The 57,671-nt window shown below is 50.6% G+C and carries 54 protein-coding genes (1 of these 54 cut by a window edge); 23 read left to right on the top strand and 31 right to left on the bottom strand.

What is annotated here, in order from left to right:
• Positions 1-117: 117 nt before the first annotated feature.
• The 5 genes from nifJ to ttcA all read left to right on the top strand — a co-directional run bounded on the left by nifJ (position 118) and on the right by ttcA (position 7,153).
• Positions 118-3,642, top strand: coding sequence for a pyruvate:ferredoxin (flavodoxin) oxidoreductase (gene nifJ / locus OGV93_RS18390; protein WP_287109924.1), 3,525 nt, complete (start codon positions 118-120; stop codon positions 3,640-3,642).
• A gap of 366 nt (positions 3,643-4,008) precedes the next feature.
• Entirely contained in the window at positions 4,009-5,145 is a 1,137-nt protein-coding gene (ompC, locus tag OGV93_RS18385; protein WP_047417332.1) for a porin OmpC, read from the top strand.
• 145 nt (positions 5,146-5,290) lie between these two features.
• A complete protein-coding gene (locus OGV93_RS18380; protein ID WP_043016208.1) occupies positions 5,291-5,503 on the top strand; it encodes a KTSC domain-containing protein in 213 nt (70 codons plus the stop codon).
• A gap of 81 nt (positions 5,504-5,584) precedes the next feature.
• Positions 5,585-6,019: a universal stress protein UspF gene (gene uspF, locus OGV93_RS18375; RefSeq protein WP_016153190.1), complete on the top strand. Its 435-nt coding sequence runs from the start codon at positions 5,585-5,587 to the stop codon at positions 6,017-6,019.
• A gap of 198 nt (positions 6,020-6,217) precedes the next feature.
• A complete protein-coding gene (gene ttcA, locus OGV93_RS18370; protein ID WP_287109923.1) occupies positions 6,218-7,153 on the top strand; it encodes a tRNA 2-thiocytidine(32) synthetase TtcA in 936 nt (311 codons plus the stop codon).
• Between the two features lie 49 nt (positions 7,154-7,202).
• On the opposite strand, the gene dbpA is transcribed toward ttcA, so the two are convergent.
• The 4 genes from dbpA to OGV93_RS18350 form a co-directional block, all read right to left on the bottom strand.
• Positions 7,203-8,576: an ATP-dependent RNA helicase DbpA gene (dbpA, locus tag OGV93_RS18365; protein ID WP_016156618.1), complete on the bottom strand. Its 1,374-nt coding sequence runs from the start codon at positions 8,574-8,576 to the stop codon at positions 7,203-7,205.
• Positions 8,577-8,604: 28 nt separating this feature from the next.
• On the bottom strand, positions 8,605-8,772 hold the full coding sequence (gene ynaL / locus OGV93_RS18360) for a proline-rich small protein YnaL (RefSeq protein WP_200103936.1): 168 nt from the start codon (positions 8,770-8,772) through the stop codon (positions 8,605-8,607).
• Between the two features lie 275 nt (positions 8,773-9,047).
• The gene (zntB, locus tag OGV93_RS18355) at positions 9,048-10,031 is read right to left on the bottom strand and encodes a zinc transporter ZntB (protein ID WP_016153198.1); all 984 of its coding nucleotides are present in this window, start codon (positions 10,029-10,031) and stop codon (positions 9,048-9,050) included.
• A 156-nt stretch (positions 10,032-10,187) separates the two neighbouring features.
• Positions 10,188-11,297 carry a methyl-accepting chemotaxis protein gene (locus OGV93_RS18350; RefSeq protein ID WP_103283789.1) on the bottom strand — a complete coding sequence of 370 codons (1,110 nt, stop codon included), beginning with the start codon at positions 11,295-11,297 and terminating at the stop codon, positions 10,188-10,190.
• A 410-nt stretch (positions 11,298-11,707) separates the two neighbouring features.
• On the opposite strand from OGV93_RS18350, the gene OGV93_RS18345 reads away from it, so the two are divergent.
• Both OGV93_RS18345 and OGV93_RS18340 read left to right on the top strand, forming a co-directional pair.
• Positions 11,708-13,822 (top strand): putative bifunctional diguanylate cyclase/phosphodiesterase, encoded by a 2,115-nt coding sequence (locus tag OGV93_RS18345; protein WP_287109920.1) that lies wholly within the window; start codon positions 11,708-11,710, stop codon positions 13,820-13,822.
• 67 nt (positions 13,823-13,889) lie between these two features.
• The gene (locus tag OGV93_RS18340; protein WP_049282426.1) at positions 13,890-15,122 is read left to right on the top strand and encodes a GGDEF domain-containing protein; all 1,233 of its coding nucleotides are present in this window, start codon (positions 13,890-13,892) and stop codon (positions 15,120-15,122) included.
• 12 nt (positions 15,123-15,134) lie between these two features.
• Here the strand turns inward: OGV93_RS18340 and smrA are convergent, their stop codons facing one another.
• A complete protein-coding gene (smrA, locus tag OGV93_RS18335) occupies positions 15,135-15,698 on the bottom strand; it encodes a DNA endonuclease SmrA (RefSeq protein ID WP_053388543.1) in 564 nt (187 codons plus the stop codon).
• Between the two features lie 213 nt (positions 15,699-15,911).
• Between smrA and ogt the strand changes: the two genes are divergently transcribed.
• The 3 genes from ogt to uspE all read left to right on the top strand — a co-directional run bounded on the left by ogt (position 15,912) and on the right by uspE (position 18,476).
• On the top strand, positions 15,912-16,427 hold the full coding sequence (gene ogt, locus OGV93_RS18330) for a methylated-DNA--[protein]-cysteine S-methyltransferase (protein WP_016153203.1): 516 nt from the start codon (positions 15,912-15,914) through the stop codon (positions 16,425-16,427).
• A 194-nt stretch (positions 16,428-16,621) separates the two neighbouring features.
• The gene (fnr, locus tag OGV93_RS18325) at positions 16,622-17,374 is read left to right on the top strand and encodes a fumarate/nitrate reduction transcriptional regulator Fnr (RefSeq protein WP_003020397.1); all 753 of its coding nucleotides are present in this window, start codon (positions 16,622-16,624) and stop codon (positions 17,372-17,374) included.
• A gap of 151 nt (positions 17,375-17,525) precedes the next feature.
• Positions 17,526-18,476, top strand: coding sequence for a universal stress protein UspE (gene uspE / locus OGV93_RS18320; RefSeq protein WP_016153204.1), 951 nt, complete (start codon positions 17,526-17,528; stop codon positions 18,474-18,476).
• A 48-nt stretch (positions 18,477-18,524) separates the two neighbouring features.
• Here uspE and OGV93_RS18315 read toward each other — a convergent pair whose 3' ends face one another.
• Positions 18,525-18,785 (bottom strand): DUF2534 family protein, encoded by a 261-nt coding sequence (locus OGV93_RS18315; RefSeq protein WP_003020403.1) that lies wholly within the window; start codon positions 18,783-18,785, stop codon positions 18,525-18,527.
• A gap of 243 nt (positions 18,786-19,028) precedes the next feature.
• Here OGV93_RS18315 and OGV93_RS18310 point away from each other — a divergent pair, with 243 nt between their 5' ends.
• A complete protein-coding gene (locus tag OGV93_RS18310; RefSeq protein ID WP_200084027.1) occupies positions 19,029-20,060 on the top strand; it encodes a mechanosensitive ion channel family protein in 1,032 nt (343 codons plus the stop codon).
• Between the two features lie 201 nt (positions 20,061-20,261).
• On the opposite strand, the gene OGV93_RS18305 is transcribed toward OGV93_RS18310, so the two are convergent.
• Positions 20,262-20,669, bottom strand: a complete 408-nt coding sequence (locus tag OGV93_RS18305) for a cupin domain-containing protein (RefSeq protein WP_172976620.1) — start codon at positions 20,667-20,669, stop codon at positions 20,262-20,264.
• 215 nt (positions 20,670-20,884) lie between these two features.
• Positions 20,885-21,268 (bottom strand): VOC family protein, encoded by a 384-nt coding sequence (locus OGV93_RS18300; protein ID WP_049040726.1) that lies wholly within the window; start codon positions 21,266-21,268, stop codon positions 20,885-20,887.
• 117 nt (positions 21,269-21,385) lie between these two features.
• On the opposite strand from OGV93_RS18300, the gene OGV93_RS18295 reads away from it, so the two are divergent.
• On the top strand, positions 21,386-22,156 hold the full coding sequence (locus tag OGV93_RS18295; protein ID WP_065554831.1) for a DeoR/GlpR family DNA-binding transcription regulator: 771 nt from the start codon (positions 21,386-21,388) through the stop codon (positions 22,154-22,156).
• A 107-nt stretch (positions 22,157-22,263) separates the two neighbouring features.
• Here the strand turns inward: OGV93_RS18295 and mppA are convergent, their stop codons facing one another.
• A complete protein-coding gene (mppA, locus tag OGV93_RS18290; protein ID WP_016153209.1) occupies positions 22,264-23,877 on the bottom strand; it encodes a murein tripeptide ABC transporter substrate-binding protein MppA in 1,614 nt (537 codons plus the stop codon).
• Positions 23,878-24,061: 184 nt separating this feature from the next.
• Between mppA and mpaA the strand changes: the two genes are divergently transcribed.
• Positions 24,062-24,790: a murein tripeptide amidase MpaA gene (gene mpaA / locus OGV93_RS18285; protein ID WP_016153210.1), complete on the top strand. Its 729-nt coding sequence runs from the start codon at positions 24,062-24,064 to the stop codon at positions 24,788-24,790.
• Here the strand turns inward: mpaA and ycjG are convergent.
• Complete coding sequence (gene ycjG / locus OGV93_RS18280) at positions 24,765-25,730, bottom strand: L-Ala-D/L-Glu epimerase (RefSeq protein ID WP_016153211.1); 966 nt, start codon at positions 25,728-25,730, stop codon at positions 24,765-24,767. The two genes, mpaA and ycjG, sit on opposite strands and share 26 nt — an antisense overlap.
• A gap of 115 nt (positions 25,731-25,845) precedes the next feature.
• Between ycjG and tpx the strand changes: the two genes are divergently transcribed.
• On the top strand, positions 25,846-26,352 hold the full coding sequence (gene tpx / locus OGV93_RS18275; protein ID WP_016153212.1) for a thiol peroxidase: 507 nt from the start codon (positions 25,846-25,848) through the stop codon (positions 26,350-26,352).
• A gap of 53 nt (positions 26,353-26,405) precedes the next feature.
• On the opposite strand, the gene tyrR is transcribed toward tpx, so the two are convergent.
• The 4 genes from tyrR to pspE form a co-directional block, all read right to left on the bottom strand.
• Positions 26,406-27,950, bottom strand: coding sequence for a transcriptional regulator TyrR (gene tyrR, locus OGV93_RS18270; RefSeq protein WP_016153213.1), 1,545 nt, complete (start codon positions 27,948-27,950; stop codon positions 26,406-26,408).
• 147 nt (positions 27,951-28,097) lie between these two features.
• On the bottom strand, positions 28,098-29,159 hold the full coding sequence (locus tag OGV93_RS18265; protein WP_200048105.1) for a YcjF family protein: 1,062 nt from the start codon (positions 29,157-29,159) through the stop codon (positions 28,098-28,100).
• The gene (locus OGV93_RS18260; protein WP_016153215.1) at positions 29,156-30,553 is read right to left on the bottom strand and encodes a YcjX family GTP-binding protein; all 1,398 of its coding nucleotides are present in this window, start codon (positions 30,551-30,553) and stop codon (positions 29,156-29,158) included. The genes OGV93_RS18265 and OGV93_RS18260 overlap by 4 nt, the downstream gene beginning before the upstream one ends.
• Positions 30,554-30,695: 142 nt before the next feature.
• Positions 30,696-31,013: a thiosulfate sulfurtransferase PspE gene (gene pspE, locus OGV93_RS18255; RefSeq protein WP_016153216.1), complete on the bottom strand. Its 318-nt coding sequence runs from the start codon at positions 31,011-31,013 to the stop codon at positions 30,696-30,698.
• Positions 31,014-31,241: 228 nt separating this feature from the next.
• Here pspE and OGV93_RS18250 point away from each other — a divergent pair, with 228 nt between their 5' ends.
• Entirely contained in the window at positions 31,242-32,252 is a 1,011-nt protein-coding gene (locus OGV93_RS18250; RefSeq protein WP_103928246.1) for a LacI family DNA-binding transcriptional regulator, read from the top strand.
• A 29-nt stretch (positions 32,253-32,281) separates the two neighbouring features.
• Here OGV93_RS18250 and OGV93_RS18245 read toward each other — a convergent pair whose 3' ends face one another.
• From OGV93_RS18245 to pspA, 15 genes are all read right to left on the bottom strand, one after another.
• A complete protein-coding gene (locus OGV93_RS18245) occupies positions 32,282-33,187 on the bottom strand; it encodes an OmpG family monomeric porin (RefSeq protein WP_046274545.1) in 906 nt (301 codons plus the stop codon).
• A 68-nt stretch (positions 33,188-33,255) separates the two neighbouring features.
• Positions 33,256-34,338: an ABC transporter ATP-binding protein gene (locus OGV93_RS18240; protein ID WP_016153219.1), complete on the bottom strand. Its 1,083-nt coding sequence runs from the start codon at positions 34,336-34,338 to the stop codon at positions 33,256-33,258.
• A 10-nt stretch (positions 34,339-34,348) separates the two neighbouring features.
• Positions 34,349-35,017, bottom strand: a complete 669-nt coding sequence (gene pgmB / locus OGV93_RS18235) for a beta-phosphoglucomutase (protein ID WP_046274543.1) — start codon at positions 35,015-35,017, stop codon at positions 34,349-34,351.
• Positions 35,014-37,290 (bottom strand): glycoside hydrolase family 65 protein, encoded by a 2,277-nt coding sequence (locus OGV93_RS18230; RefSeq protein ID WP_131405018.1) that lies wholly within the window; start codon positions 37,288-37,290, stop codon positions 35,014-35,016. The genes pgmB and OGV93_RS18230 overlap by 4 nt, the downstream gene beginning before the upstream one ends.
• Positions 37,287-38,342 (bottom strand): D-glucoside 3-dehydrogenase, encoded by a 1,056-nt coding sequence (gene ycjS, locus OGV93_RS18225; protein ID WP_016156633.1) that lies wholly within the window; start codon positions 38,340-38,342, stop codon positions 37,287-37,289. The genes OGV93_RS18230 and ycjS overlap by 4 nt, the downstream gene beginning before the upstream one ends.
• A 10-nt stretch (positions 38,343-38,352) precedes the next feature.
• The gene (gene ycjR / locus OGV93_RS18220) at positions 38,353-39,141 is read right to left on the bottom strand and encodes a 3-dehydro-D-guloside 4-epimerase (RefSeq protein WP_016156634.1); all 789 of its coding nucleotides are present in this window, start codon (positions 39,139-39,141) and stop codon (positions 38,353-38,355) included.
• 16 nt (positions 39,142-39,157) lie between these two features.
• The gene (ycjQ, locus tag OGV93_RS18215; protein WP_287109916.1) at positions 39,158-40,210 is read right to left on the bottom strand and encodes a D-guloside 3-dehydrogenase; all 1,053 of its coding nucleotides are present in this window, start codon (positions 40,208-40,210) and stop codon (positions 39,158-39,160) included.
• Between the two features lie 27 nt (positions 40,211-40,237).
• Positions 40,238-41,080, bottom strand: a complete 843-nt coding sequence (locus tag OGV93_RS18210; RefSeq protein WP_003020474.1) for a carbohydrate ABC transporter permease — start codon at positions 41,078-41,080, stop codon at positions 40,238-40,240.
• Positions 41,067-41,948: a carbohydrate ABC transporter permease gene (locus OGV93_RS18205; protein WP_003840754.1), complete on the bottom strand. Its 882-nt coding sequence runs from the start codon at positions 41,946-41,948 to the stop codon at positions 41,067-41,069. Before OGV93_RS18205 ends, OGV93_RS18210 begins: the two co-directional genes overlap by 14 nt.
• 20 nt (positions 41,949-41,968) lie before the next feature.
• Complete coding sequence (locus OGV93_RS18200; protein WP_155574243.1) at positions 41,969-43,261, bottom strand: ABC transporter substrate-binding protein; 1,293 nt, start codon at positions 43,259-43,261, stop codon at positions 41,969-41,971.
• A gap of 16 nt (positions 43,262-43,277) precedes the next feature.
• Positions 43,278-44,984 carry a sugar phosphorylase gene (locus OGV93_RS18195; RefSeq protein WP_246881054.1) on the bottom strand — a complete coding sequence of 569 codons (1,707 nt, stop codon included), beginning with the start codon at positions 44,982-44,984 and terminating at the stop codon, positions 43,278-43,280.
• 164 nt (positions 44,985-45,148) lie between these two features.
• Positions 45,149-45,379: a phage shock protein PspD gene (pspD, locus tag OGV93_RS18190; protein WP_003833267.1), complete on the bottom strand. Its 231-nt coding sequence runs from the start codon at positions 45,377-45,379 to the stop codon at positions 45,149-45,151.
• 8 nt (positions 45,380-45,387) lie between these two features.
• A complete protein-coding gene (gene pspC / locus OGV93_RS18185; protein ID WP_003020497.1) occupies positions 45,388-45,747 on the bottom strand; it encodes an envelope stress response membrane protein PspC in 360 nt (119 codons plus the stop codon).
• Positions 45,747-45,971, bottom strand: coding sequence for an envelope stress response membrane protein PspB (gene pspB / locus OGV93_RS18180; RefSeq protein ID WP_016153227.1), 225 nt, complete (start codon positions 45,969-45,971; stop codon positions 45,747-45,749). The genes pspC and pspB overlap by 1 nt, the downstream gene beginning before the upstream one ends.
• Before the next feature lie 54 nt (positions 45,972-46,025).
• Complete coding sequence (gene pspA, locus OGV93_RS18175; protein ID WP_016153228.1) at positions 46,026-46,694, bottom strand: phage shock protein PspA; 669 nt, start codon at positions 46,692-46,694, stop codon at positions 46,026-46,028.
• A gap of 155 nt (positions 46,695-46,849) precedes the next feature.
• On the opposite strand from pspA, the gene pspF reads away from it, so the two are divergent.
• The gene (gene pspF, locus OGV93_RS18170) at positions 46,850-47,839 is read left to right on the top strand and encodes a phage shock protein operon transcriptional activator (protein ID WP_029139556.1); all 990 of its coding nucleotides are present in this window, start codon (positions 46,850-46,852) and stop codon (positions 47,837-47,839) included.
• Positions 47,840-47,944: 105 nt separating this feature from the next.
• On the opposite strand, the gene OGV93_RS18165 is transcribed toward pspF, so the two are convergent.
• Entirely contained in the window at positions 47,945-48,853 is a 909-nt protein-coding gene (locus OGV93_RS18165) for an SDR family oxidoreductase (protein ID WP_049041200.1), read from the bottom strand.
• 787 nt (positions 48,854-49,640) lie between these two features.
• Between OGV93_RS18165 and sapA the strand changes: the two genes are divergently transcribed.
• Genes sapA through sapF form a run of 5 tightly spaced genes read left to right on the top strand, consistent with a single transcriptional unit; the run spans position 49,641 to position 54,923 of the window.
• Positions 49,641-51,284, top strand: a complete 1,644-nt coding sequence (gene sapA / locus OGV93_RS18160) for an ABC transporter substrate-binding protein SapA (protein ID WP_287109915.1) — start codon at positions 49,641-49,643, stop codon at positions 51,282-51,284.
• The gene (gene sapB / locus OGV93_RS18155; protein ID WP_095715899.1) at positions 51,281-52,246 is read left to right on the top strand and encodes a peptide ABC transporter permease SapB; all 966 of its coding nucleotides are present in this window, start codon (positions 51,281-51,283) and stop codon (positions 52,244-52,246) included. Before sapA ends, sapB begins: the two co-directional genes overlap by 4 nt.
• Complete coding sequence (gene sapC / locus OGV93_RS18150; RefSeq protein WP_016156640.1) at positions 52,233-53,123, top strand: peptide ABC transporter permease SapC; 891 nt, start codon at positions 52,233-52,235, stop codon at positions 53,121-53,123. Before sapB ends, sapC begins: the two co-directional genes overlap by 14 nt.
• Positions 53,123-54,115, top strand: coding sequence for a peptide ABC transporter ATP-binding protein SapD (gene sapD / locus OGV93_RS18145; RefSeq protein ID WP_016153234.1), 993 nt, complete (start codon positions 53,123-53,125; stop codon positions 54,113-54,115). The genes sapC and sapD overlap by 1 nt, the downstream gene beginning before the upstream one ends.
• Position 54,116: 1 nt before the next feature.
• Positions 54,117-54,923 carry a peptide ABC transporter ATP-binding protein SapF gene (sapF, locus tag OGV93_RS18140; RefSeq protein WP_155574246.1) on the top strand — a complete coding sequence of 269 codons (807 nt, stop codon included), beginning with the start codon at positions 54,117-54,119 and terminating at the stop codon, positions 54,921-54,923.
• 38 nt (positions 54,924-54,961) lie between these two features.
• Here the strand turns inward: sapF and OGV93_RS18135 are convergent, their stop codons facing one another.
• Positions 54,962-55,651 carry an EAL domain-containing protein gene (locus OGV93_RS18135; protein WP_047500365.1) on the bottom strand — a complete coding sequence of 230 codons (690 nt, stop codon included), beginning with the start codon at positions 55,649-55,651 and terminating at the stop codon, positions 54,962-54,964.
• A 440-nt stretch (positions 55,652-56,091) separates the two neighbouring features.
• Here OGV93_RS18135 and fabI point away from each other — a divergent pair, with 440 nt between their 5' ends.
• Both fabI and OGV93_RS18125 read left to right on the top strand, forming a co-directional pair.
• Complete coding sequence (gene fabI, locus OGV93_RS18130) at positions 56,092-56,880, top strand: enoyl-ACP reductase FabI (protein ID WP_016156642.1); 789 nt, start codon at positions 56,092-56,094, stop codon at positions 56,878-56,880.
• A gap of 199 nt (positions 56,881-57,079) precedes the next feature.
• A protein-coding gene (locus OGV93_RS18125; RefSeq protein WP_287109913.1) for a carboxymuconolactone decarboxylase family protein crosses the window boundary here: on the top strand, positions 57,080-57,671 show its 5' portion. It continues 554 nt past the right edge of the window; the window shows 592 of its 1,146 coding nt (coding positions 1-592); its start codon is at positions 57,080-57,082; its stop codon lies beyond the right edge, outside the window.

The following is a 57,671-nucleotide window of genomic DNA, read 5'->3' as shown; positions in this document are numbered from 1 at the left end:
TCGGGGGACACAAAAGCGAAAATCTGTCTTTAGCGCTTTTGCTAAACTAAAAGGATAACTACAGGATTCGCCGCTGTTACGCGTGTCCCTTTTTTTGCGCAATGTAAGGGTGTCAGTATGATCACAATTGACGGTAATGGTGCGGTTGCTTCGGTCGCATTTCGTACCAGCGAGGTTATCGCCATCTACCCGATTACGCCCAGTTCGACGATGGCTGAACAGGCGGATGCCTGGGCCGGGAACGGGCTTAAAAACGTGTGGGGGGATACCCCTCGTGTCGTAGAAATGCAGTCGGAAGGCGGTGCGATAGCGACCGTTCACGGCGCGTTGCAGACCGGTGCGCTCTCTACGTCGTTTACTTCATCGCAGGGCCTGTTGCTGATGATCCCGACGCTGTACAAACTGGCCGGTCAGTTGACTCCGTTTGTGCTGCACGTTGCGGCGCGTACGATTGCCACTCACGCATTATCCATCTTTGGCGATCATTCCGACGTGATGGCGGTGCGCCAGACGGGATGCGCAATGCTGTGCGCCAGCAGCGTTCAGGAAGCTCAAGACTTTGCGCTAATTTCGCAAATGGCCACCCTGAAAAGCCGGGTCCCGTTTATTCATTTCTTTGATGGTTTTCGCACATCGCATGAAATTAATAAAATAGTGCCGCTGGCCGATGACACAATCCTCGGGCTGATGCCACAGGCAGAAATTGATGCTCACCGCGCGCGCGCGCTCAACCCGGAGCATCCGGTTATTCGCGGTACGTCTGCGAACCCTGACACTTACTTCCAGTCGCGCGAAGCAACAAACCCGTGGTACAACGCGGTTTACGATCACGTAGAACAGGCGATGAACGATTTCGCTGCTGCGACGGGCCGTCAGTACCAGCCATTTGAATACTACGGTCACCCGCAGGCAGAACGCATCATTATTTTGATGGGCTCGGCGATTGGAACCAGTGAAGAAGTCGTCGAAGAGCTGCTGGCACGCGGCGAGAAAGTAGGCGTTCTGAAAGTGCGTCTGTTCCGCCCATTCTCTGCCAGACATTTACTGCGCGCCCTGCCGGAAACGGTACGGAGCATCGCCGTCCTGGATCGCACCAAAGAGCCCGGCGCGCAAGCTGAACCGTTGTATCTGGATGTAATGACTGCGCTGGCGGAAGCCTTTAACTGCGGCGAACGAGAAACGCTACCGCGCGTGATTGGCGGGCGTTATGGACTTTCTTCTAAAGAGTTTGGCCCGGACTGCGTCATGGCGGTCTTTAATGAGCTGAGTAGCGCGAAGCCGAAATCTCGCTTTACGGTCGGTATCTATGATGATGTCACCAACCTGTCGCTACCGTTACCGGAAAACACCCTGCCCGGTACCGCGAAGCTCGAGGCACTGTTTTACGGGCTGGGCAGTGACGGTAGCGTGTCGGCCACCAAAAACAACATCAAGATTATCGGTAACTCTACGCCGTGGTATGCGCAGGGTTATTTCGTCTATGACTCGAAAAAAGCAGGCGGTCTGACGGTTTCTCACCTGCGCGTTAGTGAACAACCTATTCGCTCAGCGTATCTGGTGTCGCAAGCCGATTTTGTTGGTTGTCACCAGTTGCAATTTATCGATAAGTATCAGATGGCTGAGCGCCTGAAACCTGGCGGTATATTCCTGCTTAATACCCCGTACAGTGTGGATGAAGTCTGGACACGTCTGCCGCAGGAAGTTCAGGCTGTTCTGAATCAGAAGAAGGCGCGTTTCTACGTGATTAATGCGGCCAAAATCGCCCGCGAGTGCGGTCTGGCTGCACGTATTAACACCGTTATGCAGATGGCGTTCTTCCATCTGACGCAAATCTTACCAGGCGACAGCGCTCTGGCTGAATTGCAGGGTGCGATTGCGAAAAGCTATAGCAGTAAAGGACAGGATCTGGTTGAACGTAACTGGCAGGCGCTGGCCCTGGCGCGTGAATCCGTCGCCGAAGTGGCACTTCAGCCGGTTGATTTACATAGCGCTAATCGCCCACCGGTGGTTTCTGATGCCGCACCTGATTTCGTGAAAACCGTCACCGCGGCAATGCTCGCCGGTCTGGGCGATGCCCTCCCCGTTTCAGCGCTGCCGCCAGACGGCACCTGGCCGATGGGCACCACGCGTTGGGAAAAACGCAATATCGCCGAAGAGATCCCCATCTGGAAAGAAGAGCTGTGTACCCAGTGCAACCACTGCGTAGCCGCCTGCCCGCACTCGGCTATCCGCGCCAAAGTGGTTTCACCAGAAGCGATGGAAAATGCCCCTGCCAGCCTGCATTCTCTGGATGTGAAATCACGCGATATGCGCGGTCAGAAATATGTCCTGCAGGTTGCGCCAGAGGATTGCACCGGGTGCAATCTGTGCGTTGAAGTATGCCCGGCGAAAGATCGCCAGAACCCGGAGATCAAGGCCATCAATATGATGTCGCGCCTTGAGCACGTGGAAGAAGAAAAAGTTAACTATGACTACTTCCTCAATCTGCCGGAAATCGATCGCACTAAACTGGAACGCATTGATATTCGTACCTCGCAGTTGATAACACCGCTGTTTGAGTACTCTGGTGCCTGCTCTGGCTGTGGTGAAACGCCGTATATCAAATTGCTTACGCAGTTGTACGGCGACCGTATGCTGATCGCCAATGCGACCGGCTGTTCATCAATTTATGGCGGTAACCTGCCCTCAACGCCTTACACCACCGACGCCAATGGTCGCGGGCCTGCGTGGGCAAACTCCCTGTTTGAGGATAACGCCGAGTTTGGGCTGGGCTTCCGCCTGACGGTGGATCAGCACCGTGTACGCGTCATGCGTTTAGTGGAACAGTTTGCCGATAACATTCCGGCTGAACTGAATGACGCCCTGCACGCTGAAGCTACGCCAGAGGTGCGCCGTGAGCAAGTTGCAGCACTGCGCCAGCACCTGAAAGATGTCGACGGCGCACAGCAGTTGTTAACCGATGCCGATGCGCTGGTCGAGAAATCTATCTGGCTGATTGGCGGTGATGGCTGGGCTTACGATATTGGTTTTGGGGGACTGGATCACGTCCTGAGTCTGACCGAGAACGTCAATATTTTGGTACTGGATACCCAGTGTTACTCCAATACAGGCGGACAAGCGTCGAAAGCTACGCCGCTCGGGGCCGTCACTAAATTTGGTGAGCATGGCAAACGCAAAGCTCGCAAAGATCTTGGCGTCAGTATGATGATGTACGGGCACGTGTATGTTGCACAAATCTCTCTGGGCGCGCAGTTGAACCAGACGGTGAAAGCTATCCAGGAAGCGGAAGCCTATCCAGGTCCGTCGCTGATTATCGCCTATAGCCCATGTGAAGAGCATGGTTACGATCTCGCACTAAGCCATGATCAGATGCGTCAGCTCACGGCAACCGGGTTCTGGCCGCTGTACCGCTTTGATCCGCGTCGAGCAGATGAAGGTAAGCTGCCGCTGGCGCTGGACTCTCGGCCACCGTCAGACGCCCTGGCCGAAACATTGCTTAACGAGCAGCGCTTCCGTCGTCTGAATACCCAACAGCCAGAAGTCGCAGAACAGCTCTGGAAAGACGCCGCAGCCGATCTGCAAAAACGCTACGACTTCCTTGCGCAGTTGGCTGGAAAAGCGGAAAAGAGCGGTACCGAGTAATGCGTTTATCTCAGTATTAACCTGGAACCCAAAAAAAAGCCCGAACAGTTGTTCGGGCTTGTCAATTTATTCGCTGGCTAATTAATAATAGCTATCAATACGTCAACGAAAAATAAAACGTGACAATAAAGGCATATAACAGGCGCAGAATAACCCAACACACTTCACTTGTATAATTTTTATTTTATATATTTACCAACAATACATTCACCACAATTATCATCATTTCCGTAGAATTATTTATTTAAGGTTTTACTTAAGGCGTAACAATTCATATTTATCCCTTTACGGAACTTCTCCTTTAGCATGCTTTTACTCCCTACATGGGTAGTCACAGGTTAATAAAAAAACTAAAGGATTATTTCAATGAACAGAAAAGTACTGGCTCTCGTAATTCCTGCCCTGCTGGCTGCAGGCGCTGCTCACGCGGCTGAAGTTTATAATAAAGACGGCAACAAATTAGATCTTTATGGCAAAGTAGACGGCCTGCATTATTTCTCTGATGATTCTTCCAAAGATGGTGATCAGTCTTATGTTCGTCTGGGCTTCAAAGGCGAAACTCAGATTAACGACCAACTGACTGGTTACGGTCAGTGGGAATACAACGTTCAAGCTAACAATACTGAATCTTCAGAGAATCAGTCCTGGACCCGTCTGGCATTTGCTGGCCTGAAATTTGGCGACTACGGCTCATTCGACTACGGCCGTAACTACGGCGTTCTGTACGACGTGGAAGGCTGGACTGATATGCTGCCGGAATTTGGTGGCGACTCTTACACCAACGCCGATAACTTTATGACAGGTCGTGCTAACGGTGTGGCAACCTACCGTAATACTGATTTCTTCGGTCTGGTTAACGGTCTGAACTTTGCCCTACAGTATCAGGGTAACAATGAAGGTGCTTCTAATGGTCAGGAAGGCACCAATAACGGTCGCGATGTTCGTCATGAAAACGGCGACGGCTTTGGTATTTCCACCACTTATGACTTTGGTAAGGGCTTCAGCGCTGGCGTGGCATACGCATCATCTGACCGTACGAATGAACAAGTCAGTGCAGGTAATGCTCTTGGTCAGTATGCAGGCGGTGACAAAGCTGACGCTTGGACTGCGGGTCTGAAATACGATGCAAATAACATCTATCTGGCAACCATGTATTCTGAAACCCGCAACATGACTCCGTTTGGAAGCACGGATAGTGATAACGGCGGTGGCATTGCAAACAAAACTCAAAACTTTGAAGTTACTGCTCAGTACCAGTTTGACTTCGGTCTGCGTCCGGCAGTGTCTTTCCTGATGTCTAAAGGTAAAGATCTGAACAATGTCGATGGCGACAAAGATCTGGTTAAATATGCTGACGTAGGTGCGACTTACTACTTCAACAAAAACATGTCTACCTACGTTGATTACAAAATCAACCTACTGGACGAAGACGATAGCTTCTACGCTAACAACGGCATCTCTACCGATGACGTAGTAGCACTGGGTATGGTTTACCAGTTCTAATCCGTCAGCCCGCTGGCAACAGCGGGCTCTCTTTATGTTCTAACAATTCTGTTTTATCCAGATCAAAACATTATATCTGTTGCGCTAAAACACATCTCTGATAGATGATATCTTGCATTAAGACCTGTAGTAGAGGATACCTGCAATGAATCATCATCCTGTAAAATCATCCCGTATTGCATCCGTCGGCTATGACGAATCCTCCCGCACGCTAGAAATTCGCTTTCACCAGTTGGCTACTCTGCAATATCAGCATGTCCCTGCTCGTATTTTTCGTGATTTCCTGAGCGTCGTTTCTAAAGGTCGATTTTACGATGGAGTAATAAAAGGAAAGTTTCCTGAAATAAAAATAAAGTGATGCCAAAATGTGATCTTTGTCATTGTACATAAAGTGCCATTACGCGGTAAGCTTTGGGTGGATACTTAAACAGGAGGTTTTATGAACAGAACGATTCTTGTACCCATCGATATTTCAGACTCAGAATTAACTCAACGTGTTATTGCCCATGTTGAAGCAGAGGCAAAAATTGACGATGCACAGGTTCATTTTTTGACCGTAATTCCGTCACTGCCCTATTATGCTTCCCTGGGATTGGCCTACTCGGCAGAGTTACCGGCCATGGAAGATCTGAAAGCCGAAGCAAAATCTCAACTGGAAGAGATTATCAAGAAGTTCAATATCCCAACGGACAGAGTGCACGTTCATGTCACAGAAGGTGCGCCAAAAGATAAGATTCTGGAGATGGCCAAAAAATTACCGGCTGATATGGTCATTATTGCCTCACATCGACCTGACATCACCACCTACCTGCTGGGGTCTAACGCCGCAGCCGTGGTGCGTCATGCGGAGTGTTCGGTACTGGTAGTCCGCTAAGCTGTCTGGCCCGCACATCGCTGCGGGCTTTTTGTTTCTACCTGTTATACCCCACGATTCCTGTCCTAAATGTGCTGACATTTTTCCCGCTTATCCGTACCATACACGCCACAGTTTTTATATCAGACTTCTTTTGCCGGACTATCCGGCGTGATGCATACTCTTCTGATGCCACACTATGAATTGAGCCTCTATTAAATGTCGCAAAATCAAGATATTAGCAAGAAAGAACAATACAACCTGAACAAATTGCAAAAACGTCTGCGCCGTAACGTGGGCGAAGCCATTGCCGACTTCAATATGATCGAAGACGGCGATCACATTATGGTGTGCCTTTCCGGGGGGAAAGACAGCTATACCATGCTGGAGATCCTGCGTAATTTGCAGCAAAGCGCCCCGATCAGTTTTTCCTTAGTTGCGGTTAACCTCGATCAGAAACAACCAGGCTTCCCGGAGCATATTCTGCCGGAATATCTGGAACAACTGGGCGTGGAGTATAAGATTGTCGAAGAAAACACCTACGGGATCGTCAAAGATAAAATCCCTGAAGGCAAAACGACCTGCTCGCTCTGTTCTCGCCTGCGTCGCGGCATTCTGTACCGCACGGCAACTGAGTTAGGCGCCACCAAGATTGCGCTCGGTCACCATCGCGACGACATCCTGCAAACACTGTTTTTAAACATGTTCTACGGCGGGAAGATGAAAGGTATGCCGCCGAAACTGATGAGCGATGACGGTAAACATATCGTTATCCGTCCGCTGGCTTACTGCCGTGAGAAAGATATCGAGCGTTTCTCCGAAGCGAAAGGTTTCCCGATTATTCCATGTAATCTGTGCGGCTCACAGCCTAACCTGCAGCGTCAGGTCATTGCCGATATGCTGCGCGACTGGGACAAACGCTATCCAGGGCGTATTGAAACCATGTTCAGCGCAATGCAGAACGTTGTACCTTCACATCTGAGCGATATCAATCTGTTCGATTTTAAAGGCATCAGGCACGGTTCAGAGGTTGTGGACGGCGGTGATTTAGCGTTCGATCGTGAAGAGATCCCGTTGCAGCCTGCGGGGTGGCAGCCAGAAGAAGATGATGCTCAACTGGATGAGCTGCGCCTGAACGTCGTGGAAGTGAAGTAAGTCGATAGTGCCGGATAAGCGGAGCGCCATCAGGCGCTCCGACGAGTGGTTATTTCAATAACCGAACCCGGCAAGTCTTGCCTTTTATCTTACCGTTTTGCAATTGCTTCCATGCCTTATGCGCTACAGTCTGGCGAACCGCGACATAGACATGCGCCGGATGAACGGCAATTTTGCCGATATCGGCGCCTTCCAGACCAATATCACCGGTCAGCGCACCGAGAACATCGCCGGGACGCATTTTAGCCTTTTTACCGCCATCAATGCATAACGTCGCCATCTCAGCTTCCAGCGGCAGGATTGGACCGTTAGCTGGAGCTGGCAGCCAGTTCAGCTTCAGTTGCAGCATTTCAGAAAGAATATTGGCCCGCTGCGCTTCTTCCGGTGCACAGAAGCTAATCGCCAGACCACTGTTGCCGGCACGCGCGGTACGTCCGATACGATGGACGTGGACTTCCGGATCCCACGCCAGTTCGAAGTTAACCACCAGCTCAAGTGATTTAATATCCAGACCACGCGCGGCCACATCGGTAGCAACCAGAACGCGCGCGCTGCCGTTGGCAAAACGCACCAGCGTCTGATCGCGATCGCGCTGCTCAAGATCGCCATGCAGTGAGAGAGCGCTTTGCCCCGCCGCATTCAGTGCGTCACACACGGCCTGACAATCTTTTTTGGTATTACAAAAAACTACGCATGATGCAGGTTGATGCTGACTGAGCAATTTTTGCAGCAGCGCAATTTTGCCGTGGCTGGAAGTTTCGAAAAACTGCTGCTCAATCGCCGGCAGCGCGTCAACGGTATCAATTTCGATCGTTAATGGATTTTGTTGCACCCGGCCACTAATGGCGGCAATGGCTTCCGGCCAGGTCGCAGAAAACAGTAAGGTCTGACGCGAAGCCGGCGCAAAGCGAATGACATCATCAATCGCATCGCTAAAGCCCATATCCAGCATGCGATCGGCTTCATCCATCACCAGCGTATTCAGGGCATCCAGAGAAACAGTGCCTTTTTGCAGATGGTCGAGTAAACGCCCTGGCGTTGCGACAATAATATGTGGCGCATGCTGCAGGGAGTCACGCTGTGCGCCAAAGGGCTGCCCACCGCACAACGTTAAGATCTTGGTGTTAGGCAGAAAGCGCGCTAAGCGACGCAGCTCACCCGCCACCTGGTCAGCAAGCTCGCGCGTTGGGCACAGCACCAGGGACTGCGTCTGAAACAGCGCGACATCAACATGCTGTAATAATCCAAGACCAAAAGCCGCCGTTTTGCCACTGCCGGTTTTAGCCTGCACGCGAACATCTTTCCCCGCCAGAATTGCCGGTAACGCAGCAGCCTGAACAGGCGTCATTTCAAGATAACCCAGCTCGTTAAGATTCTCGAGTTGGGCAGCAGGTAAAACATTCAGGGTTGAAAAAGCGGTCACAATTTAATCTCGCGGTAAAAACTCACAATCAGCAGGCGCGTATCCTCGCAGATCTGCGCCCGCGATGCGACAATTTAATCGGCTCTTCATCCGGTGGGGGATCCGGCATTGGCTGCGGACGAGGTATGGGATCGGGAATGGGAACCGGGTCGGTCGGTAGCGAATCAGTGTGCGGCGTTACAATCAGACAGTTCATATACCCCTCCAGTTATTCAGGTTGGCTCTTTTAGGGTAGACGCTGATTTCCTGCAGGCAAAAAAAAGCCGACTAATCTAAGTCGGCGTCGTACGAATCAATTGTGCTATGCAGTAATTCAAAAAAGGAAGTAAGACAATATGGAGCGCAACGCCCATCGCTTGACGTTGCATTCACCTGCGAGAGAGATATTGCCCCGAATAGGTAGATGGTTTATTGACTTCGCTCAAAAACCAGGACGTTTTCATGCGCAAAAGTCACTAAAAAACGTTGTTGTTACAACCATTTACTACGATGCAACCATAAAGTAACACCACCAATCAGGACCACTAACAGAATACAAAAAAGTGAGAAGCCAAACTGCCAGCCACCGCCAGGGATACCGCCGAGGTTAACGCCAAACAGCCCGGTTAAAAATGTGCTGGGAAGAAAAACCATTGCCATCAATGACATTGTATACGTTCGGCGAGCCAGAGACTCCTGCATAACCTGCGCAATTTCATCCGCCATAATACCGGTCCTGGCAATACAGGCATCTATTTCATCCAGCCCTCTCCCTAGCCTGTCAGCGATATCCTGCATCCGCCGCCGATGGTCGTCGGTCATCCAGGAAAAACGTTCGCTCGCCAGCCGGGAATAGACATCGCGTTGAGGCGCCATATAGCGGCGCATCACAATTAACTGCTTACGCAGCAATGCCAGGAAACCACGCGGCGGAATCTGCTGATCGAGCAGGTTATCTTCCAGATCGATAATCTTATCGTGCAATTGTTCGATAAACTCACTGGCATGATCGGTTAGTGCATCGCAAACATCCACCAGCCAACTACCACAATCAGCCGCTCCCGTGCCTTCCTGGAGATCGCTGACCACATCATCCAGCGCCAAGACTTTACGCTGACGCGTTGAGACAATCAGACGTTCATCCATATATAAGCGCATCGCAACCAGTTGGTCAGGTCGCTCGTCGGTGCTGCCGTTAATACAGCGCAGCGTAATCAACGTACCTTCCCCTACCCGGCTTACGCGTGGGCGCGTGCTTTCACCCGCCAGCGCATCACGCACGTTATTGGGAAGTAAAGGCGTTGTCGCCAGCCATTGCGCGCTTTCAGGATGGGTATAATTAAGATGCAGCCAGCAGGGATGTTGACTGTCGATAACATCGTTATCTTCCAGTGGCTTCACCCCACCACGGCCATCCAACAGCCAGGCAAACACGGCATCCGGCACATTAACATCCGTTCCCTTAATGGCTTCCACAGCGCCTCCACAAACATTCAGCTTTTTTCGTTAGTCTAGCTGTCAGAATATGTTAAGCAATATCTCATTGTCCCATTGTGCTGAAATGATTCATAAAAAGTATCTGATAATAAGAAAAGCGCCGACGAATGCGGCGCTGGTTACGAGATGCCCCTCTCAGGCCCGCTGGCGTCTCTCTGATTCAAGTGCATGACTTAAGCGAAATTTATGCGTTCGCGATTGAAGGTCAATCACCTGATTTTTCAGGATACCTGATGAGTCAGAAAGCTCATCAACCATAATGGCATTACTTTGGGTGACGTTCTCCAGTTCGGCCAGAGCATGGGTAATTCTGATAATTCCTTTCTCCTGCTCCTGCGTAGTGGTTAATATCTCGCCCATCAGTTGGTTTAATTGCCCGGCCCCCCCGACAATATCATGCATGTTTTTCTCAGCTTCACGCACAATAGCAGCGCCTTGCTGAACATTTTGATGGGTTTGGGCAATCAGTTGCTTAATATTCTTAGCTGCATCTGCACTGCGGTGTGCAAGCATTCTTACCTCACCGGCCACCACAGAAAAACCTTTGCCATGTTCACCGGCCCTTGCAGCTTCCACAGCAGCATTCAATGCCAGAATATTGGTCTGGAATGCAATACCATCTATCAGCGTAATAATTTCTGTCATTTGCTGTGCGCATTCGGTAATTGAACGCATATTTGTCGCAACCTGCACCATTAATTCGCCACCCTGACGTGCGCATTGCGTGGCAATTGTTGCCTGGGCGCTGGCTATTTGCGTGTTATCAGCATTATTTCGCGTATTAACCGCTATTTCATCCATGTTAGCAGCCGTCTGCATTAATGCTCCGGATTGCTGTTCTGTTTTCACTGAAAGCTCGGCGCTGCGTTCCGCCAGCTGTTCAGAAAGCGTCATCGCCGTTTGCGAGGATGTTCTGATCTCATTAACGAGTGCAGAAATATTACTTGATAAGCTATTGATGCCAGGAATTAGTCTACCCGCACAGTTATTACCAAACTCGGGAATACTGATTGCCAGATTCCCGGATGTTACTTCTTCAATGCTTCTTTTAACCGTATTAATCGGCATGACCAGATATTTCGTCATGTACCACCACAAACATAATATAGAAATAATGCTTACCGCATTAGTACCAATAATAATTTCTGGGGTAGCCGAAAAAATCATTTCAACAACATTGAGCACAACGGCTGTAATGAGCAGAAATAAAATAATGAAGGTTCTGACGCTAATATCATTTAACATTTTAACCCTGTGCACCAAGAAATAACGTGGATGTTATTTTTATAGCATCTGCAATACAGATTTCCATTGCTCTGTGACGAAAGCTGAACTTTCAATGAGAGCCAGCAGACCTTTTACTTAAGTCAATAAATTACACTAGCCATTCATAATAGTTCAGCACTTTATCCCGCCAATGGCGGTAATGTTCCCCACCATCAGATTATTGTGATGGCGAGCACGTGACGAGCATAAAACACACAGAAACATAATTTTTATGAATGCTTATATAAGTAATGGCTTATCATTTTCAATATCTTGCTCTTCGCTCTAATACTCATTGTAAAAACACAAGAACATTCCTGGTTTTATCAGGTTAACTGGACAAAACCTGCTAGATTTATCATCACGGCTTTTTTTCGATAGGTAGTAAGATGTTGCACGTGTCGTGGGACCCTGTATTGATTGGGATTTCCTTTGTTGTCGCGTTTATTGCCTCCTTTATTGCCCTCGACAGTGCGGGTAAGGTAGCAATTTCCAGCAAACGTGAATCTACCTTCTGGCGGCTATCTGGCGGTGCTACGCTGGGTATGGGGATCTGGTCGATGCATTTTATCGGTATGCTGGCCATGAAAATGACTATGCCGATCAATTATCACCTATCACTCACCGCGTTTTCGTTCTTTATTGCGCTCATTTCTGCAACCCTCGCCATCAATATCGCTATTTCCGGTAATACGCTATCAACAAAACGACTGGTCATTGCCACCAGCATATTGAGTACCGGCGTTGTCACGATGCACTACGTTGGCATGTATGCCATTATCGAACATGTGGCCATCTCATGGGATCGCTCGCTGATTTTGCTCTCTGTAATTATTGCCGTCGTTGCGTCTGGCGTAGGTTTATGGCTGGCCTTCCATTTACGCCAAAACACCCGTCGCGTGCTGATTAACCGACTTATTGCAGCCCTTATTATGGCGCTGGCAATTGCTTCTATGCATTACACCGGTATGGGAGCGGCAACGTTCACCCATTTTGGACACACTGCGCACGATGGGCTCAGTACGCTGGAACTCTCTGTCTGGGTCTGCGCCGTCACGCTGATTATTTTGGGTATCATGCTGGTCGTCTCGATGGTGGATTCACAACTGCGCACTTCCCGACTGGCTGACAACCTGCATCAGTTGAACTGCCAGCTTGAACATCAGGTCCACTTCGACGCGCTGACTGGACTTGCTAATCGAACGCAAATAGATACCCGCTTACAGGCCTGCCTGCGGCATTCCAAATTGCATCAACAGCATTTCGCGTTGGTATTTATCGACCTCGATCGTTTTAAAGTCGTTAACGATACTTGGGGGCATCACATCGGCGATCAACTGCTGATTGCCAGTACACAGCGTATCTACAGTTGCCTTGATGATTCAATGACGCTGGCAAGACTGGGGGGAGATGAATTTATCCTGCTGGTTCCAGACTGCAACCCGCAGGCTATCTCCGCCTTGCTTGCGCGAATTTCAGATGCGATCGGTGACCCCTTTACCTTATTCGGTCATACCATTCGGGTTTCGTTAAGTGCGGGGAGCAGTATTTATCCCGAACATGGCTCGACACTGCATGAGCTAAAAGTGAAGGCCGATATGGCGATGTATCATGTCAAACAGGCGGGCAGAAACGGCTGGGCTATTTATAGTCCCCAGATGGAAGCTATCGCAGATACGCCGCCGACATTTCTACAGGAACTTTCACAAGCGCTTGAACGCAACCAGTTTGAGCTATGGTATCAGCCTAAATATACCGCCGGAGATCATTCCCTGACTGGTTTTGAAGCGTTATTACGCTGGCATCATCCGGAGCGCGGCATGCTGCTACCGGCTGAATTTCTGCCTGCGCTGGAAGAAACGGGCCTGATTATTCCCGTCGGCAAATGGGTTATCCAACAGGCATGTTTGCAGTTGCATCAGTGGACATTACAAGGGAATACAGAATGGACGCTCGCCGTTAACCTCTCTCCCGCCCAGTTTGAACAGCATGATATTATTGATGTTGTTTGCAACGCCCTGGCGCAATACCAACTTTCACCTGCCTCTCTCACGCTGGAGCTCACGGAGAGCACTGCACTTAAAAATTTAAAACGCAGTATTGAAATCCTGAATGCTTTTTCGGCTTTGGGGATCACCGTTTCTATTGATGATTTCGGCACTGGTTATTCAAATATATTGATGTTGAAGTCACTGCCGGCACGGGAATTAAAAATCGACAGGATATTTGTCAAAGATATTAGCGAGAACAGTAAAAATACAAAAATTGTGTCTACCATTATTGACATAGCTCACTCCATGAATATGCGCGTGGTGGCTGAAGGAATAGAAACCCAGGAGCAGGAAATACTTCTTACCCAGATGGGGTGTAGCATGCTGCAAGGTTTCCTGTTTGCAAAACCGCTGCCAGCGCATAAGATTCATGAACTGATCCAATCAGAAAACAGCATCAAACAAAAGCCAGTCGTACAACCCTTGTCTCACCGACAATCAATAACTTTGTGAGACTGTAATATCTAAAATATTCGCCATTAAACGGGCAACACAGCAGATAAAGATAACGGGATTATCGATGAGCACAACCGAGCTGCATTCACTGGATTTGTTAACCTTTCCGGTGTGGATTGTTTCGCCACAAACCGAAGAACTGGTGTTCGCTAATATCGTTGCACGTGAGTTAATGCGGGATCTCTGTTTTTCCCCACTGCGCAAGGGCATATTCTCAACGCATTCTCAAAATGATTTAACCATGTATCTCAGTGACTTGAGCAATCATCATCACGTTGTTGAGATCCTCACGGTTTACCGCGATGGTGAGGAAATCGCGTTGGCCAGCCGCCTGTCCATTAAATCTCTGCCGGGCGTGGGGGATGTTATCCTTTTCGAAGGCATTGAAACGCCTACTGCGCAAGGTCTGAAAGCCAGCCGTTCAGCAACTTATCAACGAAAAAAACAGGGCTTTTATGCGCGTTTTTTCCAGACCAACTCCGCGCCAATGTTACTGATTGATCCGTCCCGCGATGGCCTGATCGTTGATGCAAACCTCAGTGCCCTGAATTTTTATGGTTACAACCTTGATGTGATGTGCCAGAAACATACCTGGGAGATCAACATGCTGGGCCGCCATATATTGCCGGTAATGCATGAAATCGCCCATCTGCCCGGCGGCCATAAGCCTTTGCACTTTGTCCATAAACTGGCAGACGGCACCTCACGTCATGTGCAAACCTACGCCGGACCGATTGAAATTTACGGTAATAAACTCATGTTGTGCATTATTCATGACATTACCGAACAAAAACGGCTGGAACAGGAGCTTGAGCATGCCGCTCTGCGTGACCCCTTAACGGGATTACTTAATCGCCGGCATTTTTATCAGGTAACCGAGCCGGAGCAGACGCATGCGGTATCATTGACGCAGGACTACAGCCTGTTATTGATCGACACCGATCGTTTTAAAAGCATTAACGATCTCTTCGGTCATTTAAAAGGCGATGAAGTGCTTTGTGCTCTGGCCCGCACACTGGAATCCTGTGCACGAAAAGACGATCTTATTTTTCGCTGGGGTGGTGAAGAATTTGTGCTGCTGCTGCCGCGAACCTCGCTGGATGTCGCCCTCAATCTTGCAGAAGTGATCCGCGCAACGGTAGCCAAGGTTACTCTCCCTGGTCTTCCCCGCTTTACCGTCAGCATTGGCGTTGCGCGGCACGAAACGAACGAAAGTATTGATGAATTATTCAAACGCGTGGACGACGCGTTGTACAAAGCCAAGCACGAAGGCAGGAACAGAGTACTGGCCGCCTGATGAATACGTTGATCAGCGGCTGCGCTTAGCGTGACGCTCCCAGTTTTCCTGTTTTGCCTGCGCGGTTTTACGTAATGCCACATAGCATGCCCCGCTGCCGCCGTGATGCGGCAAAGCGGCGCAGTAAGCCTGGACGTCATCAAATTCTGTCAGCCAGCGCGCCACATAGCTGCGAACAATATTGGCATGAGCGTTATCGTCACGCCCCTTACCGTGTATCACCAGCACGTTACGTAATCCATCTTGCTGTGCCTGCAGAATAAAACTGAATAGCATCTGACGGCATGTTTCTACGGGCTGGCGGATGAGATTAAGGCTCGCCTGCTGCGGATATCTTCCGGTTCGCAGTTTGTCAGTCACGCCGTGCTGTAAACCTTCGCGACGAAACTCCAGCGGCTCGTTCAACGGGATAATATCGAGAAACCCCGTCGTGAGAAAGTTATCCAGTTGAAGCGTATCGATACGCGCCGGAGTGCGGATATTACGCGTTGGCTGCCAGTGTACATCGGCGCAGCCCTTCAGTGGTTGGACATCCCCCATAGCATCCAGAAACAGCGAAGCATCATCAAGATTCATGTTTCTTCCTCCAGCGAATTACGACGAGCATTATCATAACCGCGCACTATTATACCGACAACGGTTTACGATTATTTCCAATAATTCACCTGGCTCGCTCCGCTGAAAAGATCTACTCACGACATACAGATATCCGTTTTTAGGGGTATAGCTGCAACTGTTGCTGCCGTGATAATGTGTAACCTCGCCTGAACGCTGTAATGAGAGAAACGGATGCTGAACTTACTGGAAGACACCATCGACACGCCGCTGGGCCCGCTGTGGGTTATTTGTGATGAGCAATTTCGCCTGCGCGCGGTGGAATGGGATCAGCACCGCGATCGCATGGAACAATTGCTGGATATTCATTACCGCACAGAAGGTTATCAGCGTATTACAGCCAAAAACCCTGGCGGATTAAGCGATAAACTGTCGGAGTATTTTGCCGGGAATCTCAGCATTATTGACACGCTGGAAACGGCAACGGCTGGCACGCCTTTCCAGCGTGAAGTCTGGCAAGCATTACGCACTATCCCGTGTGGGCAGGTCATGCACTATGGTCAACTGGCCGAACAGTTAGGGCGCGCCGGTGCTGCAAGAGCCGTCGGTGCGGCCAATGGCGCCAACCCGGTAAGCATTGTAGTCCCCTGCCATCGCGTCATTGGGCGTAACGGCACCATGACTGGATATGCTGGCGGCGTGCAGCGAAAAGAGTGGTTATTGCGTCACGAAGGTTATTTGCTACTCTAGATTCCAGGCAATTAATGCCTTATTCGTCACACTTTCGCATAATGTGACCACAAATTAAATGCGGTTAATCAAGGAGATACAAACATTCATTCCGGTTATACCTGAATTATTCTCTATTGGGAGTAGCTCAGGCTTACGTGCTCACCAAAAAGATGTTAAAATTGACAAATATCAATTACGGCTTGAGCAGACCTATGATCCCGGAAAAGCGAATTATACGGCGCATTCAGTCTGGCGGTTGTGCTATCCATTGCCAGGATTGCAGCATCAGCCAGCTTTGCATCCCGTTCACACTTAACGAGCATGAGCTTGACCAGCTCGATAACATCATCGAGCGCAAAAAGCCTATCCAAAAGGGGCAAACGCTCTTTAAAGCAGGTGATGAACTTAAATCACTCTACGCTATCCGCTCCGGAACGATTAAAAGCTATACCATTACCGAACAAGGCGATGAGCAAATTACCGGCTTCCATCTGGCGGGTGATCTGGTCGGTTTTGACGCGATTGGCAGCGGACATCACCCGAGCTTTGCCCAGGCGCTGGAAACCTCAATGGTTTGCGAAATTCCTTTCGAAACCCTTGATGACCTGTCCGGAAAAATGCCGAATCTGCGTCAGCAGATGATGCGTCTGATGAGTGGCGAAATCAAAGGCGACCAGGATATGATCCTGCTGTTGTCGAAGAAAAATGCAGAAGAGCGCCTGGCGGCCTTTATCTACAACTTGTCTCGCCGCTTTGCCCAGCGCGGATTCTCGCCTCGTGAGTTCCGCCTGACCATGACCCGCGGCGACATCGGTAACTACCTGGGTCTGACGGTTGAAACCATCAGCCGCCTGTTGGGTCGTTTCCAGAAAAGCGGTATGCTGGCAGTGAAAGGCAAATACATTACTATTGAGAATAGCGACGCGCTGGCAGTTCTTGCTGGCCACACGCGTAACGTTGCGTAATCTTTCCGCAAGCATTTCTGTTATCCTTCTGTCAAATCGCTAAATTTTCCCGATTTATTGATCTGGCAGGAGGTTCTCCCCTGTTTCAATCCACATTATTGGGTTACTCTTTTAATTACAAACTGCGATGACAGTTGTAAGGAGACCCTGTATGGCTATGTATAAAAATATGCTGGTCGTCATCGATCCAAACCAGGACGATCAACCAGCATTACGGCGAGCTGTTTATTTGCATCAACGGATTGGTGGCAAAATTAAAGCCTTTTTGCCAATCTATGACTTTTCCTACGAGATGACTACCCTGCTGTCGCCCGATGAGCGTACGGCAATGCGTCAGGGGGTCATCAGCCAGCGAACAGCATGGATCCGTGAACAAGCAAAATACTACATCGAAGCAGGGATCCCTCTTGAAATTAAAGTGGTATGGCATAACCGTCCCTTTGAAGCCATCATCCAGGAAGTCATTAGCGCTCAGCATGACCTGGTCCTCAAAATGGCACACCAACACGACCGCCTCGAAGCCGTAATTTTCACGCCTACCGACTGGCATTTATTGCGCAAATGTCCAAGCCCGGTATGGATGGTTAAAGATCAGCCATGGCCTGAAGAGGGTAAAGCGCTGGTTGCGGTGAACCTCGCCAGTGAAGAGCCTTATCACAACGCGCTCAATGAAAAACTGGTCAAAGAGACGCTGCAACTAGCAGAACAGGTTAACCATACTGAAGTGCATCTGGTTGGCGCCTACCCTGTTACGCCAATCAATATCGCAATTGAACTACCTGAGTTTGACCCCAGCGTTTATAACGACGCGATCCGTGGACAGCATCTGCTGGCCATGAAGGCGTTGCGCCAGAAATTCAGTATCGATGAGAAAGTGACGCACGTTGAAAAAGGATTGCCTGAAGAGGTCATTCCTGATTTAGCCGAGCACTTGCAGGCGGGTATTGTAGTACTGGGTACCGTCGGTCGTACCGGTATTTCTGCCGCGTTCCTTGGTAACACCGCTGAACAGGTTATCGATCACCTACGCTGCGACCTGCTGGTCATCAAGCCGGATGAATATCAGACGCCAGTTGAACTGGATGACGAAGAAGACGATTAACCACACAACTCAATGCCGGATGGCGATCTCATCCGGCATAACAAACGCTTAGTGTTGCTCCTCGCCGCCGAGGAAATAGATTCCCAGCGGGATAGCCAACAGAATCGTAAACACCATGCTGTAGACACAAATCATTGCCGATTGAATGGCGTACATTGAAGCGGTCCAGTCGGATAGCGGAATGTCATACTGTTCAATCACACCACCGATCGTCGCTCGCGTCACGACCGACGCTGCGATAATAAACACCCCAAGCAGGCACAACAGAAACTTCCGTCCCTTCGCTGTCTTCAGCTTAGCCATGATCATAGTACTGTCCTTTTGCAGATGAAAACCTTGTTACTTTGCGCTAACAATACCATGACATCAACTGACTGTCTGCTACATAAACCGCTTTCAGGGTGGATACCAGCGCTATTTCGCCGAAAATAGCGCTAATTGCATTATATATCTCCCCTATGGATTAATGATCTGACCGCCAGAACTGAGTAAAATATTCGAGGATTAGGATATCAGAAGATATTCCACTACCACGGAGCTGTTGGAAGAATCATGATCGCTGAACTGTTTATAAATAATGCGTTTAATTTGACGGTAATTCTCAGCTGCTGTGCCGCGCTGGTTCTGATGAGCGTCTGGTATCATCGTGGAGAGCGTCGCTGCAAAGGATTCATATTTCATGCCGCGCAATTTCTTGTCTATGCCATTATCATCGGGACGTTAGGCAGTATTGCTAATAACGTTATCGAAAATTACAGCCTGAAATTTATCTCCTCCAGCGTGGTCGACTTTATCTGCACCTCGTTGATTGCGCTGATCCTTACCATCAAACTTTTTCTGGTAATTAATCAGTTTGAAAAGACGCAGATTAATAAAGGTAGAGATATCACCAGCGCGAGGATCCTGTCGCGAATCATCAAGATTACCATCGTGGTTGCCATCATTTTGCTGTATGGCGAACATTTCGGAATGAGCTTATCCGGCCTGTTAACCTTCGGCGGCATCGGCGGTATCGCCGTAGGTATGGCAGGCAAAGACATTCTGAGCAACTTTTTCTCAGGGATTATGCTCTACTTCGACAGACCCTTTAGCATCGGCGACTGGATCCGCTCCCCGGACCGCAATATTGAAGGTACAGTTACGGAAATCGGCTGGCGAATGACCAAAATAAACACCTTCGATCATCGTCCGTTATATGTCCCGAACTCGATTTTCTCCTCTATCAGCGTAGAAAACCCAGGAAGGATGACGAATCGCCGCATCAAAACGGTGATCGGGTTACGATATGAAGATGCTGATAAAGTCAGTGCCGTTGTCGAGTCGGTCAGAGAAATGCTGCAAAACCATCCGGGAATAGACCAGAAACAAACCCTGTTGGTTTATTTTAATGAATTCGCCGACTCATCGCTGAATATCATGGTGTATTGCTTCACGAAAACCACCGTGTGGCAGGAATGGCTTGCGGTACAGCAGGACGTTTATTTAAAGATTATTTCGATAGTCAAGGCAAACGACGCCGACTTTGCGTTCCCCAGCCAGACGCTGTATATGGATAATCCTGAAGTATCGCCATCGACACACTAACAAAAGAAAAGGCGCGGAAATCCGCGTCTTTTTTCTGCACTTATTTCAATGAGGCAATATCAATGACAAAGCAGTACCAGCGCCAGCGTTGGAATATACGGATTCAGGTCATGTAGATACGGGACTGTATCAATAATCAGGTCAAACTGATTCACTTCGGGCATCGGATTCTTTACCTGCAGAACGCGTGCCCCGCACAGCTCAGGGGAGCAGGTTGTACTCAGCGTCGCTTACCGGTTCAAGCCACTCGTTCGATGCGCCAGCTGCCGGGATTTCCACAGCGATATGGGCAAACCAGCTATCACGCGCAGCGCCGTGCCAGTGTTTCATTCCCGCCGGGATGTGTACGACATCACCAGTTTTCAGTTCGCGCGCCGGTTGATTCCACGCCTGATACCAGCCTCTGCCGCCGGTCACCAGCAAGATTTGTCCCCCTTGATGATGGATATGCCAGAAGTTACGACAGCCCGGCTCAAATGCTACGTTACCAATGACCACGCCTTCCATGGAGAGCATAGTCAGATAGCTGTCGCCAGTGAAATATTTCGCATACGCTTCATTTTTCTCTCCGCGAGGAAAGACGCTGTTACCATCAAATTGTTGACTCATAATCTCCGCGCCGGCGCTGGAGACGGTATTCCGTTGATTTTGCATTTCGACTCTCCAAAACGGTGGCAGCACGCGCCACCGATGCTGAAAACTATAAAAATTATAGAGACTCGACAGGCGGGTGATTAGAGGTGAAAAGAAGGACAACCTTATGAATCATGCTCATCAATAGTCGGTAACAGGTACAACGTTTCTACTGGAGATGGCGTGAAGCCTTAGGCCACAATTTCAATCAAATTGCCGTCAGGATCGCGTATCACCGCTTCGTAATAGCCATCACCGGTGGTGCGCGGGTCAGAAACTAATATCCCCTGTTCTTTTGCTCGCATCGCCATGGCATCAACGTTTTCACTGCCGCCAACTGAAATGGCGAGATGCACCCAGCCTGAGGTGTTATTGTCGGGAGCATGTTTTGTCAGTCCAGGCTTAGTCATTAACTCAATCGCGATATCCTCACCAATTTTGACAAAATAGGATTCAAATCCTGGATTGGTTTTACTGCAGTATTTTTCGTTGATCTTTGCGTCAAAAAACGTGACCCAGAATTGAGCTTGTTGCTCAAGATCCCGTGTCCATAACGCCACATGCGCAACCTTCATAGCTAACCTCTTCTTGTTGTATCCAAACAATAGGTTCCCTAAAGGGATGTTGACATCGAGAACCATAATGCACAATTATGCTTGTTATTGCTCGATGTTTATTTCACTGGAGTATTGATGCTCGATTACGCAGCATTCCCTGAACAGCGCCAGGCGCTTATCTATCAGATCCTGCAGGAAAACGGCAGAGTCATCTGTTCCGAACTCGCCAGCAGGTTAGGCGTTTCGGAACATACAATCCGCCGCGACCTGCATGAACTGAGTAAAGATGGCGTGTGTAAAAAAGTCTATGGCGGCGCGGTCATTGCACTCCCTGAATCCGAAGACATCACCGTGCGCAAGAGTATTAATGTGGCGAAAAAGAGCAATATCGCGCAGAGATGCGCCCGGATGGTCAAATCCGGAAGCTGCATTTTTATCGACACAGGCAGTACTAATCTGGCGATGGCTGAAGCCCTACCCGCCGAGCTGGCGTTAACCGTGGTAACAAATTCCCCGGAGATTGCCGCCGTTTTACTAAAAAAACCACTGTTTGACGTCATTATGCTGGGCGGCGCGGTGCAACGATCTTCTGGAGGGTGCGTGGGTGCCACCGCTATCTCGCAGGTGCAGGGCATTTTATTCGATCAGGGATTTATTGGCGGCTGCGCAATGTCGCCAGAATCCGGCTTAACCGGATTTGATTACGCGGATTGTGAGTTCAAAAAAGCGGTGATCAAACAGTGTAATGAAACTATTGTCGCGCTGACGGCTGAAAAGATCCCGGCCGTCGCCCGTTATGTTGTTACCGAAAGCAGCAATATCGATGTAATTGTCGTCGAGGAAAATATCAGCAAAGAGTATGCCACGGCGTTTCAGGCGCACGACATTCGTATTTATACAGTGTAACCCATTCTATTGGGTGATACTTTTCCATTGCTTTTATGAGCCACCTTCTCCACAGCCTTGTCTGTTCGGGAAATCGCCAATGCAACGTCCCGAACATGCCAGCGATATCAGTGCTTCACAATATACATTGTACGACTATAAGCCACATCTTCAGGGTTAGTAATCGGATACCCTTTCAGCCACGGTTTAATTAAACGCCCGTTGGTGTACTGATAAATCGGCGCAATGGGAGCCTGTTCCATCAGAATGTTCTCCGCAGCGTTATAATCAGCATTGCGTGCTTTCTGCGTATTCTCCAAGGTTGCCTGGGTCAACACTTTATCGTACGCCGGATTATTAAAGCGGGAGATATTGCCCGTATGGGTTGATGTTAATAGTGACAGGAACGTAGATGGCTCATTGTAATCGCCCACCCACGAGGCGCGGATCACATCAAAATTACCGGTATTGCGGCTATCGATATAAGTTTTCCACTCCTGGTTTTGCAGTTTCACGTCAACGCCGAGATTTTTCTTCCACATAGACGCAACAGCAATAGCGATCTTCTGATGATTTTCAGAGGTGTTATACAGCAACGTCAGTTTAAGTGGTTTCTGTGGACCATAGCCCGCCGCACGCAGCAGCGTTTTCGCCTGCGCGTTCAGCTCTTCCTGACTCATTTGCTCAAACGGTGAAGGTTCCGGCACAAACCCTGCCGTTACATCCGGCGTAAAATGCCATGCGGGCTTTTCGCCGGTACCCAGAACTTTCTCCGCCATCAGGCGACGATCGATAGTCATGCTGAGCGCCAGGCGCACGCGTGAGTCGGCAGTCGGTCCCTTCTGGGTATTAAAGGCATAGTAGTAAGTGCCAAGCTGCGGCGGGGTGTAAACCTGGCCCGGGATGTCCTTCAACAGTTTCTGATACATGTTTTTCGGGAACGACTCGGTAATATCGATATCACCAGCAAGATAGCGCTTGGTCGCTGCCGATTCCTGGTTAATAGGCAGGAAGGTGACTTTTTGCAGCACCGTTTTGGCGTTGTCCCAATAATGCGTGTTCGGCACAACATCCAGTTTTTCGTTCACCACACGATCTTTGAGCACATAGGCGCCGTTACCAATTAGATTGCCTGGTTTGGTCCAATCTTTACCGCTCTCAACGTTAGCTTTTTGAACTGGATAGAAAGCAAAACTCGCCGTCAGATTAGCAAACCAGGGCAGCGGTTTATCCAGTTGGACCTTCAATGTACGCGCATCGATCGCGCTAACGCCGAGCTTATCTGGCGAGGCTTTTCCATCGATTATCGCCTGTGCGTTGTTAATACCCGCCAGCGCAGCAAACCAGGCAAACGGCGACAGCGTTTTCGGGTCAACCAGACGCTGCCAGCTATAGACAAAATCCTGCGCCGTTACCGGCGTACCATCTGCCCATTGCGCATTGTCGCGCAGCGTAAACGTCCAGATACGGTTATCGTTGCTTTTCCACTGAGTGGCAACACCGGGCACAATCTCGCCCTTCTCATTCTGGTTGACCAGCCCTTCAAATAAATCACGAATAACCTGAATTTCAGGAAGCCCGACGGCCTTCGCCGGATCCAATGACGCCGGTTCGTCTTTGATATGACGCACCAGTTCTTGTTTTTCTGCCAGTACCGTTCCGCTGGGAACATCAGCAGCCCAGGATAATGAAATGCTGCTTACCAATAGCGCACAACAGGTTACTGAAACAGAATGCTGCATAAAATACCCTCAATTCCGGCTACTAAGTGAATGTGTAATTATTTGTATCGCCAGCAGGAAATGCAATTAACTTTCGACAAGGAAATAATATTACATCTGAAAAGATAAGTGTGTGAAAACGATTTGATTATCCATACATTTTGCACAACACTGCGAGTAACAATCCACGCATTCAGAGATGACTATGACCGTTACCCGCCCCCGTGCCGAGCGCGGCGCATTCCCACCTGGAACCGAACATTACGGACGATCATTATTAGGCGCGCCGCTAATCTGGTTTCCCGCAATGGCGGCCGATCGTGAAAGCGGTCTGATACTGGCAGGAACGCACGGCGACGAAAACGCATCGGTCGTCACCCTTTCCTGCGCATTGCGTACGCTTAATCCTTCCTTACGTCGTCACCATGTGGTGCTGGCGGTTAACCCTGACGGTTGCCAGCTCGGGCTGCGCGCAAATGCGAACGGAGTGGATCTAAACCGTAACTTTCCCGCTGCCAACTGGAAAGCGGGTGAAACGGTGTATCGCTGGAACAGCAGCGCAGAAGAACGCGATGTGGTGTTGTTGACCGGCGAAAATCCGGGCTCAGAACCAGAAACCCAGGCGCTGTGCCAGCTTATTCACCGAATTCATCCTGCGTGGGTGGTCTCTTTTCACGATCCGCTGGCCTGTATTGAAGATCCCAGGCGCAGCGAATTAGGCGCGTGGCTGGCGCAGTCGTTTGAATTACCTCTCGTCACCAGCGTAGGTTATGAAACGCCCGGCTCATTTGGAAGCTGGTGCGCAGACCTGAACTTACACTGTATAACCGCCGAATTTCCGCCCATCTCTTCAGATGAAGCGAGCGAGAAATACCTGCTGGCCATGTCCAATCTCCTGCGCTGGCACCCTAGAGATGAAGTTGTCCGGTCGTAAAATGCAGGGCCGGCTCCGCGTCGCTGGCAAGCCAGGTAGGGCCATCAAGATCGGCAAAGTTAACCTGCGGCGTAAGGGGTAACGCCGCGCCAATCGCCCGGGAAGTACACAACATGCAGCCCAGCATTAGCGCAAATCCCTGCTCGCGGGCTTCGGTTGCCAGCGCCAGCGCCTCCGTCAGGCCGCCTGTTTTATCCAGTTTGATATTGACCATTTCATAGCGCCCGTGCAGCGCTTTCAGGCTGCTGCGGGTGTGGCAGCTTTCATCTGCGCAGATCGGCAGCGGATGCACAAAATTTTCCAACGCGGCATCGTCCTGCGCTGGCAGCGGCTGCTCCAGCATCGCCACCCCTAAATCAGCCAGCAGCTGGCAGCGTGCCGCCAGACCTTCTGCCCGCCAGGATTCATTGGCGTCGACAATAATCGTGGCATCAGGGACTGCTGCACGAATAGCAACCATCCGCTCGCTAATCAAGCGCGCATCCAGTTTAACTTTTAGCAGTTTCGCGCCATTTTCCCACAGTGCAGCCGCACTCACCGCCATTTGTTCCGGCGTGCCAATTACCACTGTTTGCGCCGTCGTCACCACTTCCGCCAGTTCACTTCCCACCAACTCTGCCAGTGACAGTTGCTGTTGACGCGCACTCAGATCCCACAACGCGCAGTCCACAGCATTACGCGCGGCTCCCGCTGGCAGCAGCTTTTGCAGCTCTTCACGCGTCAGTCCATTTTCCAGTTGTGGGGCAATGCTCATAATTTGCGCCAGCACTGAGGCATCGCTTTCACCATAGCGCGGATACGGTGTGCACTCGCCGATACCCGTGACGCCGTTTTCTGCCACTTCAACCACCACCACATGCGCTTCGGTTCTGCTCCCACGGGCAATAACAAAGGGAGTGTGCAGCGGCCAGGCTTCCTCATATACCTTAACTGTTCTCATTTGCTTTCCTTAATGCAGTCCCTGAAGCGGATATCCGCAAATAGCGTTTGCCGTGTTAACTGCTGATGGCATAAACTAGCCTCGACGTTAACTATATGTAAACAGGAAGATAACCATGTCACAAACCGTTCATTTCCAGGGCAACCCGGTTACAGTTGCCGGCTCAATTCCTCAGGCTGGAAGCAAAGCTCAGGCTTTTACCCTTGTGGCTAAAGACCTGTCTGACGTTACGCTGGGCCAGTTCGCAGGCAAGCGCAAAGTGCTGAATATTTTCCCAAGCATCGATACCGGCGTTTGTGCGGCATCGGTACGTAAGTTTAACCAACTGGCGACAGAAATCGACAATACCGTCGTACTGTGCATTTCGGCCGACCTGCCATTCGCCCATTCACGTTTTTGCGGCGCGGAAGGTCTGAGCAACGTTATCACGCTGTCCACCCTGCGCAACGCAGAATTTCTGAAAAACTACGGCGTAGAAATCGCTGAAGGCCCACTGAAAGGTCTGGCCGCACGTGCCGTGGTCGTTATTGATGAAAATGACAACGTCGTTTTCAGCCAACTGGTCAATGAAATCACCAACGAACCAGACTACACTGCTGCGCTGGACGTACTGAAAGCTTAAGCCACGTCTGCATACAAAAATGCCTCCGCAGGGAGGCATTTTCATTTACCGCGTTACTCTTCGCTTTTTTTCTGCTGGCTCAGGCCGTATTCGCGCAATTTGTTGGCAATCGCGGTGTGCGAAACGCCGAGGCGCTTGGCCAGTTTGCGCGTGCTGGGATAATTCATATAAAGCTGCGTCAGCACAGAGCGTTCAAAGCGGCTGGTAATTTCATCCAGCGATCCTTCCATCACCTCTTCTCCGACCGCAACCGTTGCCGCATCGTAATCCGGCAGTAAAATATCCTGCGGCCGCAGCTCATAGCCTTCAAGCTGGGTCAGCGCCCGGTAGATGGCATTTTTAAGCTGACGCACGTTGCCCGGCCAACCGTAGCGGGTTAACACCGTGCTGAGATCGGCAGACAACTTCGGACGCGGCACGCCCTGCTCGTCGGCGAAGCGCGCCACAAACAGTTCGGTAAGCGGCATAATATCCTGCGGGCAATCGCGTAGCGGCGGCAGATTTAGCGTCAGTACATTCAGACGATAATAGAGATCTTCACGGAAAAGCCCTTTCTGCACCATTTCCACAAGGTTCTTTTGCGTCGCGCAAATCACGCGGACATCAACATGAACTTCGTGATCTTCTCCCACGCGGCGGAACGTGCCGTCATTGAGAAAACGCAGCAATTTGGTCTGCATACGCGGCGACATTTCACCAATTTCATCTAACAGAACCGAGCCGCCATTCGCCTGCTCAAAGAAGCCTTTTTTGCCTTCCGGGGCATGGCCAAACAGCTCACTTTCGACCGCATCTTCAGGAATTGACGCGCAGTTCAGCGCCAGATACGGCTTCGACGCACGCGGGCTTGCCAGGTGGCAGGCATGGGCAAAGAGATCTTTGCCGGTGCCGGTATTACCAGTAATCAGCAGCGGCGCACTCAGTGTCGCCAGCTTACGCGCTTGTTCCACTACGTGTTTCATTTTGGCGCTGACGGCAATAATCTGGCTAAACGCGCTCAAATCCTGGGTAGTCATATTTTGCAGCTGACGCCCCATCCGGATGGTGGAGCGCAGCATGACAACAGCACCGGTCAGCATCTGCTCCTGATTTTCACCCTGCAAATGGACAGGCGTAATCTCCATCAGGAAGTTCTGTCCGTTAATTACGACATGCTCGCTATGAGAATCCTGCGGATTGCTTTCGAGCCAGCGCTGGAAGTTAAACCCATTGATTAACTGGGCGGCGGTATGATTGCGCATCCGATCCTGAGTGTGCGCGAAAAGCTGACAGCTCGCAGGGTTCGCCATCTCGATTTTGCTTTTCATATCCAGAGAAAGGACCGGTTCTGGTAACGCCTCAAGCAGCGCGCTCAGCGCAAGATGTTCACGTTCTGAAGGCATCCAGGGCACGGTACGCACATCCGTAACCCCTGAAATACGGCGGATTTCAGCCATCAGGCTACTGAAGTTGGTGAACTCCAGTTCCGCAAAATTGAGGTAAATCCGCCCGATGGGGTCAATCTCGATACCGCGTAAATCAATGCTTCTCAGCACCAGTAAATCGAGCAATTCGCGGGTCAGACCAAGTCGGTCTTCACAAAAGACTTCCAAACGCATAGGAACCTTCACCTGGACAAGGGATTATGTATTAAATGATAAGACAGTATTGGGTTTGCAGGAAGAACTCTGTCAACAAATATTGACAGCTCGCTGGAAAATCAGGCGCCGGGACGTAAAGTTAAACGACTGGCGCCCAATTTTTAGCTAACTTTCGCGCGGAGATTTGTTCTTTTGTAAGGTTTCTTTCACCTGACCAATCAGTTGACGGCGAAAATCGCCCAATCGTGGCTTATCGTCATCGATCCACGGTAGCGGTCGGCAAAGTTCCATGGCTTTAATACCCAGACGCGCCGTTAATAACCCCGCGCCAATACCCTGCGCGGCACGCGTCGATAAGCGAGCGGCTAAATCCTGCGACATCCAGTCCATTCCCACTTCCCGCACCAGCTCACTGGCCCCGGCAAAAGCGATATTTAGCAGCACCAGGCGGAACAAACGCAGGCGGCTGTAATAACCGAGTTCAATGCCATACAGCGATGCGATGCGATTAATCAGCCGCAGGTTTCGCCAGGCAATAAACGCCATATCCACCAATGCCAGCGGACTGACGGCAATCATCAGCGTGGACTCCGCCGCTGAACGGCTAATCTCACGTCGTGCCTGCGCGTCCAGCACCGGCTGCACAAGATGGGCATACAGGCTGACGACTTCGCGATCGTTCTGCGTTTCATGAATTGAGGCATACCAGCGCTGTAGCGCCGGATGGGACTGATCGATACCCGCCTGCTGCGCCAGCTTTTCACAAAATGCACGACCTTTTCCGGTTCCATGGCTGTGGAGCAGATCACGCGCTTCATCGCGCTCGTGCGCACGCTGGCGCAAACGCCATAGCCGACGCCACTCGGTCGCAACCGATCCGACACCTGCGCCGATAATCAATGCGCCAGCGGCACATCCTCCCAGCGCGACCCAGTCCTGAGTCTGCCAGGCGTTCATGGTCCATTGTACGCCCTGAGCGACAACGCTCGCGCCAAACAGCGCCAACCCGCCCATCACCATTTTGCGCCACAAACTACGTTTGGGGCGTAGGGCCGCATCAATGACGGCTTCTGCCTGACCTTCGTCTTGCAGAGGTTCATCCACTGTCGCCGGAGAAAAAGTCTGCGCCTCCGTTTCGTTGAACATCTGCTGCGCTTTAAACTCCGCGTTTTGTTCCACGTCCAGCGGACCTGAGAAATCGATACGCGGTTTTAACGGCTCGCTCATCGCAATTTATCTCCTATTAAAAACTCCATCGCGGCATCAAGACGAATATGCGGTAAGGGTTTATCAACATCCATAACCTGCGGGCGAAACGCTTCAAACTGAAAGCCCTGGCTGTCCCAGAATGCTTGTCCAGGTAAACGCGCGGGCACTTCCCCCGGATAAACGGTTAGCGGTTCACCATCGCTCAGACGATGACCACGCAGCGCCGGGATCTTTTCGCCTTTCACATCGATCAGGCCGCTGGTGGTTGCCTGTACTGATGCCAGTCCCAGACAATCCATGCTGATACCTTCAAACGCGGCGTTTTGCCAGGCGTCCTGGATCAACTGCTGCAATAACGACACCATATTGGCGTGCTGATCGACCGTGACGTGGTCGGCTTTGGTGGCGGCAAACAGCAGTTTGTCGATCACCGGGGAAAACAGCCGACGAAACAGCGTGCGCTGTCCATAATGGAAACTTTGCATCAGTTGGGTGAGTGCCAGACGCATGTCGTTAAACGCCTGTGGCCCACTGTTGAGCGGTTGCAAACAATCGACCAGCACAATCTGACGGTCAAAGCGCAGGAAGTGATTCTTATAAAATCCCTTCACGACTTTTTCACAGTAATAATTAAACCTGTCGCGCAGCATGCCCGCATTGGTGTGTTTGTCTGCCTGCGCCAGCTTCGATTCCCCCCAAGCATCAACGTCCGGCCACGGGAAGAACTGCAGCGCAGGCGCGCCCGCCATATCTCCGGGCAGAACAAAACGGCCCGGCTGAATAAAATGCAGTCCCTGCTGCTTGCACTGGTGCAGATACTCCGTCCAGGCGGCAGCGATTTCCGCCAGACGGTTTTCATCAGCAGGCGCCAGCGGATCCAACCCCTGGCATAACTGCCGCCATCTTGCCGACCATTCGCCCCGCTGTCCCTGTAATAATCCGGTCATTTGCCGCGACCAACTGAGATAATCCTGGGCCAGCATCGGTAAATCGAGCAGCCACTCCCCCGGATAATCGACGATTTCCAGGTACAGCGTGGAGGTGTCTTTAAAGTGGCGCAGCAATGAATCATTGGATTTGTAGCGCAGCGCGAGGCGTATTTCACTCACGCCGCGCGTAGGTGTCGGCCAGGTCGGCGGTGAGCCATACAGCTGCGCCAGTCCCTCATCATAGGTAAAGCGCGGAATACCAAAATCGCGTTGTGGAACCCGTTTAACGCCGAGCAGACGCTCTTCGCGCACGCAACTGAGCAACGGCAGACGCGCACCGGCATGAATATTGAGTAACTGGTTTACCATCGCGGTGATAAACGCCGTCTTACCGCTACGGCTAAGTCCGGTGACAGCCAGGCGCAAATGCCGGTCTACGCCGCGATTAACCAGCGAATTGAGTTCATTTTTAAGTCGCTTCATCGCCATCCCGTTTTGCTGAAGGAACCGAAGAAATTATAACAAACAGGAAGTAAAGATAGGGGTCAATTCTTACTTATCAACTACCTGAGCTGTAACAGGCGGCATTATTCTTACCGCCTGGAGCAGAAGGAATGCGAGCGGTTTATTGATTCTCTACTTTAGGAAGCGCTATTTGATTGATGCCACCTTCGTTGGTCACCTGCGTGTAGCCCATTTCCGTCAACATATCCTTCGCCTGCCCCGATTGACGCCCGGAGTTGCAGTACAGCTTCACGGTGTCGGTCTTATCAGGAACTTCAGCAGCGATACGCGCCTTCATCTCTTTTAATGGAATGTTGACCGCCCCCTGAATATGCTGCTGTTGATACTGTTCAGGAACGCGAACATCAATCCAGTGCTCGGCTGCAAAAACCGGCATGCCGATGACCAGTGCCAACGCTAATACGCCTTTTTTCAACATAATATCTTCCTGACTGATAGTTGGATTTAACCAACACACTATACGCCAGTTCTTAAGAAAATATTGCGATCGCATTATCACCCTCTGCACCCGTGGACGAGACTTCCTCTGGTTGCGCATACTGCGGTTAGTTTTTTGATTTTTCTGCCCGCATTCCGATATTGTTGTCATTCGCCAATTAACTCCATAATATGTTCGCCATTGACTCTCGGACGGAGCTTGGGATCTATGTCTCCTACCATTTATGATATTGCACGAGCCGCTGGCGTATCAAAATCCACGGTGTCGCGCGTGCTTAATAAGCAAACCAATATCTCGCCGGAAGCGCTTGAAAAAGTGCTGCGTGCTATTGATGAGTTACAGTACCAGCCCAATAAACTTGCTCGCGCACTCACCTCTTCCGGGTTTGATGCAATAATGGTGATATCTACCCGTTCAGCAAAAACAACCGCCGGTAATCCGTTTTTCTCTGAAGTGCTGCATGCTATTACTGCCAAGGCTGAAGAGGTCGGTTTTGATGTCATATTACAGACTTCGCGAAGCACTGAAGATGATTTACAAAAATGTGAGAGCAAAATTAAGCAGAAATTGATCAAAGGTATCATTATGCTGAGTTCTCCCGCCGATGAATCTTTTTTTGCAAGGCTGGATAAATACAACGTACCGGTTGTGGTTATTGGAAAGGTTGAAGGCGACTACGCCAATGTCTATTCTGTAGACACAGATAATTATCGCGACAGCATTACGCTAACTGATGCGCTGATTGAGAGTGGACACCGTAATATAGCCTGTTTGCACGCGCCGCTTGATGTTCATGTTTCTATCGATCGCGTTGACGGATATAAAGCCAGCCTTCAGGCGCATAACATTAAAATGCGCGATGAATGGATTGTTGACGGGGGCTATACCCATGAAACAGCCCTGCTTGCTTCACGAAAATTACTGAGTCAGCAGCCGTTACCCGATGCCGTATTTGCCACCGACAGCTTGAAATTAATGAGCTTATATCGCGTGGCGGCTGAGAAAAATATAATCATCCCACAACAACTTGCCGTTGTGGGCTACAGTAATGAGCTGTTGTCTTTTATGCTCACGCCTGTTCCTGGGGGAATTGATGTGCCTACCCAGCAGTTGGGTGAACAAAGCTGTAATTTATTATTTAACCTGATTGCGGGCGAGAAAGGATTACAAAATATCACGGTGAGCACACAAATATCGCTGGCCGACTCACTGGTGTAAAAACTGGGGCATAAATGCCCCAGTATATTTTAGAATGCGTAGTTCACGCCTATACCAGCATAATGGAATCTGTCGCTTTCGCCTTCGTCGTGATCTTCCCACTCATAGGCATACTCCAGTGACATTGATAAACCATTCTGGAAATCATATGCATACAGTAAACCGAGACGATTGAAATTATGGCCTTCACGTTCCGGATCATCTCGCCAGTCCCAGTTTGACCAGCGATCAAGCCCCAGACGGGTATACGGCGTCAGGGTGGTATTGCCTAAAGACAACGGTAAATATGCACGAATTTCCTGGGTTGAGAACTCACCATTATTGCGCGAATCAGCCAGATTAAAGCCGCGCTCAAGGTAATAGTTGACCGTTAAGCCCACCGTTTCGTTAAACCTGTAATTCAGACCGGTCTCGCTTTCGACACGACTATCGGAGTAGCCAGTAGTATTCAAATCATTAACGAATTGATACATCGACAGCCAACCGCTAAAGCGCAGGTCGTCGGTCAGTTTAACATCCCAATCCGGCTGAACTTTCCAGCGCTGCATATTGGCGGTGTCGTTTCCAGGTTCATTGACATAGTGATAACCGTAATTACGGAAGCCACCGGTCAAACCGAAATTAACATCTTCACTTTCCAGGAATTGATAGCGGACTTCCAGTTCTGGGCGATCAAACCAGGTACCACGCTTACCATCGCTGTAATCAACCGGTCCTTCCTGATAATAGGCCAGCGATATTTTCCACGGCCCATTAGAAGCGTTGAAATAGACGGACGGCTCAGCCAGCCCATCCATATCTTCGCCCTGACCTTCAACGTTTTCTATTTCGTACATAGCACCAATATTAAAGTGCCAGTCATTATTTTCAGCAGCCTGCGCGCAGGCCATTCCTGCGCTCATAATCAGCGCAGTAGCGGACAGTAGGGTTTTCATTATTATTCCTTGTTAAAATACTCGCAAAAATGCCCCAAGGCTTGGGGGGGATTTATCCCCCCGGAATTTTATTGAATAGCCACTTCAGTTTCAGCATCAAAGAAATGGCATTTCGCCATATCAAAATGAATAGTGATATTTTCTCCTGCATGATAATCATTCACTGCCCCAGCACGGACCACCAACTCATGCCCCCCAACAATGGTATAAAGCATAAATTCAGCGCCGGTTAATTCTGCAACGCTAATTTTTGCCGATATACTATTTTCATTATTAAGCTGCGGGTGTATATCTTCAGGACGAATTCCCAGAGTGACCGCCTGATGTTCATAACCCTGCGCTTTTAATTGTGCTAATTTATTTTGTGGAATCGTTAATTTCAGTGTTTCAGTAACAAACTTATCACCATCAATCGCGCCACGAATAAAGTTCATGGCCGGTGAGCCAATAAATCCGGCGACAAACATATTAGCCGGGTGGTTATAAACCGTTTTCGGCGCACCAACCTGCTGAACAATGCCATCCTTCATAATCACAATACGCGTCGCCATAGTCATGGCTTCGGTTTGATCGTGGGTAACATAGATCATGGTGGTATTGAGTTTCTGATGCAGTTTGCTAATTTCAGCCCGCATCTGAACGCGAAGTTTGGCATCGAGATTCGATAAGGGTTCATCCATCAGGAAGACCCCCGCTTCACGTACAATCGCACGCCCCAGCGCCACACGCTGACGCTGACCACCGGATAACGCGCCGGGTTTACGCTGCAGATAATCGCGCAGACCAAGGATCTGCGCCGCCCAGTTGACGCGCTCCTCAATCACAGCAGGCGCAATTTTCTGCATTTTCAGGCCAAACGCCATGTTGTCATAGACGGTCATGTGTGGGTACAACGCGTAGTTCTGAAAAACCATCGCAATGTTGCGTGATTTCGCCGGCACATCGTTCATCCGTTTACCGTCAATCAGCAAATCGCCGCCGCTGATCTCCTCCAGACCGGCGATCATGCGTAACGTAGTTGACTTCCCGCAGCCGGAAGGTCCAACAAAAACAATAAACTCTTTATCTTCAATTTCCAGATTGAAGTCTTTAACGACGTGTACCTGGTTGTCGTAAATTTTTTGAATGTGTTGCAACGAAAGCTGTGCCATGTTGAATCCTTTACTTGTCGTGTTGCCAGAAAGCCGATAAGCACGGCCACGTCAGAAATTCGGTTGCCGGAAGCAGCAAGTCTGCCCCATTCAGCCCTTTACCGATGCCGACAGAAAGCATGCCGCAGGCGTTAATTGCATCAATTCCCGCTTGTGCATCTTCTATGCCAATACATTGTTGCGGGTCAACGCCAAGACCCGCGCAGGCTGCCAGGAAAATTTCCGGATCCGGTTTCGAGCGGGTGAGCAATGCCGCATCCGCACAAAAATCAAAGCAAGAGCTAAGATTAAGCGCCTGTAAAATAGCCGGGGCATTGCGCGACACAGAGGCCAATCCCACCGGAATCCGTTCTTCCCGCAACGTCATCAACAGCTCACGTATTCCCGGTAATACCGAGTTAACCGTCAGCTGGCGCAAAGAATGGACATACAGTCTGTTTTTTCTCTCGGCCAATTGTGCGCAGGCCTCGGGAGAAAACGCCCCCGCCTTCCCACCATGGTGCAAAATACGCTGTAGTGATTCGCCGCGACTAATCCCTTTCAGGCTGTCATTAAATGCTTCGTCGATCACAATCCCTATTTCATCGGCTACCTGCCGCCAGGCCAGAAAATGCAGATGCGCGGTATCGGTAATCACGCCATCCAAATCAAAAATGATGGCCTGTGGTTTGAGTATCATTCATCGCCCCTTTCTGTGGTAGCGGTCCCATAAGTGGGCGAAATAATGGCGTCATTGCGGATTACGGTTTCCCCCTGCACGGAGACCTTTTCACCATTGACCCAAAGGACAATCTGCTCAGTGCTGTTAATACGGATTTCAGCCGCATTAATGATTACCTGCATATCGATGCCCTGCCAGCGCAGCGGGAAAGACAGCGTTTGCCAATGAGCCGGTAAGGCAGGAGCAAGGTGTAACTCCCCGTGGCGAATATTCACGCCGGCAAATCCCTGGATTGCGCCCAGCCAGATGGCACCCGTTGCCGCAGCATGAATGCCGTCATCGCAGCTATGTGGGTCCTCCCCGAGATCAATAAGCGATCCTTCACGCCAGAACCGATAGCCCTGAGCCGGATCACCGCAACGCGCTGCCACAATCCCGTGGATCGCTTTACTCAACGAGGAGTCATGAATTGTGCGCGGCTCGTAAAAGCGCAGGTTTGCCAGACAGGTTTGCGGGCAAAATTGCTCCGGTAGCATGTAGGTCAGCATCACCACATCGGCCTGTTTGAGAATTTGCATCTCATTGACTTCTGCACGGGAGTAATCGAGCAAAATCGTCTGCTTGCCCGCTTTGGCTTTGTACTGTGACAGATCGATAGCCGGTTTGCTCAGGAAGGTATCGTCCTGAGGTAGCACGCCATCGGGCTGAACTTCCGGTCGCCAGAGATGCTGTAAAAAATACTCTGCGCGGTGAATAAACGTCTCATCACCGCAGCCCAACCGACGGGCAAAACCCAGCGCCTGTTCCACGTTGTACCAGGCCATGTAGTTGGTGAACGCGTTGTTGTTCACATGCTCAGTGTATTCATCCGGGCCAATCACATCGTGGATCTCTAAACGATCATTAACCATGACCGCCCTGCTGATCCAGAACTTCGCCGTTTCCAGCAGCAACGTCATTCCCTCACGGGACATGAAGTTTAGATCCCCTGAGGCATGCCAGTAATTGATTACCGCCCAGGCAATATCCGCCACGAGGTGATGTTCAGCCTGCGCAGAGGCCACTTTCTGACGCAGTCCGGTACGGATGTTGATCGCCGCAAATTCAGGCGTTTCCTCATCACCGCTGCGAGCGCTTTCCCAAGGGAAAAGCGCTCCCTGCCAACCGTTACGGCGGGCTTTCTCACGCGCCCCCGACAAATTATGCCAGCGGTAACGCAACAAACTTCTCGCGGTTTTCGGCTCGGTAAAGAGATGAAACGGTAACAGAAAGACCTCGGTATCCCAGAATATGTGACCTTTATACCCTTCCCCCGTCAAACCTTTGGCCGCAATACTGCTGCGCTCATCGTGGTCAGGAGTCATCACACGCAGATGATAGAGCGCATAGTCCAGCGCTCGCTGATCGCTGGCATCAGTGCTGGTGACCTGAACGCGACGATTTTGCCACCAGGCATGCCAGTTAGCAGCCGACTCCGCCAGCAGAGCGTCATAGCCCTGCTGCGCGCACACTTCCAGGTTGCGCAGCGACTGGCGTCCCCAGGTCTCAAGCGACAGGCTGCGTTCGCTCGCCCAGTCTACCCAGCTAATTTTTGTCAGCGTGACGCGCTGTCCGGCTTTCGCCTGCACGCTGTTGTGTTGTAACAGCCGACGTTCTTTCGCGGTGAAGCAGCGCTGCGCTGCACCGTCTACATCGCAATACGTGGTGATAGCGATATCATTGCGGTTGTCCTGGGTGGTGTAAATCCCTTGCATAAGATGCTGGCCAAAGACCCGGACCTGCGTTTCATCCAAATGCTGACGACCATGATTGGTCATCGTGGCGTCAATTCCGGTCGAGATACCAATGCTGGCATCGCTGTCCAGTGGCGTGACGACAACTTCCATAGCAAACAGCGGCAGTTTTTGTGCCGAGACAAATCGCCGGCTCTCAATGGCAAAACGCGCCCCGCCAGACGCACGCCAGGTAAGCGCACGGCGTAATTCCCCACTGGCAAAATCCAGTTCACGTTGCCAGCTTTCGATAACGCCGCTGGTGAGCGAGAAAATCTCACCATTGAGTGAAATCTCCACCCCCACCACATCAGGCAGATTAACCAGTTCATTAATCTCGCCTTTCCCTGCCCGGTGATACAGTCCAGCAAGGTACATGCCGCGAGTTTGTAAGGTGTAGGCTTCCTCGTGGCTGGCGCGAATCCCCATATAACCGTTACCGGTCGTCATGAGGGACGCATATTTATTCAGGTTGTGTGGGCAAAAAGCCGGTTCAGTTAGCATTACTGGCCTCGTCATAAGTCTACGTAGGTCCCTGTTTCAGCCGATTGATACAGTGCGGCAACCAGTTGTTGAATAACGACGCCTTGCTCTGCGTCAGCAATAGTGACAGGCTCGCCCTGGACATGATTCACAAAAGCTTCCATGCTGCGATAATGTCGATTGTCATCGGCCATTTCACGCTGAAGCAGTACGTCAAGCGTACCCTCACGATCGGTATAAACCTGGGCTGGGAATAACGTCGCCCCTGCCAGATCGCCGCAGAAATTTACGTTCATAATCGATTGTTCCGGGATATTCAGCGCGAAAGAGGTTTCCAGTCGCAGGATACCGCCGTTATGAAATTCAATCGTCCCGAACAGAGAATCCTCCACGGTATACGTCTCGGGATCCCATTTCCCAAACTGGCCGCTGTTTTTACGCGTGCCAATGCGTTGATAACTGTGTGCGTTAACACGCTTTACTGCCGGAAACCCCAGCACATACATGGCGGCATCAAGCATATGGATGCCGAGATCAATCAGCGGCCCGCCGCCCTGCAGTTCTTTGTTGGTAAATACCCCCCAGCCGGGCACGCCGCAGCGGCGCAAAGCGCGGACATTAGTGACATAGATTTCACCCAGCACGCCGGCCATCACCTGCTCACGAAGCAGTTGCGTATCCAGTGCGAAACGATGATGAAAATCATAAGCCAGAACTTTCCCCATTCGACGCGCCGTGTTACACATTTCCAGCGCCTCGGCTGGCGTCATCGCCGGAGGTTTCTCACACATCACATGGCATCCGGCGTTCAGCGCCAACATGGTGTGTTCATAATGAAAACGATTGGGTGAACAGATGCTGACGATATCTGGCTTAGCCTCGCGTAGCATCGTCTGAGGATCGTCCCAAACCTGCGGATTGCCGTATTTCTCTGCCAACGCCTGCGCCTGTGACAGGCGGCTGTCACAGACAGCCACCAGTTCCAGATCGTTGCGGGTGCAGTAGTACGAAGCATGAACTTTATCCGCCACCTGCCCGGCGCCGATAATGGCGATGCGTAGCGGAGAGCTTGTCAGTGCACTTTTCACAGAAATCCTCTTAGCAGGTACGCAGCCAGGCCAGTGACTGACGGTACGCTTCCGGCAGGTTCTCTGCCCGTACACGCCCTTCGTACACGACGTAACCCTGATAATTATCTTCACGCAACTGATCAAACAGCGCAGTGAAATCCAGCGTACCGCTCCCCGGCTGATAACGATGGTTATCCGCAATATGGACGTGTCCCAGCAGATCGCGATTGTCATGCAGCGCCTGAGCCATATCGTCTTCTTCGATATTCATATGGTAAAAATCACCAATGATTTGCACATGCTTCAGGTTGTTTTCCACGATATAGCGACGGGCATCCGCCAGGGTGTTGATCATATGATCCTGATAGCGATTAAGCGGCTCCAGATACACCACCGTCCCCGTACGCTCGGCAACTTTATCGAGATAAATCAATGAATCACTTACTGCTTTACGATCACCCGCCAGGCTGCGCGGAGAGGTCATCGGCGGTAAGCGGAAGGTAAACATGCCCCATGCAGCGGGTACAATAATGCCCTGCCCACCGACTTCGGCCAGCGCTTCGAGAATGCGGGTAATCTGCTGTAAGCCATTCAAACGACGCTCTTCGATAAAATCACCGATCCAACCGTCATATCCTCCACAGGCGGTGGTGACGGGCAGGCCTGTTTCTTTGATTGCTGCTTTCACTTCTGCCAGGTTGTTAACCAGCAGCTTGCCGTCAATTTCAAAACCGTCAAACCCCATCTCTTTGATGTAACGGAATTTCTCGAGAATATTTTCCGGGAAAAAAGCCTGGTTCTGTGTTCCAATTTTCATCTTCTGCATTCCTTAATTAAAACGTCACGCCCATTTTGATGCTCTTTTCCGGATGGCGATCGACATACTGCATATAGCTTTCCGGGCTGCTGGCAAATGTCACTACCGGGTCAATAAGTTCTTCACAGTTCAGGTAACCGTTCATCAACAGTTCCCAACAGGTCTCCTCAATACGCATGCGGCTCCAGCGCGGATAATCCGGATTTGGCTCACTGCAGGCACGGGAGAAGACAATTTTGGCGTTGTTGAAGTGCGCTTCACGCCCCAGGTTGAAGCCTTCAGCAAAAGGTTTCGCGAAAGCGACATAGGAGATGGTTCCACCATAGGCCAGACCGCGTAACGCCGATTGCAACGCATCCGCATAGCCGCTGGTTTCGATAATCACATCCGCGCCCTGCTTGCCGGTCAGCTTCTTAATTTCCATGCCGACATCGGTGCCAATAGGATTCAGACAGAAATCCGCGCCATGACGACGCGCGATATCGCAACGATGGGCAATCGGATCCACGCCAATGACCACCGAGGCTCCCGCTTTCTTAGCCAGTTGGACGGCAATCTGGCCAATCGCCCCTAAGCCGACGATAACAACAAAGTCGCCGACACGCACATTGGCGTCGCGCACGCCACTCATGGCGAACTGTGCCGGGTCATAGCACACAGCATTTTTCCACGAACTACCTTCCGGCATTTTGCGCAGTTTGTAGTTGTTTACCGCATTAAAGAAAACCGTTTCTGCCAGTGGGCCGTAGCCGCAAACTGAATCGCCAACGGCGTATTCGGTCACATCGCTGCCACACTCAATAACATCGCCCACCACCATGTTGCCAAGCTGGAACTTGCCGAATTCAATCCCGCGCGGCGCCCCTTCCGGACGCGGCATGAACATTTGCCATTCGCCGTTAAAATCTTCGTCAATAAACGGACTGGCAGCGCGAAAATCGACCACTTCCGTGCCATGTTTTGGCGCACCAAAGCGAACGCGAACTTTCACTTCATTGGCGGATACAGTTCTGTCTTCATATTCCACCAGCGCCGCAACACGCGGTTCTGTGGCAACTAACTTCTTCATTTACAACTCCTTAATTAAACTGGCCGCTTAGCCTTTCACGCCGCCTGCGGTCAAACCACTTTTAATAAAACGTTCGGAAAGCGCATACATAATGACGACCGGCAATGCGGTGACTAACGATGCCGCCATCATGCGTCCCCAGATATAGTCAGGCGTACTGAACAGCGCGTTCAGACCGACCGGTAAGGTAAAATTGCTGGCGCTGGAGAGGAAAATCGAGGCAAACAGATAGTCATTCCACGCCACCATAAAGCAGTACACAAAGACCGAAACCAGACCGGACATCGCCAACGGCACGGTAATGCGAAAGATGATCTGCAGACGGTTCAATCCATCCATCATCGCGGCTTCTTCTATTTCATCCGGAATGGTGTCGAAGTAGCTTTTCAGCATGAACACCGCGGTCGGCAGCGTCTGGGTGACCATGGTGATAATCAACGCCATTTCGGTGTCATAGATGCCAAGTGCCGTAATGATTTTGAATAGCGGCACCACCAGCAGGATCCCCGAAAACATGTACACCGTGTAAAAGCTAGCATTGATGGTCATTCGCCCTTTAAAACGCAGGCGGGAAAGCGCATACGCTCCGAGCACGCCGAGAAATACCGCCACCACCGAAGAAGTGACCGATACCACCAGGCTATTACGGAAGTAGTCAACAAACGGGAAAATCATCGGGTTGAAGATGTCGATGTAATGTTCCAGCGTCCATTGCTGCGGTAACAGCGTCGGATGTAGCGAGATCGCCTCTTTGGCGCTTTTAAATGAGGTCATCAGCATCACAAAAAATGGGAATAGCGTGATGCCCAGGAAGACAATTAATCCACAGTAAAAGCCGATGCGGCCAAGTGTGCGCTTATTTGTTGCCATTGAGGTTCACCCGTTTTCTGGTCAGCAGGATAACAGCGAAAATAATGACGAAGAGGACGACAGAAATAGCGGCCGCTTTGCCTAAGTCGTTAAATGCAAACGCTGTTTTATAGAGATAGACCCCGAGAATATCGACTTTAGTGGTCAGCAGATAAACATCGGCGAACATGTAAAACATCCAGATCGTGCGCAGCGTGACCACGGTTGCCAGCACCGGCATAATCGCTGGCAGCGTGACGATACGAAACCGTTGCCAGGCATTCGCGCCGTCCATTTCTGCCGCCTCATACAACGATTTATCAATCGTCTGTAAAATCGCCAGAAACGAGATAAAGGCATACGGGAAGTAGCGCCAGATGGCGAACAGCACGACCAGCGCGAAGCTACTGCCGGGATTGTCGAACCACAGCGGCGCCTGATCGTAGAGATGCAACAGATCCACGCCGAGGTAGTTCACAATGCCGTAGCCGTTGTTGAACATGTATTTCCAGGCAAACACCAGCGAAATTGATGGCGTCACGTAAGAGAGGATGACCAGTGAGCGCGCCGTTTTCCGCAGACGAAACTCACGGTTAAAAAACATCGCCACGCCCAGCCCCAGTACCGTGCTTCCTGCCACAACCAGCGCGGTATACCAGACCGTCATCCACAGCGAATGCCAGAATCCGGGATCGGATAAGATACGGATATAGTTGCTCAACCCGACAAACGTAGACTCAATTTGCGGATTCAGCGGCAGTCGCATAAAGCTGATTTCGATGTTTGATATCATCGGCCACGCCACTAAACCGCCCAGCAACAGCAAGCTGGGCGCCAGCAGCAGCATGGCGAATGGCATATCAGATCGACCTGAAAAGAACTTATTCATCACGGCTTTCCATTTCCCCATTAGCGCTGTTCAACGAGGTCATCCAGTTTTTTCTGGCTCGCTTCAATCGTGGTGACGAGGTCGGCTTTGCCTACCGTCACGTTGTGCACCATTGAGCTCACAACACCGGAGCCTGTGACGTCGCCCATGCGGGTGAAGTTCTTATCGCCGACGGCACCAAACACCTGGATATTCGGCAGTTCGGCAATCAGTTGATCGGGTAATTTACCCAGCGCTTTGATGACAGTGTTATCTTTCCACGTCGGGGTATTCACCACTGCTTTGTTGACCGGCAGCGCCGCCCCTGGCGACATCATGACCCAGTCCGCGATGTTGTCGGCCTGCTCCATAAAGGTGACAAATTTCTCTGCCGCTTCTGTCTCTTCAGACTTTTGACCCGCGGTAATGGTTAACGACGTCAGCATGCCGTAAACAGCAGAGTTTTTTTCCGTCGGCACCATAAAGCCCACATTTTTAGGATCGCCCTCTTTAATCACCGCCGGGAGGATATAGGTGGAATAAATCGCCATCGGCGCCGTGCCGTTCATGAACGCGTCTTTGACTTCCATGATGTCGTTTGAGCCCGGCATGGTGTTCATTGCCAATTGGCGGTAATACTGCAGCGCCTGCGCCATTTCAGGTGTGTTGAGCGTTATCTTTCCTTGCGCATCAAAAACGTTGGCCTGGTTTGAGAGCGCGAACTGGGAAAATGACTGTTCGGTCAAAACGCTTTCCGCCGTGGGTAGCGCAATACCATATTTCTTACTACCAGGATTGTTTAGCTTCTGCGCCACGCTCAGCAGTTGTTGCCAGTCTTTTGGCTCTTCCAGCCCAGCTTTTGCCAGCACATCTTTGCGATACCAGATCCCGCCAATCCAGGCGCTAACCGGAACCCCGGTCCAGGCGGTACCGTCTTCAGTGCGCACAATACGCAGCACGCCATCATAAAAAGTACCTTCACCTACAGCGTTGATGACCTGCGCAACGGCTTTACGATCGATAAGTGATTCTTTATCCATAACTTTCGCGTAGTCATGGCTGGTTTCAATGACTTCAGGCAGTGAACCGCTCCGCGCCAGGGTAATGACCTTGGTGTTGTACGCATCTTCTTCTACAGGAACCTGTTTGACACTGATCCCCGGGTTCTCTTTTTCAAAACGCTCAATCAGTTTTGCAATAACCGCCTGCCGCTCCTGTTCAACAGAAGAGTGCATAAATTCAATCGCAACAGAGGACGTTTTATCATCCTTACACCCGGAAACCAGGGCGCAGGAAACCAGTGCTGAAATCAGCACAATTTTAGTTTTAAGCATGAAATGTTCCTTTTTATTACTTAACCCACATGACCTGCCAGGCGTTCAACGTTAATTCTTTACCTGAAATAGTTTTACCGCTAATCAAATCAAATCCATTTTCAACATCAATACTAATGGTTTGCGTATGACCGCTGACATTAAATAATCCGGTAATTTTTTCGCCTGTTTCCGCCGTACGTTTAATTTGCATTACAGCCGGTGTAACACTGCTAATCTGAAAATCACTATCAGGGTGAAATGCTTTATTACTACGACGTATTACAATTAACCGGGATAATTCATGATAAATAGCGTGGCGCAAACTGGTTTCATCTGCCAGCTCCGTTTCGATTTGGTTTATTTGATATTTTTTGCGGTTGATCGCGCGGTTATAACCTAACGCCTCGACACCTTTATAATCATTGCGTGACCCAAGAATGCTTTGAATGTAAACCGCAGGTACCCCCGGAAAACTCAGCAAAATGGCATGTGCGAGAATAAAACGGGAAAAACGTTCGGCATCACTACAATTGCCTGGCGTCAGTGCGTCCATATATGTGACGTTAATTTCATACGGACTGCGACTACCATCAGGATTATTTTTCCAGTTAACCAGCGCGCCTTCCTGTTGTAATTCCGTCACCAGGCGCACAATCTCGTCTTCAGGTAACAAACCACGTAATGGGTTGAGACCAATACCGTCATGCGATGCGAGGAAATTAAACCAGGTGGTCTCACTGGACGGCAGTTCCAGTGATTGCGCCCACTGGCACAAGGTTGAGGTATCCTGGCGTTGTACCGCATGCAGCACCAGCGGCGGTAACGAGAACTGGTACACCATATGCGCTTCATCACGGCCATTTCCGTAGTAGGACACATTATCCTTATGCGGAACGTTTGTTTCAGTAATAATCGCCGTACCAGGCGCCGCACAGTCAGCAATAGCGCGAAATAGTTTGATAAGCTGATGCGTTTTTTCCAGGTGAATACAGGTCGTTCCAGGCTCTTTCCACATAAAGCCAACCGCATCCAGGCGGACATAATCAGCGCCCTGCTCAAGATAACTCAATAGCACATCGACCATCGCCAGTAACACTATCGGGTTGGCATAGTTGAGATCGATCTGGTCGTCGCTGAACGTCGTCCATAAATAGCGTACGGTGTTATCTTTCAGCGTAAAAGGCGTCAGTAACGGTAATGCGCGTGGACGCGTTACGTTGCTCAGGTCTGTATCAGGATCCATCGCAATAAAGAAATCTTCATAACCGTCAAGCTGTTGCAAATAGTTATTAAACCATTCGCTTTTCGCTGACATATGGTTACAAACAAAATCAAACATCAGTCGACTGGATTTACCCAATTGCTTAATATCATTCCAGTCACCGGTTTCTTCAGCAACCTGATGGTAATTAATTACGGAAAAACCATCATCCGATGACCACGGATAAAACGGCAACAGATGCACATGAGAAAATGTCGACTTAAGCCATTCATTATAAAACTGATTAAACATCGGCAGTGGTTTTTTGCCTGCCCCGTGGAATTGATCGGCGTAGGTAATAAGAACCACATCGCCCTCGTCCCAATGCGCTTTACGGATTTTTTTAATTAATCCCTGTGATTTCTCTAAACGTGCAATCAGCGCTTCATAGTGGCATGAAGTAAACGTATCACCATAAACTTCTGCCAGGCATTTTTGGATTTTTTGGTTCACCTTCAATTCTCGTGGTAGCGGTCCCATGAATCAAGAGACTACTCTGCGGGAAATAAGCTGTCAATCGGCTGAGGTGGCCAGGAGGGGGATAATAAAAGAATTTCGGCAGCCAAAAAATCGTATTTGTGAGCTGCCGCAAATTAACAGAGGGAATGTTGATTAATTGTTGCTTGCTTTTGCTGATTCGGATATCAGGGTTGATTACCTGAATAGCGTTTCGATAATTTTGCCGCTGCCCGACTCAAAACCGGCTCCAGGACCAACGCCAGCAGCATTTTAAGCGGGCGTCGAGCGACGGACTTCACCGCCCACCCTGCTACCCCCGCCGGGCCGTAACGAAGCGCAGTTAAAAGCACCAGCTTACCTGCTATTTTAAAGCCCGGCTTAACCCTTTGCCCGGCACGTTGCCAGCGATTGTTCATTTCTATCCTCACAATTGGCGGAAACGGCTGCGCAATGAAAAGGTATCAGACGTGACATAACGCTCCATTTCACGCAAACGCTTTTCACTTGCCGCCAGCTCGCGATCGACGGCATCCAACAGCTCGCCGCTTGATGGCTGCTGCTCACCGGAAACCACATTGTCCGGCATCGGGTCCAACACAAACGTCAGCACGATGTAAGCGACGAAGGTGAAAAAGGCCAGACCAAAAAAGACGGACAACACCACCAGGATCCGTACCAGCTTCACAGGCACATCGAGGTAATGCGCAATACCTGCGCAAACCCCCTTCACCATGCCCTGTTGCGGAATACGCCACAGTTTTTTGTTCAGATTAACGCCTCCCATTAGCGGTCCCTCCAGTTTGGATGTTCAGCATCAAGGATGTCTTCCAGCGCCTGAATGCGCTCGCGCATCCGCTGTGCGTCATCGTTGAGTTCTACCAGACGTTGCTGTTCACTTTGCGCCAGTTCGCCACGACTGGAACGGTTGCTGTAATGCAGCCAGAGCCAAATCGGTAAAACGAACAACACAAAGATGGTTAATGGGATAGCCAGAAATAGCGCGCTCATGAGTACTCCTTACAGGTGATGAGCGGCGGCGCGTTCGGGCGCCGCCAGATGTTATTATTGCTTATCTTGCTGCATTTTGGCTTTAAGTTGCGCCAGCTGCTCGCTGATTTCATCATCTGCTTTCAGGTCAGCAAATTGCTGATCCAGAGACTGCTGTTTACCGAAGTTATGGCTTTCGGCCTCAGCTTCCATCTGATCGATACGACGCTCGAAAGATTCAAAGCGTGCCATCGCTTCATCCAGCTTACCGCTGTCCAGTTGACGACGAACATCACGCGAAGAGCTCGCAGCCTGATGGCGCAGCATCAATGCCTGCTGACGAGCACGGGTTTCACTGAGTTTATTTTCCAGCTCACCGATCTCTTTTTTCATTCGCGCCAGCGTATCGTCAACCAGCGTCACCTCATGCTCCAGAGAAGCAATCAGATCAGTCAGTTTCTGTTTTTCGATTAAGGCAGAACGCGCCAAATCTTCTTTCTCTTTACGCAGCGCCAGCTCGGCTTTTTCTTGCCACTCTGCCTGTTGTGCGCTGGCCAGTTCGATACGGCGAGATAATTGTTTCTTTTCTGCCAGAGCGCGTGCGGAGTTTGAGCGCACCTCAACCAGCGTGTCTTCCATTTCCTGGATCATTAACCGCACCAGTTTCTGCGGATCTTCAGCCTTTTCCAGCAACGCATTAATGTTGGCGTTCACGATGTCGGCAAAACGAGAAAAAATACCCATAATGTAATCCTCACTTACTGTTCTGATATCGGGCTATGCCCTGCTGTTTTCGTAATGCACTTGGCGTGCCAACTTTTTAACTAATTGATTTTAATGTAAATATCCAATTTTACCTGACGGGAGAATTAGGGTAAATTGGTGAATAACACTAACAAGTGGTGAATTTCATCATGGCAGGATACAAAGACAATATTCTGGGCGAAGCGAACAGCTTTATTGAAGTGCTGGAACAGGTTTCTCATCTGGCGCCGCTGGATAAACCTGTACTGGTTATCGGTGAGCGAGGTACGGGGAAAGAGCTTATTGCCAACCGCCTGCACTACCTCTCCAGCCGTTGGCAGGGCCCATTTATTTCGCTTAACTGCGCGGCCCTCAACGAGAACTTACTTGATTCCGAACTGTTTGGTCACGAAGCCGGTGCGTTTACCGGTGCACAAAAACGCCATCCTGGACGTTTCGAACGCGCCGACGGCGGCACGCTGTTTCTTGATGAACTGGCGACCGCGCCAATGTTGGTACAGGAAAAACTGCTGCGCGTAATTGAGTATGGCGAGCTGGAACGCGTCGGCGGCAGCCAGCCCTTGCAGGTTAACGTGCGTCTGGTCTGCGCGACCAATGCCGACCTGCCACGTATGGTCAGCGAAGGCACTTTCCGCGCGGACCTGCTGGATCGTCTGGCCTTTGACGTGGTGCAACTTCCCCCACTACGCGAGCGTCAAAGCGACATCATGTTAATGGCCGAACACTTTGCCATTCAGATGTGCCGCGAGATCGGGTTACCGCTTTTTCCGGGATTCAGCGCCGAGGCCAGAGAAACCCTCCTCCATTACCGTTGGCCGGGTAATATTCGTGAACTGAAAAACGTCGTGGAGCGCTCCGTTTACCGGCACGGTACCAGCGATTACCCGCTGGATGAGATCATCATTGACCCCTTCCGCCGCCACGTTGCGCAGCCACAGGCAGCACCACCAAAGCAGACATCTGTAGCATTACCGCTGGATCTGCGTGAATTCCAGCAGCAACAAGAGAAAGACTTTCTACAAACCAGCTTGCAGCAGGCGAAATTTAATCAGAAAAAAGCCGCTGAGTTACTGGGTCTGACTTACCATCAGCTACGCGCGTTGCTTAAGAAACACCAGATTTAGCGCGCCTCTGCCAACGTTATATTGGAGGGTTTGACGCTTTATTGTCAGCACTCGTCCATTAAAGTCACTTTCCCCTCTGACTTTTCGACTCACGGAGCATAAACGTCAGAGGGTCCCTGTCCCCCCATCAGAGCACCAAACCTGGCCGGATGTATAACTGTTCTCTTCAGCGGCCAAAGTGACATAAAGCGGCGCAATTTCCACTGGTTGACCCGGACGACCCAGCGGTGCATTTGCCCCAAACTTCTCCACTTTTTCCTGTGGCTGACCGCCACAGCATTGCAGTACAGTCCAGTATGGGCCTGGCGCTACGGCATTAACCCGTATCCCTTTCGGTGCCAGCTGTTTCGCCAGCGATTTAGTAAATGCCACGATCGCCGCTTTGGTCTGAGCATAGTCAAGCAGGATTTCACTAGGCTCATAAGCCTGTACCGAGGAGGTATTAATTATCACGCTGTCTCGTGAAAGATGGGGGATAGCCGCTTTGGTGATCCAAAACATAGCGTAGACATTAGTCTTGAATGTGGCATCGAAATCTTCTGTGGTGAGCGCCTCAATAGACTCGCAAAATTGCTGACGACCCGCATTATTGACGAGGATATCCAACCCACCCAGCCCTATTACCGCCTGTTTAACCAGTTGGCCGCAAAAAGTTTCATCTCGAATATCTCCGGGGATAGCCACGACATTTCTGCCTGCTTTTTTTATCAAGTCGACCACTTCACGCGCATCGTCTTCTTCATCAGGTAAATAGTTGATCGCAACATCAGCGCCTTCACGGGCATAAGCGATGGCAACAGCACGGCCAATCCCTGAATCCCCCCCGGTAATTAATACCTTGCGCCCATTCAATCGACCGCTTCCCTGATAGCTCTCCTCTCCATGATCGGGACGCGGTTGCATTTTTCCGGCCAGCCCTGGGAAGGGTTGCTTCTGCTGTGGAAAAGGCGGTGCCGGAAAACGCGCAGAATGAGTTTTATTGATGGTCTTTTTTTCATTGTTTAAGTCAGCCATTTAAATACCTCTCATTTTTTATCACAAAGATTATTAAGCGTAGACCAAAATGAGTGGCATGACCTTTGTAATTCACCGCAATTTAATATTTCGCGTAATATCACCTCTACCGATACACTAATCACCGTATCGCGCTTTCGAGTATTTTATGAGATTAATCCCTGCTTAACCCATAGCACTTAAATCCATATATATCAATGAGATATATAAATAAAACCTTAACAGGCCAAACAATTTTATTGAGTAACGAGATACCACTCAGAAGCGAGAGGTTAATAGAGTCCTATGCAATTGTTTTTCCTGTATTCATCTACCTACGTCGCCTCGCTTATATTTTACCAACGTTATGATTCAATACTCGTTATCATTTAAGAATTATCCAACAATCAGCATAAATAAATAGCAACCAAATTTAACATCTCAGCCCTATCGAAATGGAGAACGAATGAAATTATCCATAGCGCCATTATGAGATTATTTTTTATATTTCACTTTCCCCGCGATATTGCTGATGCTCTCTCCTGGCGGTCATGGTCACTTTCCCCCACGTCCCCCTCACATTTTTCTGTCAGCCAGCGAATCCCGCGTTTTAACGAGTCAGATGGGTCATGAAAATGCTAAGATAGTTAACAGAGTAAATTCAAAGTGGATAGCGGGTATGAAGGGTGACCCTGTCGCGATGTTGAATTCGCGGTTATCACCTGTGCGGTCCCCAAACACAAACGGTAATGGCAAATGTCATTAAATATTAGTAAGATAGCCTCTTTATTTATAATCCTTTAAAATTATGCGCCTGGTTTTATCATCTCTGATCGTGATGGCTGGATTTCTGAGTGGTCAGGCTGCCGCCGCGCCTGAACAGGCTTCGCATGCTGATATTCGTGACAGCGGCTTTGTCTATTGCGTTAGCGGGCAGGTCAATACGTTCAACCCGCAAAAAGCGAGCAGCGGTCTTATCGTCGACACCCTGGCAGCCCAGCTGTATGACCGACTACTCGATGTCGATCCGTACACCTATCGACTGGTGCCTGAGCTGGCTGAAAGCTGGGAGGTGCTGGATAACGGCGCAACCTACCGCTTCCATCTGCGTCGTGACGTCCAGTTTCAGAAGACGGCCTGGTTCACCCCCACCCGCAAACTGAACGCGGACGATGTGGTGTTTACCTTCGAGCGCATCTTTGATCGCCAGCATCCGTGGCACAATGTAAACGGTAGCAGTTTCCCCTACTTCGACAGCCTACAGTTCGCCGATAACGTCCAAAGCGTTCGCAAGATGGACAACAACACCGTTGAGTTCCGCTTAACTCAGCCCGACGCCTCCTTCATGTGGCACCTCGCCACGCATTATGCCTCCGTGATGTCAGCAGAATATGCGGCTAAATTGGCAAAACAGGATCGTCAGGAGCTGCTCGACAGACAACCCGTCGGCACCGGACCGTACCAGCTTTCGGAGAATCGCGCAGGGCAATATGTTCGACTGCAGCGCCATGAAAAATTCTGGCGTGGTACTCCTCTGATGCCGCAGGTGGTTGTGGACCTCGGCTCTGGCGGCACCGGACGTCTATCGAAACTCCTGACCGGTGAGTGTGATGTTCTGGCCTGGCCCGCCGCCAGTCAGCTCAGCATTTTGCGTGATGACCCGCGCCTGCGTCTGACCCTGCGCCCGGGGATGAACATCGCCTATCTGGCATTCAATACCAATAAACCACCGATGAATAATCCCGCCGTGCGGCATGCGCTGGCGCTGGCCATTAATAACCAACGGCTGATGCAGTCCATCTACTACGGGACGGCGGAAACCGCAGCATCTATTTTGCCTCGCGCCTCGTGGGCTTATGACAACGAAGCTAAAATTACAGAGTACAATCCGGCAAAATCGCGCGAGCAGTTAAAAGCACTGGGGCTGGAGAACCTGACATTACAGCTTTGGGTACCCACCAGTTCTCAGGCCTGGAACCCCAGTCCACTGAAAACCGCCGAGCTGATTCAGGCTGACATGGCTCAGGTGGGTGTGAAAGTTAAAATCATTCCGGTAGAAGGTCGTTTTCAGGAGGCGCGATTAATGGATATGAACCATGATCTAACGTTATCCGGTTGGGCGACGGACAGTAACGATCCTGACAGTTTTTTCCGACCGTTGCTAAGCTGCGCCGCCATCAACTCGCAGACTAACTTCGCCCACTGGTGTAATCCGGAATTTGACAGCGTTCTGCGCAAAGCCCTCTCTTCGCAGCAACTCTCATCGCGAATTGATGCCTATGACGAAGCGCAAAATATTCTCGCGAAAGAGTTACCGATCCTGCCGCTGGCCTCTTCACTGCGTCTACAGGCTTATCGTTACGATATCAAAGGACTGGTGCTGAGTCCGTTCGGCAATGCATCTTTTGCCGGGGTTTCCAGGGAAAAGAAAGATGAGGTGAAAAAGCCATGATTATCTTCACCCTGCGTCGTTTTTTATTGCTGCTGGTCACCCTCTTCTTCCTGACCTTTATTGGATTCAGCCTGAGCTACTTCACGCCTCATGCGCCGTTACAGGGTGCATCGCTGTGGAACGCCTGGGTATTCTGGTTCAATGGCCTCATTCACTGGGATTTTGGTGTATCCAGTATTAACGGTCAGTTGATTTCAGAACAGTTGAAGGAGGTGTTCCCGGCGACGATGGAACTGTGCATTCTGGCCTTTGGTTTTGCGCTGATGGTTGGGATCCCCGTTGGTATGCTGGCAGGGATCACGCGGAACAAATGGCAGGACCGCTGCATCAGCGCCTTAGCGTTGATGGGCTTTTCCATTCCGGTTTTTTGGCTGGCGCTGTTGCTGACGTTGCTCTTCTCACTGACTCTCAGCTGGCTTCCCGTTTCGGGACGCTTTGATCTTCTCTATGAAGTGAAGCCCGTTACCGGATTTGCCATTATTGATGCGTGGATCTCCGACTCGCCCTGGCGCGATGAAATGCTGGTCAGCGCAATCCGTCACATGGTGCTTCCGGTGTTGACGCTTTCCGTCGCCCCTACCACGGAAGTTATTCGCCTGATGCGAATCAGCACCATTGAGGTCTTTGATCAAAACTACGTTAAAGCGGCCGCCACGCGCGGTCTGTCACGCTTAACCATTCTGCGCCGTCACGTTCTGCACAACGCCCTTCCGCCGGTGATCCCGCGTCTGGGCTTACAGTTTTCCACCATGCTGACGCTGGCGATGATCACCGAGATGGTCTTTAGCTGGCCAGGTCTTGGCCGTTGGCTGATTAACGCAATTCGCCAGCAGGATTACGCGGCAATTTCGGCGGGCGTCATGGTGATTGGCTCACTGGTTATCATCGTTAACGTCATCTCTGATATTTTGGGTGCTATGGCTAACCCTCTGAAACATAAGGAATGGTATGCCTTACGATAGCGTCTACAGCGAAAAGCGTCCGCCGGGTACGCTGCGCACCGCATGGCGCAATTTTTACGGCGATGCGACTGCAATGATCGGCCTGTATGGCTGCGCAGGATTGGCGATTCTGTGTATTTTTGGCGGTTGGTTTGCCCCTTATGGCATCGACCAGCAATTTCTCGGCTATCAGCTTTTACCGCCGTCATGGTCGCGCTATGGCGAAGTCTCATTTTTCCTCGGAACTGACGATCTCGGGCGTGACGTGTTAAGTCGCCTGCTCAGCGGCGCGGCCCCGACCGTTGGCGGCGCGTTTGTCGTTACCCTCGCCGCCACACTATGTGGCCTGTTACTGGGCGTGGTTGCCGGTGCAACGCACGGTTTGCGCTCCGCGGTGCTGAACCACATTCTGGACACCCTGCTCTCGATCCCTTCGCTGCTGCTGGCAATTATTGTGGTGGCCTTTGCCGGACCGCATCTGACACACGCGATGTTTGCCGTCTGGCTGGCGCTGCTGCCGCGCATGGTACGCTCCGTCTACAGCATGGTGCATGACGAGCTGGAAAAAGAGTACGTTATCGCCGCTCGCCTGGACGGCGCAACCACGCTCAATATCCTGTGGTTTGCCGTTCTGCCCAATATTACCGCCGGACTTATCACTGAAATCACCCGTGCGCTGTCGATGGCGATTCTGGACATCGCCGCGCTGGGTTTTCTCGACCTTGGCGCACAGTTGCCGTCACCAGAATGGGGAGCCATGCTTGGCGACGCGCTGGAGCTGATTTATGTCGCGCCGTGGACGGTTATGCTGCCAGGTGCGGCGATTATGATAAGCGTGCTGCTGGTTAACCTGCTGGGTGATGGCGTGCGCCGGGCAATTATTGCGGGGGTGGAATAATGCCATTACTGGATATCCGCAACCTGACCATTGAATTCAGAACCGGCGACGACTGGGTGAAGGCGGTTGACCGCGTCAGTATGACCCTCAATGAAGGTGAAATCCGCGGACTGGTTGGTGAGTCTGGATCGGGCAAGAGCCTGATCGCCAAGGCCATTTGCGGCGTCGCTAAAGATAACTGGCGCGTAACCGCAGACCGCATGCGCTTTGATGATATCGATCTGTTGCGCCTTTCCGCGCGTGAACGACGCAAGCTGGTCGGCCATAACGTTTCCATGATCTTTCAGGAACCGCAATCGTGTCTCGATCCGTCTGAGCGCATTGGACGACAACTGATGCAAAATATTCCGGCATGGACTTATAAAGGCCGCTGGTGGCAGCGCATCGGCTGGCGTAAACGCCGCGCGATTGAACTCCTGCACCGCGTCGGGATAAAAGATCATAAAGATGCGATGCGCAGCTTCCCGTATGAGCTGACCGACGGCGAATGCCAGAAGGTGATGATCGCAATCGCCCTGGCTAATCAGCCGCGTTTACTGATTGCCGACGAACCAACGAACGCGATGGAGCCAACCACTCAGGCGCAAATTTTCCGCCTGCTGACCCGGCTGAACCAAAACAGCAATACCACCATTTTGTTGATCAGCCATGACCTGCAAATGCTCAGCCAGTGGGCTGACAAAATTAACGTGATGTACTGTGGACAAACGGTGGAAACTGCGCCCAGTAAAGAGTTGGTGACTATTCCGCATCATCCTTATACCCAAGCGTTGATTCGCGCCATTCCTGATTTTGGTAGCGCAATGCCGCACAAAAGCCGCCTGAATACCATGCCAGGAGCCATTCCATTGCTGGAACAATTACCCATCGGCTGTCGTCTGGGGCCGCGCTGCCCTTATGCTCAGCGCGAATGTATCGAAACCCCAAGACTGACCGGAGCAAAGAATCATCTCTACGCCTGTCATTTCCCGCTGAACATGGAGAGAGAGTGAGATGGTAGAAACCCTGCTCGAAGTTCGTAATCTGAGCAAAACCTTTCGCTACCGGACGGGCTTATTCCGCCGTCAGACCGTTGAGGCCGTTAAGCCCCTGAGCTTTACCCTGCGCGAGCGTCAGACGCTCGCCGTCATAGGTGAAAATGGTTCCGGTAAATCTACGCTGGCGAAGATGCTGGCCGGTATGATTGAGCCTACCAGCGGTGAGCTGCTGATTGACGATCACCCGTTAACATATGGTGATTATTCATTCCGTAGTCAGCGTATCCGTATGATTTTCCAGGATCCGTCAACGTCGCTTAACCCACGGCAACGTATTTCGCAGATCCTCGATTTTCCGCTACGTCTGAACACCGACCTCGAGCCTGAACAGCGCCGCAAACAGATCATCGAGACCATGCGGATGGTCGGTCTGTTGCCTGACCATGTGAGTTATTACCCGCATATGCTGGCTCCGGGACAAAAACAGCGTCTGGGCCTTGCCCGAGCGCTCATTTTGCGACCCAAAGTCATTATCGCCGACGAAGCCCTGGCCTCTCTGGACATGTCGATGCGTTCGCAGCTCATCAATCTGATGCTGGAATTACAGGAAAAACAGGGGATTTCATATATCTATGTGACTCAGCACATCGGCATGATGAAGCACATTAGCGATCAGGTATTAGTCATGCACCAGGGTGAAGTGGTTGAACGCGGCAGTACAGCAGATGTTCTGGCCTCGCCGTTGCATGAGCTGACCCGTCGCCTGATCGCCGGTCATTTCGGCGAAGCGCTTACCGCTGACGCGTGGCGTAAAGATCGCTAGCAGATGCAGCCCTCCTCAACCGGAGGGCAATTTTGCAATCAGTGACAAACATTTGGTAAGAGCAGTGTATCAACCTCGCTAAACGCGACCGAAGGGAAAAGGGATCCCTGCATCACCCAAACACCAGCCGCGCCTACTTCGTCGATAAGCTGTTTGGTTTCCACGCCCTCCACCGCAATGCGGTCGCAATATTCGCGGATGTTTTTAATTAGCACCGGGAACATCGGTTTTTCAGCCTGATCCAGGAAAAAACCACGATCCAACTTCACAACATCAAAACGACCGCAAACCAGCGGACTGGCCCCAATGCTGCCGGAGCCCAGATCGCCCAGCCATAATGCGTTTGGACCGTCGCAAAGTGAATTAATCAGCAGATTATTCAGACATACGGTATTCGTCAGAAAACGCTCTGAAAGTTCCAGGGCGACAAAAGGCATGGCATGTAGCGCCGATTTGACGCTCGGGTCGCCAATTGCCAGCAGCGCCATTTCATCAATGAGGTTCAGAGTACAGAAAAGGTTGTGGCTCTCAAACCAATTACGCTTTTCGGCAATTAATCGAATTTGCTCGAGCATGAAATTACGTTTTTGTTCGCTATTCCACGCTGAAATGATGAACTCTGGATGTATCGGCGAAACCGTATCTGAAGCAAACCGGACGCTCATCTCAACACCCAGTAACGTATCAGTTGTGTCTCTCATCGGTTCCGCGATGAAATGATAGTGCATAAGACCACTCCAATTGATCATAACTTCCTGATAATGCACTTTTAATCACAATCAATCAATAATAACGATCAATGTATCAATATCGATCGATAAAAACAATATATCATAACGAACTGAATACGGTCATATTTTTTGTTTTAAGAAAGTTCCTACATTGCTATGTTTTAAAACATAAGCTAGCAGTTAATAATACCATTGAGATGCCTTTAAAGCCTTGTATTTTCTCCATCCCCCCGCGCTTCGCAGAATGAATGAGACTTAACCAGGAAAGTGTTATAACCCTCATGTGTAATGAAAAGTGATTATCCGTAAGGGATGATAACTATTCTACAAGGCACAAAGAGTGGGATATAATTGCTGCCCCATTTCGGAACACCTTCAAATTGTGATCATAACTCATTGATTGCTAAAAATAAGCAATGACCATAAGGATTAAAGCTATGGGTTTTCTTTCCGGTAAGCGCATTCTGGTAACGGGTCTTGCCAGCAAACTGTCCATCGCCTGGGGTATCGCTCAGGCCATGCATCGCGAAGGGGCTGAACTGGCGTTCACCTACCAGAATGACAAACTAAAAGGCCGCGTCGAAGAATTTGCAGCTCAACTGGGTTCCAGCATCGTACTGCAGTGTGATGTGGCAGAAGACGCCAGCATTGATGCACTGTTTACCGAACTGGGCAAAGCCTGGCCGAAATTCGACGGTTTCGTGCACTCGATTGGTTTTGCGCCCGCAGACCAACTGGATGGCGACTATGTGAATGCAGTCACCCGCGAAGGCTTCAAAATTGCTCATGACATCAGTGCTTACAGCTTTGTGGCGATGGCAAAAGCCTGCCGTTCCATGCTGAACCCAGGCTCGGCGCTGCTGACGCTATCCTATCTGGGCGCAGAGCGCGCCATCCCTAACTACAACGTGATGGGCCTGGCAAAAGCCTCACTGGAAGCGAACGTCCGCTATATGGCTAATGCGATGGGTCCTGAAGGTGTGCGTGTGAACGCTATTTCTGCCGGTCCTATCCGTACACTCGCCGCTTCCGGCATTAAAGATTTCCGTAAAATGCTGGCGCATTGTGAAGCGGTTACGCCGATTCGCCGCACTGTAACCATTGAAGATGTGGGCAACTCCGCAGCATTTTTGTGCTCCGATCTTGCTGCCGGCATCTCGGGTGAAGTCGTTCACGTCGATGGTGGCTTCAGTATCGCGGCAATGAACGAGCTGGAACTGAAATAATCGTAAGTCTTCTATGGGCGGTCTTGCCCCGCCCATGACTCTCCTCTGCCCGCCGCCATATATGCTTTTCTGATATTTATTATCACGGAACAATCTTTCATCCCCTCTTCTGCTTACGTCAGGATATTGCAGCGCAAACGATCCGGCGTAGTAGTAGACGACGTGTCCGGGTCGCCACTTTTTAGACCAAGGACCGCCCATGGAACAACGCCGAATTGAAGGCAAAAGCCACTGGTATCATGAGACGCAATCCAGCAAGCATCCGCAAGATATTCTGCCGCTGGTGCCGGAAGCCGCTCATGTCGACGACTGCTTTTTACTGGATCTGGCGATACCTGATGACGCCCTTTTGCCTTTTCAATCCTGGTTAATCCCTGCCCGTAAACTTGCCCAGGTTCTCTTCCCGGTTCACGTAAACCTGAATCAGATGCACACATTCAGCGCCTATGAACGGATGAGTACGGCGCTTACCGTCGCTCAGGTGTATGGCGTCCAGCGATTGTGCAATCACTATGCCGCGCGGTTAACACCGCTTCCTGGTCCTGACTCGTCACGGGAAAGTAACCATCGGCTGGCGCAAATCACCCAATATGCTCGCCAACTTGCCAGCTCTCCTGACGTGATAGGCGCACGCGATCGCCAGCATCTGGATGCGGTCGGGCTGACCACCAGCGATAGTATTTTGATGAATCAAATCATCGGCTTCGTCGGTTTTCAGGCCCGGACCGTGGCCCTGTTTCAGGCCTGGTTTGGACATCCGGTACGCCGAATACCGGGGCTGGATATACAGC

This window comes from Citrobacter sp. Cb031 (assembly GCF_030336725.1).
Classification (GTDB): Bacteria; Pseudomonadota; Gammaproteobacteria; order Enterobacterales; family Enterobacteriaceae; genus Citrobacter; species Citrobacter braakii.
The sequence above is the reverse complement of the archived record's forward strand: the minus strand, read 5'-3'. Positions and strand labels throughout refer to the sequence as shown.

What these genes read in the sequence shown, in the direction of transcription:
- nifJ (WP_287109924.1), top strand. Translation starts at nt 118, where the DNA reads ATGATCACAATTGACGGTAATGGTGCGGTTGCTTCGGTCGCATTTCGT.
- ompC (WP_047417332.1), top strand. Translation starts at nt 4,009, where the DNA reads ATGAACAGAAAAGTACTGGCTCTCGTAATTCCTGCCCTGCTGGCTGCA.
- OGV93_RS18380 (WP_043016208.1), top strand. Translation starts at nt 5,291, where the DNA reads ATGAATCATCATCCTGTAAAATCATCCCGTATTGCATCCGTCGGCTAT.
- uspF (WP_016153190.1), top strand. Translation starts at nt 5,585, where the DNA reads ATGAACAGAACGATTCTTGTACCCATCGATATTTCAGACTCAGAATTA.
- ttcA (WP_287109923.1), top strand. Translation starts at nt 6,218, where the DNA reads ATGTCGCAAAATCAAGATATTAGCAAGAAAGAACAATACAACCTGAAC.
- ynaL (WP_200103936.1), bottom strand. Translation starts at nt 8,772, where the DNA reads ATGAACTGTCTGATTGTAACGCCGCACACTGATTCGCTACCGACCGAC.
- OGV93_RS18350 (WP_103283789.1), bottom strand. Translation starts at nt 11,297, where the DNA reads ATGTTAAATGATATTAGCGTCAGAACCTTCATTATTTTATTTCTGCTC.
- OGV93_RS18345 (WP_287109920.1), top strand. Translation starts at nt 11,708, where the DNA reads ATGTTGCACGTGTCGTGGGACCCTGTATTGATTGGGATTTCCTTTGTT.
- OGV93_RS18340 (WP_049282426.1), top strand. Translation starts at nt 13,890, where the DNA reads ATGAGCACAACCGAGCTGCATTCACTGGATTTGTTAACCTTTCCGGTG.
- smrA (WP_053388543.1), bottom strand. Translation starts at nt 15,698, where the DNA reads ATGAATCTTGATGATGCTTCGCTGTTTCTGGATGCTATGGGGGATGTC.
- ogt (WP_016153203.1), top strand. Translation starts at nt 15,912, where the DNA reads ATGCTGAACTTACTGGAAGACACCATCGACACGCCGCTGGGCCCGCTG.
- fnr (WP_003020397.1), top strand. Translation starts at nt 16,622, where the DNA reads ATGATCCCGGAAAAGCGAATTATACGGCGCATTCAGTCTGGCGGTTGT.
- uspE (WP_016153204.1), top strand. Translation starts at nt 17,526, where the DNA reads ATGGCTATGTATAAAAATATGCTGGTCGTCATCGATCCAAACCAGGAC.
- OGV93_RS18315 (WP_003020403.1), bottom strand. Translation starts at nt 18,785, where the DNA reads ATGATCATGGCTAAGCTGAAGACAGCGAAGGGACGGAAGTTTCTGTTG.
- OGV93_RS18310 (WP_200084027.1), top strand. Translation starts at nt 19,029, where the DNA reads ATGATCGCTGAACTGTTTATAAATAATGCGTTTAATTTGACGGTAATT.
- OGV93_RS18305 (WP_172976620.1), bottom strand. Translation starts at nt 20,669, where the DNA reads ATGAGTCAACAATTTGATGGTAACAGCGTCTTTCCTCGCGGAGAGAAA.
- OGV93_RS18300 (WP_049040726.1), bottom strand. Translation starts at nt 21,268, where the DNA reads ATGAAGGTTGCGCATGTGGCGTTATGGACACGGGATCTTGAGCAACAA.
- OGV93_RS18295 (WP_065554831.1), top strand. Translation starts at nt 21,386, where the DNA reads ATGCTCGATTACGCAGCATTCCCTGAACAGCGCCAGGCGCTTATCTAT.
- mppA (WP_016153209.1), bottom strand. Translation starts at nt 23,877, where the DNA reads ATGCAGCATTCTGTTTCAGTAACCTGTTGTGCGCTATTGGTAAGCAGC.
- mpaA (WP_016153210.1), top strand. Translation starts at nt 24,062, where the DNA reads ATGACCGTTACCCGCCCCCGTGCCGAGCGCGGCGCATTCCCACCTGGA.
- ycjG (WP_016153211.1), bottom strand. Translation starts at nt 25,730, where the DNA reads ATGAGAACAGTTAAGGTATATGAGGAAGCCTGGCCGCTGCACACTCCC.
- tpx (WP_016153212.1), top strand. Translation starts at nt 25,846, where the DNA reads ATGTCACAAACCGTTCATTTCCAGGGCAACCCGGTTACAGTTGCCGGC.
- tyrR (WP_016153213.1), bottom strand. Translation starts at nt 27,950, where the DNA reads ATGCGTTTGGAAGTCTTTTGTGAAGACCGACTTGGTCTGACCCGCGAA.
- OGV93_RS18265 (WP_200048105.1), bottom strand. Translation starts at nt 29,159, where the DNA reads ATGAGCGAGCCGTTAAAACCGCGTATCGATTTCTCAGGTCCGCTGGAC.
- OGV93_RS18260 (WP_016153215.1), bottom strand. Translation starts at nt 30,553, where the DNA reads ATGAAGCGACTTAAAAATGAACTCAATTCGCTGGTTAATCGCGGCGTA.
- pspE (WP_016153216.1), bottom strand. Translation starts at nt 31,013, where the DNA reads ATGTTGAAAAAAGGCGTATTAGCGTTGGCACTGGTCATCGGCATGCCG.
- OGV93_RS18250 (WP_103928246.1), top strand. Translation starts at nt 31,242, where the DNA reads ATGTCTCCTACCATTTATGATATTGCACGAGCCGCTGGCGTATCAAAA.
- OGV93_RS18245 (WP_046274545.1), bottom strand. Translation starts at nt 33,187, where the DNA reads ATGAAAACCCTACTGTCCGCTACTGCGCTGATTATGAGCGCAGGAATG.
- OGV93_RS18240 (WP_016153219.1), bottom strand. Translation starts at nt 34,338, where the DNA reads ATGGCACAGCTTTCGTTGCAACACATTCAAAAAATTTACGACAACCAG.
- pgmB (WP_046274543.1), bottom strand. Translation starts at nt 35,017, where the DNA reads ATGATACTCAAACCACAGGCCATCATTTTTGATTTGGATGGCGTGATT.
- OGV93_RS18230 (WP_131405018.1), bottom strand. Translation starts at nt 37,290, where the DNA reads ATGACGAGGCCAGTAATGCTAACTGAACCGGCTTTTTGCCCACACAAC.
- ycjR (WP_016156634.1), bottom strand. Translation starts at nt 39,141, where the DNA reads ATGAAAATTGGAACACAGAACCAGGCTTTTTTCCCGGAAAATATTCTC.
- ycjQ (WP_287109916.1), bottom strand. Translation starts at nt 40,210, where the DNA reads ATGAAGAAGTTAGTTGCCACAGAACCGCGTGTTGCGGCGCTGGTGGAA.
- OGV93_RS18210 (WP_003020474.1), bottom strand. Translation starts at nt 41,080, where the DNA reads ATGGCAACAAATAAGCGCACACTTGGCCGCATCGGCTTTTACTGTGGA.
- OGV93_RS18205 (WP_003840754.1), bottom strand. Translation starts at nt 41,948, where the DNA reads ATGAATAAGTTCTTTTCAGGTCGATCTGATATGCCATTCGCCATGCTG.
- OGV93_RS18200 (WP_155574243.1), bottom strand. Translation starts at nt 43,261, where the DNA reads ATGCTTAAAACTAAAATTGTGCTGATTTCAGCACTGGTTTCCTGCGCC.
- OGV93_RS18195 (WP_246881054.1), bottom strand. Translation starts at nt 44,984, where the DNA reads ATGGGACCGCTACCACGAGAATTGAAGGTGAACCAAAAAATCCAAAAA.
- pspD (WP_003833267.1), bottom strand. Translation starts at nt 45,379, where the DNA reads ATGAACAATCGCTGGCAACGTGCCGGGCAAAGGGTTAAGCCGGGCTTT.
- pspC (WP_003020497.1), bottom strand. Translation starts at nt 45,747, where the DNA reads ATGGGAGGCGTTAATCTGAACAAAAAACTGTGGCGTATTCCGCAACAG.
- pspB (WP_016153227.1), bottom strand. Translation starts at nt 45,971, where the DNA reads ATGAGCGCGCTATTTCTGGCTATCCCATTAACCATCTTTGTGTTGTTC.
- pspA (WP_016153228.1), bottom strand. Translation starts at nt 46,694, where the DNA reads ATGGGTATTTTTTCTCGTTTTGCCGACATCGTGAACGCCAACATTAAT.
- OGV93_RS18165 (WP_049041200.1), bottom strand. Translation starts at nt 48,853, where the DNA reads ATGGCTGACTTAAACAATGAAAAAAAGACCATCAATAAAACTCATTCT.
- sapA (WP_287109915.1), top strand. Translation starts at nt 49,641, where the DNA reads ATGCGCCTGGTTTTATCATCTCTGATCGTGATGGCTGGATTTCTGAGT.
- sapB (WP_095715899.1), top strand. Translation starts at nt 51,281, where the DNA reads ATGATTATCTTCACCCTGCGTCGTTTTTTATTGCTGCTGGTCACCCTC.
- sapC (WP_016156640.1), top strand. Translation starts at nt 52,233, where the DNA reads ATGCCTTACGATAGCGTCTACAGCGAAAAGCGTCCGCCGGGTACGCTG.
- sapD (WP_016153234.1), top strand. Translation starts at nt 53,123, where the DNA reads ATGCCATTACTGGATATCCGCAACCTGACCATTGAATTCAGAACCGGC.
- sapF (WP_155574246.1), top strand. Translation starts at nt 54,117, where the DNA reads ATGGTAGAAACCCTGCTCGAAGTTCGTAATCTGAGCAAAACCTTTCGC.
- OGV93_RS18135 (WP_047500365.1), bottom strand. Translation starts at nt 55,651, where the DNA reads ATGCACTATCATTTCATCGCGGAACCGATGAGAGACACAACTGATACG.
- fabI (WP_016156642.1), top strand. Translation starts at nt 56,092, where the DNA reads ATGGGTTTTCTTTCCGGTAAGCGCATTCTGGTAACGGGTCTTGCCAGC.